The following is a 57,671-nucleotide window of genomic DNA, read 5'->3' as shown; positions in this document are numbered from 1 at the left end:
GCAGTCCGCCTTGGCGCGCGAGCACAGCGTGCCCACCGCGCTGGTGGACCGGCTGCCATCGAAGATGCAGCGCGAGCGGGCCGTCAGCGTGGAGCACGAGCCGAACGTGGCGTTGTCGTACTCGACGGTGGCCGCGACATAGCCGCGCTGCGCCATCTCCTCCACCGCCGCCAGCGCCGAGGAGTGGTCATAGTTCTCCGTGGTGCCCACCGTGTAGATGAACACGGGGTACTTGCCCGAGGCCGCGGGCTCCTGGCCGCGCAGGTTGTACGTGGAGCCGCACAGCGACGTGCCACCACCCCGGTACGTCGCCGAGAAACTGCTCAACGTCTGTGCCCCCGCGGCGGAGGACCAGGCCAGGGCCAGCAGCAATCCAAGACGGAAGCTCAGCTCGCTCTTCTTCATGACTTCTCCTCGTGGTTGTCGACAGTCATGGGAGCGCCGCGCAAGCCAGGCGCGGGCGTCCCATCCGGAATCAAAGCGGCGCATTTGGAGTCGTGTCTATCTGATTTTTCTAACTGTTCATTTATTTCATGATTTGTTCCGCTTCGCGAAACATGGCTGGGATTGTTTCGCGAAGCGAAAGCGCGCGAGCGCGGTGGATTCCGCACCGCGAAAGGACAAGGCCTGTCGCGCGTGATAGAGGCGGCGCGCCATGGCTCCTTCGCTCTTGCTGCTGTCCCTGTTGTCGACCGTGCCCCAGGTGTCCGAGTCAACCCCGGAGGCGTCCTCGTGGCAGGCCCGTCTGTCCTTCCTGGCGAGTGACCCGAACGTGGACCGTTCGGGCTCCACGACCAGCTGGAACGCGGCGCTGGATGCGCGCTCGCCGGAGCTGACGGCGGGGCTGCGCGCGGAGGCGGAGCTGTCGTTCTTCGTGAACGCCAACAACGCGCAGGGCGTGAGCTTCGCGGACAATGGGAGCAACTTCCGGCTGCGCTACCGTCCCGCCGCCTGGGCCGCCGACGAGAGCCTGGCGCTGAGTGTCTTTCCGCTGAGCTCCACGCGGGTGTACCTGGGCTCCGTCTACCCGGTGACGTGGGGGCGGGACGTCTTTCCCTCCGGTGACAGCAGCAGCGAGCCCGCGGTGGAGCTGCGGCTCGTGCGTCAGCGCTGGGCGGCCTTCGTGGCGCTCAAGTCCGCGGAGTTGACGACGTGGGAGCTGGAGCGGGCGCGGCACTACGCGGTGCTCGCGGGCGGCCAGGTCGAGCTCGCGCCCGGGCTGCGGGTGGAGCTGGAGGGGATGTACGTCGACCGGGGGGACAGTCCCGGGCTGGCCAACATGGGACGTGAGCTGTCGGTCATCCTGCGCGGTGGCTCCGCTCGGGTGTTCTGGAGCCGGGGCGAGCCCATCGGCGACAACGTGGACCTGTCGCTCTTCCGGGGGGACCCCACCTTCTTCGAGCGGTTCTTCACGCCCGCGGCGTCCTCGACGGGGGGCTCCGCGTCGCTCTCGCTGGAGGGCAGCCTGATCTCCCAGGACCTGGAGAACCCGGCCGGAGGCTTCGGCAAGCTCGCCGAGACGTCCCAGGCGGCGGCCCTGGACGGGCGGCTGCGGCTGGGAGCGTGGCGTGTCCATGCCCTGGCCTTCTTCCGGACGGCGAGCTTCCTCCAACTGGATGGGCCGGGCTTCCCTCCGTTCATGGCCTTCCCGCGCGACGCGGACCCTCGCGTCGAGGTCTCCGGCTCGCTGGGCGTCGACTACCACCTGTCAGACTGGGGCCTGACGCCCGGCCTGCTGGCGCGTGTCTCCTTGCCGGCGGCGTTCAGCTCCGCCGAGGCGCTGGGGGTGGACCGGGTCTTCATTGTCCAGGGACGCAACCAGTTCCAGGTGCTGCCGGTCGGCGAGGACCGCGCCAGGGTTCTTACCCTGAAGGCCACTGCGAGATGGGACCTGGGCCGCGTGGCCGGCGTCGTGGGCGAAATCTCCTATATGAATGACCCCAACCAGACGGAGTTCCGAGACGACGTGACGGGGGTGGCGGAGCCCGTCTTCATCAAGGCGAGCGCGTGGGGGGCGACGGTGATGCTCCAGGCCCGCTTCTGACAGGCTTTCGAGCCAGGCGCGGTGCGCACGAATGGCCGATGCACTGTGTTCTCTGAAAACGAGACACAAGAAATGGTTTCGTGGCGCAAGGAGTGGTCAGCCTTCACCCAGGTTCGCTGGCGCTCCGCGCCGTCGACATGTTCCAATGCGAAGCATGCGAAGACTCATTTGCATGCTGTGGGCGGTCCCGCTGCTGGTGCTGGCGGGATGTGGCAGTGACTCGGACTCGTGCGACGACAACACGTCGCCGGAGACCTACAAGGACGCCAGGCGGGTGACGTGTTCTGGCACGGCGGACGCGGACGTCGCCTGTTGTGGCTACCTGGGTGGCGCGTGCAACTACACGCTGTGCCGCAAGAGCGTGTGCGGGGAGTGGATCGAAGAGTCCTTCTCCTGTCCCTGAGCCTGGAGCTGGGTTGATGCTCGTTTCCGGGGCCGGGCCCCCGGGGATGGGCGGTCGACCGTGTCTGTCTTGGCTGTGGTTGGGAAGTCGCCGTGGGTGTCCCCCGGGACTGTGCCCGGTGGTGTGAGGCCCCGCGCTTCCTTCGGAGCGTCTCGACTCGCGAAGCGAGGGACGCATTCCTCCGGGTGAGCACGGGGCCTTCGTGCGTCCGTGTGACTAATTGCGACGCTTGTTCGCCAGGAACTCCTCGGCCCAGCGCTTCACCGTGTCCGCCGCGTCGCCGTCAGACGCGCGCAGGGCCGCGGCCAGCGTGGCAGGATTGGTGGAGTCGTCGCCTTGGGCGGCCGTCTGGCCCTTCTTGCGAACCCAGACGCGCGGGCCCGCGGGAGCGGCGGGAGCGGCCGCGGGAGTGGGCTTCTCCTCGCGCGACTCCGAGCGACGGCGGCGCGACAGGATGACATCTGGCAGCGAGTGCGGCGCGGCATGCTCCACCCAGGCGGAGTGCAGCCGGCCCGTCGCAATCATCTGGCGACGCTTCTGGTAGTGCGCGGAGCAGTAGCCGAGCGTACGGACTGGCTGGCGACAGCCGATGACGGCGCAGGCGACGGGCTGCTCGACGACGGCCTCGACCTTGGGAGGAGGCTGGGGCGCGACAGGGGCCTTGGGGGCCGCGCGCGGCGTGGTGATGGGTTGCCCGCTCATGCGCTCGGACAGGCGGCGCAGCGAGGCCACCAGCGAGGCGAACGACTCCTGCACGGCGCCCTGCACGATGGACTGGAAGGCCTCATCCAGGGACGGCGTCGCCGAGGGAACGCCGCGCGCGGGCTGAGAGCGGGTGTTTCGGGGGGAGGGGGAAACGCGACGGGCTCTAGGCATGTCGTGGCTGGCGTAGCACGGCTCAGGTGGTTCGACTATACGTGAATGTTCACCGCTCACTGGCGGGCACTCCGGGCGAGCCGTCGAGCTGACTTCACGCTGCTCGAGGGTGCTGAGCACTGCTGTCGAAGCGCCGTCTCGGTACACGCGGGTATCGATGTAACGCGGACGCTCGCGTTTCAATGCCTATGCAGTGGCGACGTCGCTGTCCCGATTGACGGCGAACACCGAGGCCACGGCCACTGTCGGCGGCTGCGCGCCACACTCGTCCCGTGGCTGCATGGGCAGCCTCCGTGGTGGTCGGGCAGGCCGCGGGCCTCCGGTCGAACGTGGGAACCGTGATGCGCCTGGGGCTGGACTGGGTTGCCGTGAGCGTGCAGCTCGTCGCGAGAGTCCATCGGCCCGCGAGCCACCGTGGAGCCGCTGGCGGTTCGTCGTCGAGCTGCTCCGCCACCACATCCGAGCCGCGCGGCCATCGACGCGGTTGGAGCGGAGTGCGTCGCGATGTCGGGAGCCCGAAAAGGCGAAGGCCCCCAAGTCACTAGGACTTGGGGGCCTTCTTTTTGGCGAGGAGTACGGGACTTGAACCCGTGGCCTCCGGCGTGACAGGCCGGCGTTCTAACCAACTGAACTAACTCCCCACAACTATGGGCGGAACAGGGATTGAACCTGTGACCCTCGCCTTGTAAGGGCGACGCTCTGCCGCTGAGCTATCCGCCCGAGGGCGTGTTCCGCGTTGCGACGGGGGGGCTTTTATAAAGGGCTCCCTCCACTGTCAAGCATACGTTTCGAAGGTCCTGATCATTCCGTCACCGACCGCGCGGAGCGTGAAATCGCCCGTGCGGTCGGTGAGTCATCCGCCTAGGGAGCGGGCGCGACGTCGACGGTGCCCAGGTCCTCGGGGGCCACGCCGTTGCTCGAGCCGCCTGGGGCGCCGTCCGGCTGCCAGTCCCCATAGCAGTAGGGGCTGGTGGCCACGCGGAAGCGCCACACGTAGCCGTGGTTCAGCGCCGCGTTGGCCGGGAGGTCGGCCTTGTACTCGTCGTCACCGCCTTCGTCGTTGTTCACCGTGCCGGCGACCCAGGTCCAGGCGGTGCTCACGCCCGGGTCCTGGTCCTTGGGGCCGTGGCCCAGCTCCGCCGTCAGGGTGGTGGCCGGGGGCGGGGCGTTGGTGACGCCGTCCTCGTAGATGAACCCGTACATGGTCCGGCTGCCCGACAGGTCGCTGAGCTTCCGGGGCCACTGCAGACGGCAGTAGTCGATGCCGGAGTGGTTGCCCACGGTCAGGGCGTGCTGCTGGCCCTGGCTGTAGCCGCCCACGTCGCTGCCGTCCTTGTCGCAGTACGTCCAGGCCGAGCCGTCCGTGCTGTAGCGCAGGCTGACCGCCCGGGCCGTGGTGTAGGCCGGCCGCAGCTCCGCGGTGAACTCGTCTGTGTCCGCCTCGCCCTCGGCCTCGCGGGCGTACGCCGCGGGCTTCCAGGTGAAGGCCGCGGGGGTGGCGGAGGCGTCCACGTCCGCGTTGCCCAGGCCTACCTGCACCTGGAGCCCCGTGCCCGCGCCCGCGCCGTTGGTGACGCCCGCGAGGCGCACCCGGCCCGTCACGGTGACGGCGTCGCCGCTGCCCACCGTCGTCCCGCTCACGCTCTGCAGCCGGCAGAAGTCCGCCGCCGTCGGCGCCTGCACCGTCAGCGTGCCGGCCTGCTCGAGCGTAAAGCCGTTGTCGAGCCCGTCCGCGTCGCAGTAGCGGTACGCGCCGCCGTTCACGTTGAAGCGGACGGCGAACTTGTAGCGGCCCACCGTGCCCGGGTTGGGCAGCGCGGCCTTCCACTCGTCGTTGTTGCCGCCGCCGGACTCACGGTTGAACGCCACCCCCGTGGTGGTCCACTGCCAGCTGGCCGCAGTCGGCTCGTCCGTCTCCGGGCCGTAGCCCACCTCGCCCTGGATGCCCGCGCCGGCGCCCGTGCCCGGGGTGACGCCCTCCATGTAGACCTGGGCGTAGATGTCGATGGGCGCCTGGCCCACCTGGTACACCTCGTTGGGGGGAGGCTCGTTGGACTCGCCGCCCAGCTTGCACCAGTCCACGGAGATGTCCTGCGCCGCGCTCACGGTGAGCGTGCCCGTCTTCTCCGGGTCGAAGCCCGTGGCCCCGCCGCTGTTGCCGTCCGAGTCGCACAGCAGGTACGCGCCGTCGTTCACCTTGAAGCGGTAGGCGAAGCGGTAGCTGCCCACCGCACCCGGATTGGGCAGGGTGGTCTCGAACTGGTCGTTGTTGCCGGACTCGTCCTTGTAGGTGGCCGTCGTCGCCCAGTTCCACTGTGCGGACGTGGCTGGGTTCTCGCCCGCGGGCCCCCAGCCGAGCTGCCCCACGATGCCCGCGCCCGCGCCCGCGCCCTGCGTCACGCCCTGCACGAACACCTGCGCCAGCACCTTGCGGGTGCCCGCGGCGTCCGACGCGTACGTCACCGTCTCCGGGGTCTGATTGTCCGCCGGGCCCAGCTTGCAGAAGCCGATGACCTTGGGCACCACCACCTCGCCGGTGACGGTGAGCTGGCCCAGCTTGTCCAGCTCGAACTCCTGGCCGCCGTCATCCACGCCGTTGCCGTCGCACACGCGCACCGGGCCGCCGTTGCCGCTGAAGCGCACCGCGTAGCGGTACTCGCCGTTGGTGCCCGGGTTGGGCAGCGTGGCCTTCCACTCGTCGTTGACCTGGAAGTTGTCCTTGTTGAACGCGAGCGCCGTGGACCAGTTCCACAGCGGCGAGGTGCGCGGGTCCTCGCCCGCGGGACCCCAGCCGAGCTGCCCGGACAGGCCCGGGCCCGCGCCCACCTTGTCCGTCACCCCCGCCATGTAGACCTGCGCGTAGACGGTCTTGAAGCCCGACGTCTGCGTGGTCTGGTAGTTGATGGCCTCGGGGTCCTTCTGGTCCTCGCCAATCTTGCACCAGCCCACCGGCGGCTTGGGCGCCTCGGTGCCCACGGTGAGCGTGCCCAGCTTGGCCAGGCTGAACGACAGCTCACCCTCGGCGCTGTCGTTGACGCCGTCCGCGTCACAGACACGCCAGGCGTTCTCACTGATGCTGAAGCGGAAGGCGAGCTTGTACTGGCCCTCGGTGCCGGGGTTGGGCAGCTCCGCCTCCCACTCGTCGTTGTTGCCGTGCTCGGCCTTGTAGACGGCCGGAATCCACGTCCACGCCGCGGAGTCACGAGGGTCGCTGTCCACCGGGCCGTAGCCCAGCTGCGCCACCAGCCCCGAGCCCGCGCCGGCGCCCTGGGTGATGCCCGCCGCGTACACCTGGCCCTGCACCTTGAGCAGCGTGGTGTCCGTGGGGCGGTAGAACAGCTCCGGGTTGGCGCGGTTCCCGTCCGGGCCCAGCTTGCAGTAGTCCACGCGCGGCCGGGAGATGAACACCCGGCGCAGCATGTTCGGCGCCACGCCGTTGGCCAGGCCGTCGCCGTCCGCCATCACCCACGTGGTGCCGCCGTCGATGGAGAAGCGCATCGTGATGACCCACTCGCGGCTCTCCCCGCCGATGGCCGGCTGCAACAGCACGTTGCCCTTGTAGATGTCCGCCTCGCCGCTGTCGGAGTCGCCCTCGTACGTGGCCTCCTCCCAGGTATAGCTGTCCTGCTGGAGCAGCGCCGAGTCCGCGGGCGCGAAGCCCACCTGCGCGCGCACCCCGCCGCCCTGGCCCACGCCGCGCGTCAGGCCCGCCACCGTGATGGCGCCGCGCACCAGCACGCCCACCGGCTGGCCGCCGCTGACCGCCTCCGTGTTGCCGTTGATGACCTCCGCCTGGTCGATGTTCCTGCCCGGCGGGCCCTCGTAGGTGAAGCCCTTCACCAGCACGCCGTAGGCGCCGTCGGGGTTCACCACCCGCACGTCCACCTGCGCGGTGGTCGCCGTGGGCGAGTAGCCATAGATGCGGAACGCGTTGACCACCACCACGCGCAGGGCTTCCTGCTCGCCGAGGTAGAGCTTCGCGCCGTCCTTGAAGCCGGACCCGTAGACATTGATGAGCGTGTTGCCCGCGATGGGACCGCCCGAGGGGGTGATTTCCCTCACGGTGGGCGCGGTCTGCTCGGAGGGCTGGTTGCCCTCCTTGTCATCACCACAGGCCACGGCGAGCAACGGCAACACGAGAAGAAGGGACCGCAGACAACGGGACATCGGCCATCACCCCTTGACGCCGCCAGCGGTCAACCCGCCGACGAGGTGCTTCTGGAGAGCGAAGAACAACGCCATGACCGGCGCGGACACGACGAGCGCGCAGGCGGCGAACTTGCCCCACTCCACCTTGTACTCGCCCACGTACCGCTGGAGGGCGACGGGCAGGGTGAAGCGGGTCGGGTCGTTTATCAGCGTGGCGGCGAGGACGAACTCGTTCCACGCCGTCATGAAGGAGAACAGCGCCGTCACGGCCAGCGCGGGGCGGGCCAGCGGCAGCACCACACGGAGGAACACCTGGAGGGGCGAGGCCCCGTCCATCACCGCCGCTTCCTCCAGCTCGCGCGGCAGCGTGTCGAAATAGCCCTTCAACATCCAGATGCAGAAGGGCAGGGCGGTGGTGGCGTACACCAGCACCAGCCCGGTGAGGCTGTCGAGCAGCCGCAGCTTCTGCAGGATGCTGTAGATGGGCACCAGCATCAGCGTCGCCGGGAACATCTGGGTGATGAGCAGCGCCTGCATGCCGCCCTCCTTCCCCGGGAAGCGGAAGCGCGACAGCGCGTACGCCGCCGTCACCGCCAGCGTCAGCCCCACCACCGTCGTCGCGCCGGACACGATGATGCTGGAGAGCACCTGCCGGCCGAACACCCACCGGCCCTGCACGTCCGTGCTCAGGAGCACCTCCCGGAAGTGGTCGAACGTCACCGCGTCCGGGAAGGGGTTGGCCGTGAGCGACAGGCCGTCCGACGGCGACAGCGCCATCTTCACCACCCAGAGCACCGGGTAGAGCGTCACCATGCACATCAGGCTCAGCCCGGCGTGGATGAAGGCCATCTTCAGGCCCGAGGGCTTCTTCATCACGCCGCCTCCTCGGTGCGCATCAGCCGCTTGGTGAAGACCGACCAGCCCAGGAGCACCACGAAGATGAGCACCGAGTACGCGGCGGCGAAGCCGTACTGCTCGTTGCGCTGGAAGGCCCAGCGGAACGCCTCGGAGACCAGGATGTCGGTGGCGCCGCCCGGCTCGCCTCCGGACACCAGGTAGATGATGTTGAACATGTTGAACGTCCACACGCTGCCCAGGATGACCGCGGGCAGCATGGCGGGCTTGAGCAGGGGCAGGGTGATGTGCCGGAACTGCGTCCAGCGGCTGGCCCCGTCCACCTCCGCGGCCTCGTAGAGCTCCGGGGGAATCGACTGCAGCGCGCCCAGCGCCACCACCATCATGAAGGGGAAGCCCAGCCACGTGTTGGTGGCCACGTTGGCCGCGAACGCGGTGGAGAAGCGCGTGAACCAGCTCACCGGCTCCAGCCCCAGCGCCACGAGCAGCCCGTTGATGGCCCCGAACTGCTGGTGGAACATGCCCTTCCACATCAGCGCGGTGATGTAGTTGGGCACCGCCCACGGGATGATGAGCAGCACGCGGTAGACGCCGCGCAGCTTGAGCAGCGGGTCCTTGAGCAGCAGCGCCAGCCCCAGGCCGATGCTCACGTGCAGCACCACGTTCACCGCCGCCCACACCAGCGTCACCACCAGCGTGAAGTAGAACGAGAGCGGCTCGGTGATGCTGTAGCCACGGCTGGCCAGGATGTCGACGAAGTTGGCCAGGCCCACGAAGGTGTACTGGCCCGCGTCGTGGTGGAACAGCGACAGGCCCAGGCCCACCGAGAACGGGATGAACACCAGCACCAGCAGGCCCACGGCCGCGGGCGCCACGTACCTCGCCGCGCGGGCCACGTCCGGGTAGCGCTGCCGGAAGGTCATCCCCGGCGCGGGCCGGCGCAGCACCCACGCGGTGCCGCCCAGCGCCATGACGCCCGCGAGCCCCAGCCAGGGCACGGGGTTCGCCTCGGGGGGACGCTCGCGGTGCAGCGCGCGGTAGCGGCGGTCCGCCAGCGCGCCCGCGTCCTCGGGCTGGGCGCCACCCTGGAGCACCGCGCGCAGGGTGAGCTTCATCGGCTCCCACACGCGGGCCATCTCCAGCGTGTTGGGCATGGGCGTGGCGTTCACCGCCGCCTCGCGGAACGAGGAGATGAGCGTGTCGTCCTTCACCTCCGGGAGCTGGTACGCCTGCACGTCCGCCGGAATCTGCCGGCCCACCGTGGTGCGCACCCGAGACGCCTCGCCCAGCGACAGGAAGCGCGCCAGCTCGTGTGCCCGCGGCGCCTGCTCCGTGCGGGCCGAGACGAACGCGGCCTCCACGCCGAGGAAGGGACGCAGGGGCGTGCCCGTCTCGCTCACCGTGGGCAGCGCCACCACGCGGTAGGACACCGACGGGGCAATCTCCCCCGCGAACCAGGGGCCGCTGATGATCATCGCCGCCCGGCCGTCGTTGAAGAGCGTCTTCACCAGCGCCCCGCTCACCTCCTGGGGCATCAGCTTCTCGTCCTGGAGCTTCTTCACGAACGCCAGCGAGTGCGCCATGCCCGGCGTGTCGAAGCTCGCCTTGCCCGCCTCGTCGAAGAGCTTGCCGTCGAAGCCGAAGAGGAAGGGCGCGTGGAAGTAGAAGTCCCCGCTCTCGTACGCCAGGCCGAAGCGCCCTTGCGCGGAGTTGGACAGCGTGGGCAACAGCGCCAGCAGCTCCGCCGTCGTCGCGGGCGGCCGGGGGACCAGCTTCGTGTTGACGTAGAGCGCCAGCGACTTGAGCGACATCGGATAGCCGTACACCTGGCCATCCACCTCCAGCGCCTCCACCGTGTTGGAGAAGTAGTCCTCGCGCTGGAAGGCGCCCGCCGTGGGCGCCACCAGGTTCTGCGAGTGGAAGTTGCGCAGCCGCTCGTGGTTGAAGATGAAGACGTCCGGGCCCGCGCCATGGGGAATGGCGTTGGTCAGCTTGGCCGCGTACGCGTCATAGGGCAGGGCGAGCAGGTCCACCCGCACGCCCGTCTGTTTCGTGTAGAGGTTCGTCGCCTCGAGCAGCGCTGTCTCCTCGCCGCCCCGGTACGCGTGCCACAGCTTGAGGGGCGCCGGGCCTTCCGCTGCGCGCGCGCACCAGGCCGCCGCGAGCAGTACCAGGGCGCAGAGTCTCTTCAAGACGCCACCTCCAGCGTCTCGCGCTGGGTGGGATGGCGCAGGGCCACCGCGCCGTCCTCACTGAAGACATGCAGCGCGTCCGCGACCGGCGCGAGCGCCACCTTGTCCCCCACCGAGACGTGGGTGCCCTTGTCGAAGCGCGCGGCCACATGCCCCGCCTCCGTCGTGACGAAGGCGTAACCGTCGAACCCCAGCCGCTCCACCGCGTCCACCGTGCCGGACAGGGGCCCCAGCGCCGCCACGCGCAGGTCCTGGGGCCGCAGGCCCACCAGCACCCGCTCACCACCTTCTTGTGGCAAGTCTTGAGGGCTCAGCAGGGTGAAGCCCTTGCCCACGAGGCTTCCGCCGTCGCGCCGGGCCTCCAGGAAGTTCATCGACGGCGAGCCCAGGAAGCCCGCCACGAACCGGTTGGCCGGGCGGTTGTAGAGCTCCAGCGGCGGGCCCACCTGCTGCAACACGCCGCCGTTGAAGACGGCCACCCGGGTGGCCAGCGTCATCGCCTCCACCTGGTCGTGCGTGACGTAGATCATCGTCGCGCCCAGCCGGCGGTGCAGCCGCGCCAGCTCCCCGCGCATCTGCACGCGCAGCGCCGTGTCCAGGTTGGACAGGGGCTCGTCGAAGAGGAACACCTGGGGACGCCGGACGATGGCGCGGCCCATGGCCACGCGCTGACGTTGTCCACCCGACAGTGCCTTGGGCTTGCGCTCCAGCAGGTGCCCCAACTCCAGCATCGAGGCGACCTCCGCCACGCGCGAGTCGATCTCCGCCTGGGGGAGCTTTCGCAGCGTCAGGCCGAAGGCCAGGTTCTCGCGCACCGTCATGTGCGGGTAGAGCGCGTACGACTGGAACACCATCGCCACGTCACGATCTCGTGGCGGCACGTCGTTGACCCGCTTGCCGCCGATGCTCACCTCGCCCGCGTCCACCTGCTCCAGCCCCGCGATGAGCCGCAGGAGCGTCGTCTTCCCGCAGCCGGACGGGCCCACCATGACCAGGAACTCGCCCTGTCCCACCTGAAGGTCCACGCCCTTCACGATGAGGTTGGAGCCAAACGACTTCTTGATGCCGTTCAGGGTGACTTCGGACAAGACGCTCTCGGAAAAATGGGGGGAGAACGGCCGCGCACATTACCCGGAGCCTCGCGCTTTCCCCAAACCTCCCCGGTTGGGCGCAGTGCGTTATTCTCGACGGAAGTCATCCGGAAGTTTCCGGTGTCCGTACCAATGCCCGGAGGGGGACGGGGCGGGGCTGGCCGCCTTGTCAGCCCTGGAAGTCGCTTGTTATGGAAGCCGGCACCTGGTTCGTCGAGGTCTACCCCACCGCATGAGCACTCCCCGCTGGTCCCTTCCGAGGGGCATGACCCTGGTCTCGCTGCTGTTCACCCTCGGGTGCAGCGAGAGCGACTACGTCCGGCTGTATCACAGCGAGGCGCGCGCCCCGAGCTACACGGTGGAGGACGTGGAGTCCCTGAAGCACATGGGCGCCACCTTCGTGGATCAGGGGGTCAACTTCGCCCTCTACTCGGAGAACGCGACGCGCATCGAGCTGCTCCTGTTCGACGACCCGGAGGTGAACTCGCCCTCGCGCACCTATCCGCTCACCCGCTATGGGGACGTGTGGAACGTCTACGTGGAGGGCGTGGGCCTGGGCCAGCACTACGGCTTCCGAGCCTGGGGGCCCAACTGGGAGTTCGACCCGCGCTGGTTCCCCGGCTCCATCCACGGCTTCCGCGCGGACGCGGATGTGTATGGCAACCGCTTCAACCCGAACAAGCTCTTGACGGACCCGTACTCGAAGGCGCTGCACCGCGACCACGACTGGAGCAAGGGCAGCACCGCCAGCGGCCCCGCGCGCAACGAGGTGACGTACGCGGCCTCCGCCAAGAGCGTGCTGGTGCAGAGCGGCTACCAGTGGGGCGAGCTGGAGCGGCAGTATCGCGCCAACCGCGAGGACGAGCAGTGGGCGGGCCACAAGTGGCAGGACCTCATCGTCTACGAGGTCCACGCCAAGGGCTTCACCGCGGACCCCGCAAGCGGCGTGCGCTTCCCGGGCACCTACCGGGGCATGGGCGAGAAGGCCGACTACTTCAAGGACCTGGGCATCACCGCCGTGGAGCTGCTCCCCATCCACGAGAAGCCGCTGGATGGCGGCTACTGGGGCTACCAGACCATCAACTTCTTCGCGCCGGAGGTCTCCTACGCCGCGCACAAGCTGCCCCACCAGGTCATCGACGAGTTCAAGTGGATGGTGGAGGAGCTGCACAAGCGCGACATCGAGGTCATCGTCGACGTCGTCTACAACCACACCGGCGAGGGCGGGCTGTGGCGCGAGAAGCTGGAGTCCGACGACGTGCTGCCCGGTGAGCCGCTGGACTCGCTGGACCCGGCGGAGGTCGCGGGCCTGTACTCATTCCGCGGAATCGACAACCAGGCGTACTACGGGCTCAACGGCGACCGGCGCACGTACTGGAACAACACGGGCGTGGGCAACCAGACGCGGCCCAACCACCGCCCCATGCGCAAGCTCATCATCGACAGCCTGCGCTTCTACGTCGAAGAGCTGCACGTGGACGGCTTCCGCTTCGACCTGGCGCCCATCCTCGGCGAGAGAGATCAGGACTACAACCGCTGGGACGACCCGAAGAACACGGTGCTGCAGGAGATCATCGACGACCCGGTGCTCCAGAAGTACAACACCCGCATCATCGCGGAGCCCTGGAGCGCGGGCGGCTGGTACTGCATGCCCATGGGCGAGTTCCCCAACTCGCTCACCCAGCCGGGCAACGGCTGGTACGAGTGGAACGGCCGCTTCCGCGACTGGTGGCGCGCGTTCATCAACCGCGACGACTGGAAGCTCAACTCCAACGAGGGCTCGCTGTGCGGGCGCCCCGGCTCCGCGGACGGCGCCTTCCTGATGTACGGCAGCAAGGAGTGGTACGTGCGCAACGGGCGCCGGCCGTACCACTCGATGAACTTCATCACCGTGCACGACGGCTTCACGCTCTACGACTTGTTCGCGTACGAGGTGAAGCAGAACAAGTGCGGGCCGCTGAACCCGGTGTGCTGTGACACGCCCAACAGCCCCTTCTGCGACAAGGTCAGCGGCGAGGACCACAACCGCTCGCGCAACTGGGGCCCCATCGGCGACGCGCGCGCGGAGAGCATGCGCCGGCAGATGATGCGCAACGCCTTCATGGCGATGATGGTCAGCCACGGCACGCCGATGATTCTCGGCGGCGACGAGTGGATGCGCACGCAGCTGGGCAACAACAACGCCTACTCCACGCGCGCGGACAACCCCTTCAACTGGTACCAGTGGGGCGCGTACCTCGCGCGCGACGAGCGCCACCGGATGTACGAGTTCGTCAAGGCCGCCATCCGCCTGCGCAAGGAGCACGCCTACGCCTTCGCGCCGCCCGACTACGAGAAGGGCTCGCCGCTGGTGTGGAAGAGCGCACAGAACAGCGAGGAGGTGGGCTGGGACACCAAGCAGCTGATGATGCACTACCCGGACACGACGCACGGCCCGGAGCTGGTGGTGCTCATCAACATGGAGCCGCGCGCGGTGGAGTTCACCCTGCCGCCCGGGCGTCAGTGGAAGCGGCTCATCGACACGCAGGCGTACTTCGACAGCCCCGAGTACCTGTCCGCCACGGGCCTGGACCCGAGGGCCACGGGCAACTCGTGGCTGGACGCGCCGTCCCCGGTGACGGGGGCGACCTACGGGGTGCCGGAGCGGACCATCGTCGTCCTGCGCGCGGAGTAGGGGCAGGCAGGCGAGGTGCGCTATAAGCGGGGCCCGTCCATGCGAGTCCTGCCAGCGCGCCTCGGCGCCCTCCTGTTGCTCCTCATCCCGCTCGTCACCCTGGCCGACGCCACGAGGGACCGCTTCGGCGCCGCGGGCTACTTCCGCATCATGACCCGCCCGGACTTCTCGGGCGGCTCCGGCCAGCTGGGCTACTACTGGCTCTACGGCCGGCTCCTCAACGAGAGCCCCTACGGTGAGCTCAACCTGCGCCTGGACGTGCTCCAGGCCGCGCCGGGCTCCGACGAGGTCTGGGCGGAGGTGCACTCGCGCTTCTCCGGCACCTCGTTCCGCTCCGCGGACCCGGGCAACGGCTCGTTCCTCAACTTCCGCGCCGACTACCTCTTCGTGCGCGCGGGCAACATCCTGCTGGACCGCGTGACGTGGCAGCTGGGCACGCTCGAGGACCGCTGGAATGACTTGCACATCTACGACCAGCGTCCGGCGACGCTGCTCTGGGACACGGTGGGCCTGTCGGGCACGTACCAGGGCGACCGCTACGACGTGCTGCTCGCGGTGGGTGACAGCGGCTACACGCTCAGGCCCCAGAAGTACAACACGGTGCTCACGGGCGCCGCGTCCTTCCGCTACCGGCTGATTCCCGGGCACCTGGAGGTCGGCCTGCGCGGCCAGCTGGGCTACGAGCCCAAGGTGCGGGGCAACCGCAACGCGCTCTACCGCTCGGAGTACGTCAACTACGAGGACTACGTGCGCCGGGAGGTGGTCCAGCGCTACTTCGAGGCCAACCCGGGCCTGGAGGACTACCTGGTGCCGGACCTGGCGCCCAGGAGCGCGCTGTCCTACCGCGCCATCGGCTACGTGGGCTTCGGCGGGCTGGGGCCGCTCATCTGGGACAACCTCTACCTCACGTTCGAGAAGAAGCACCCGGACCAGGCGTACACGGAGCGCTACCGCAACCGCGACTGGACGGTGTTCATCGCGGACCAGACCGACGAGCGCTACGAGGCGTCGCTCGGCAACGAGGCGTACATCAAGCTCATCCCCGACAAGCTCGAGGCGCTGTGGGGCGTGTGGCTGGGCTACGCCTACAACAACGACAACGCCATCAAGCCGGGCGACGACGACCGCATCATCGCGTCCACGGTGGTGCGCCTTCAGTACTTCCTCACCGAGCGCGTGCACCTCCTGATGGAGACGAGCATCGCTCGCGAGAAGAGCCAGAACGGCAACGCGTACCGCAACCACGTGGACTCGGTGTTCACCAGCACGCGCGGCATCCCCGACGCGCGCGGCCTGGAGTTCGGCGACAGCGACACGCGCGACACGTGGCAGGGCAAGGTGGGCGTGGTGCTCAACCCCACCGGCCGCGGCATCTACGCGCGCCCCAGCCTGCGCCTGTTGTACGGCTTGCAGTACTCGTCGCAGCACGCGGCGTTCGGCAACTCGTTCGTGGACAGCCTGAACCAGTACAACCAGTACGTCGGCCCCGAGCGCCACTGGCACTCGGTGGTCGCCATCGAGGCCGAAGGATGGTTCTGAGACAGCGGTGGTTGTGGTCCCTCGTCCTCGCGCTGGTGGCCTCGGGCTGCCTGAAGCGGCAGGGGCCTCCGGTGCTGGCGCCGGAAGGGACCGTGGTGGCGGTGGCGTACATCCGCGACGACGCGCGGCGCGGCGCGGTGGCCAACGTGCCGGAGGGCGTGCGTCAGCGCGTGGCGGAGGTGCTGGCCAAGAGAAACCTCCAGGCGCGTGAGGTTCCCTACGACGAGTACGCCGCCGAGTTCGCGAAGGTGACGGACACGCAGCGCCGCTTCGCGATGCTCAAGGCCCGCGCCGGAGACGCGCCGCTGCTGCTCCTGGTGGAGACGCGGGTGACGTTCTTCGGGCAGGTGGGCGGGCGCTTCTCGTGGGACGTGTACGTGAAGACCACGGCCAACCGCGCCACGTCCTCGCTGGAGGCCACGAGCGACTCGACGGACTACGGCGCCGCGCTCCAGTTCGACCAGCAGCGCGAGGATGACGCGCAGCTGGAGGTGGCCCGGCAGATTTCGGGGCAGGCGGGCGCGCTGTTCGACTCGTTCCTCGCCTCGCCCATGCTGGTGCCGTCCACGGACGGTGGCCCGGGACTGGTGCCCGGTCTGTCGGCGCCCGCCGGAGAGGGAATCGAGCCGGGCACGAGCACGCCCACCGAGCCGCCTCCGCCGCCGAAGCCCGAGCAGCGGCCCGAGCCCAAGCCGTACCGGGGTGAGTGGACGCCGCCGGAAGGGGACGCCATCTACTTCGTGATGGTGGACCGCTTCGCCAACGGGGACGTGAAGAACGACGGGGTGGTGGATGCGAAGGACGCGCAGGCCTTTCACGGCGGAGACCTGCGTGGCGTCATCGACCGACTGGACGGGCTCAAGGCGCTCGGTGTCCGCACGGTGTGGCTTTCACCCGTCTTCCAGATGCGGACCGACAAGTTCTACGGATACGGCGCCTTCCACGGCTACTGGGTGGAGGACTTCGGCCGGGTGGAGCCGCGCTTCGGTGACGAGGCCCTGCTGAAGGAGCTGTCCGCGGAGCTGCGCCGCCGCGACATGCGCCTGGTGCTGGACGTGGTGCTCAACCACGTGGGCCCGGAGACTCGGCTCACGCGCGAGCAGCCGAAGTGGTTCCACGGGCTGGGGCCCATCGAGAACTGGAGCGACTCGCGCGAGCTGGTGATGCGCGACGTGCACGGGCTGCCGGACCTGGCGGTGGAGCAGGAGGAGGTCTACCAGCACCTGCTCTCGCACTCGCTGAAGTGGGTGGACACCGTGAAGCCCGCGGGCTTCCGGCTGGACGCCGTCAAGCACCTGCCCATGGACTTCTGGGCCCGCTACAACGACGACCTGCGCGCGCACGCGGGCAAGGACTTCCTGCTGCTGGGCGAGCTGCTCGACGGCGACCCGGTGCTGCTGGCGCGGGTGAGGAAGGAGGGCCGCTTCGGGACGATGTTCGACTTCCCGCTGGCCTTCGGTCTGGTGGATGTCTTCTGCCGGGGGCGCTCGCCGGCGCACCTGGGGGCCATCCTGTTCAATGACCGCTTCCATTCGTCACCGCAGTCGCTGGTGACGCTCCTGGACAACCACGACCTGCCCCGGGTGATGAGCGAGTGCGGCGGGGACGTGGAGAAGGTGAAGCGGGCGCTGGCGATGCAACTGCTGGCGCGCGGCGTGCCGTCGCTGACGTACGGAGTCGAAGAGGGGCTCACCGGCGCCAAGGAGCCGGAGAACCGGGGCGACATGCGCTTCACGCCGGACCATCCGCTGCGCGCGTGGATCACCCAGCTCCTGGAGTTGCGACGGGGCAGCGAGGCCCTCCAGCGTGGCGAGACGATGGTGCTCGCCGCCCGGGAGGACCTCTTCGCCTACGCGCGCGTGACGCCGGATGAGGCCGTCTTCATCGGCATCAACACCGGGACGAAGGCCCGCTACGTGTTCCTGCCGCACGAGCTGAACACGACCCGGTACTCCGTCTACCATTATTCCGTTCACCTGCCCGCGCTCGACCAGCCCATGATGCCGCGCGAGCTCGTGTTCCTCCCCGCCTCGTCCGAGTACTCCCTTGTCCTGATGCTGCCGAACCAGGTGACGGTGGTGTCGCTGAAGCCTCCCGAGGCGGGTCGCTACGCGGCCCTGGCGGAGCTGGCGCGCCGGCAATGGCGGGGTGAGGGCGCCCGGCGCACGGTGGTGTTGGAGACTGAGGACCCCACCGTGCGGGTGGTGGGCGGCGGCCCGGAGCTGGGCGACTGGCGGCCCGAGCGCTCGCTGGGTCCGCGAGACGGCGTCATCACACTCTCCCTGCCCGTGGGTGGGGTCTTCGAGTACAAGCTCGTCCGGGACCAGGGCTCGGGGAAGTTCTCCTGGGAGGGCGGCCGCAACCGCCTCCTGTTCGTCCCCGACCACAACTATGGCGACGCGCGCGCCGAAGACCCCCTGCGGGTGCGAGTGACCTGGGAGAATCGCTCCGACGACCCGGGACCCTTCCTCCTGCGCTGCCCCCTGGCGATGCACGATGCGTGCATCGATTGAATGAGAGCCTGACGTGAACGACCGACTCCTCCGCGCCGCGCGCCGCCAGCCCACCGACACCACGCCCGTGTGGCTCATGCGCCAGGCTGGCCGCTACCTGCCCGAGTACCGGGCCATCCGCGGCAACATCGCCTTCCTGGACCTGTGCAAGCATCCGGACCTGGCCGCCGAAGTCACGGTGCAGCCGGTGACGCGGCTGGGCGTGGACGCGGCCATCATCTTCTCCGACATCCTCATCCCCGTGGAGGCCATGGGCATCCACCTGGAGCTGGGGGACAAGGGGCCGCACTTCCCGACGCCCGTGCGCACCGCGGCGGACATCGACAAGCTGGGCGTGCCGGACCCCGTGGAGGGCACGGGCTTCGTGGCGGAGGCCATCCGCCGCACGCGCAAGGCGCTCAACGACTCGGTGCCCGTCATCGGCTTCGCGGGCGCGCCCTTCACGCTGGCCGCGTACATGGTGGAGGGCGGCGGCTCCAAGAGCTACATCCTCATCAAGCGGCTGATGTTCGAGCAGCCGGAGCTGGCGCACCGCCTGTTCGGCAAGCTCACCGACACGCTCATCCCGTACCTCAAGATGCAGGTGGAGGCGGGGGCGAGCATCGTTCAAATCTTCGACTCGTGGGGCGGCGAGCTGTCGCCGTGGGACTACGAGCGCTTCTGTCTGCCGTACCTGACGCGCATGGTGTCGGAGCTGAAGGCCACGGGCGTGCCCGTCATCGTCTTCGGCGTGGGCATGTCCACGCACCTGCCGCTGCTCAAGCGCACGGGCGCGGACGTGGTGGGCCTGGACTGGACGCTGCCCATGGACGAGGGCCGCAAGGTGCTGGGTCCGGACGTCGCCGTGCAGGGCAACCTGGACCCCTTGCACCTGTTCCTGCCGCGCGAGGAGCTGGAGGGCCGCGTGAAGGACATCCTCCTGCGCGCGGGGCCCGTGGGGCACATCTTCAACCTGGGCCACGGCATCCTCCCGCCCACGGACCCGGAGGCCGCGAAGTTCGCCGTCGAGGCCGTGCACCGACTGGGCACGGCGCTGCGTCAGGGCACGCTCAAGCCGTAGCGGTTTCCCGCACGTCGGCGTGGTTCCTCCACGCGCGCGGACGTAACCGGACACGCCACAGTTCGCTCGGACTGTGGCGTGGAATGTCTCGCCGCGAGGTCCTCGAGCGGCGCGTCATCCTCTGACGGACGGGAGGGCATGGCGGTTGCTCAGTGGCCGGCCGCGGCGCGCCCTTCCTTCTTCTCGACCTGGAGTTCTCCGACGTGGCCTGGCGCGGCCGAACCCGCCACACCCCGAGGAACTCCATGTCTTCGCCTCATCCCCGAGTCCACTTCAGCACCGTCTTCAGCATGCTCGCCCTCCTGGCTGTCACCTGGGGCGGCGCCGCGCGCGCGCAGACCTTCACCCACGGCATCGCGGACAACTTCGCCGCGCCGACCGAGCCGGTGTCGCCCAGCACGGGCATGCTCAACTACATCGCCGCGAACTACACCTATCCCGGCTCGCGTCCGTTCGACGACATGAGCATCGACCGGTGGTTCGCCACCACCTTCACCAACCTGCGCCGGCTGGGCCCCATCTGCGGCGCCACGCTGCGCATGGTGGTGCGCAACGGTGACACCAACGACTCCATGGGCCTGCTCTTCATGGGCCCCGCGGGCACTCAGCTGGCCACGGGCTGGGGCGCGTCGCTGGCGAGCCTGGGCATCCCGCTCTACGGCTCCGGCACCGTCTCGCTGAACCTGGCCGCGCTGCCCGGCGGCGTGAACCTCATCCCCACCCTCAACGCGCAGGGCTTCGTGGATGTCTTCGCCCAGGATGACTCGGCGGTGGACTTCGTCACGCTCGTCGTCACGCAGTGCCGCGTGGACGTGTACTCGAAGGACAACGGCGGCGACTTCGGCAACACGCCGACGGTGGACCCCATCTGGGTGAGCCCGGACATCCGCGTGTGCCAGAACGCCGGCTGCGTGGGCCACCAGAACCCGGAGTTCGGCCAGACGAACTACGTCTACGTCACGCTGCGCAACAACGGCCCGCTCGTGCCCGTGGGCAACACGGCCAGCGGCACGCTGCACGTCTACTACACGGGCTCGGGTGGCGCGGCGCTGTGGCCCATGGACTGGGCGCCCATCGGCTCCATCTCCGTGGGCAGCATCGCCCCGGGCGCCAACGTGGAGGTGATGGTGCCGTGGAATGGCGTGCCCGCGCCGGGCCACTACTGCCTGCTGACGCGCTGGGTGTCCTCGCAGGACCCGATGACGCTGGTGGAGGCGACCAACTCCAACACGCTCAACAACACGCGCTGGAACAACAACCTGGCGTGGAAGAACGTGAACGTCGTCAACCTGTCGCCCTTCGCGCCCGTGCGTGACTTCGACTTCCGCGTGCGCAACCTGCTGCGCGACAGGCCGAGCCTGGCGCACCTGGAGATCCGCAACGGCGACGTGGACCTGCCGTCCTTCCTGGAGCGTGGACAGGTGCTCGTCACGCTGCCCTCCGAGCTGTGGGACCGCTGGGGCCACGAGGGCCAGGGCTTCGAGGTGGTGGGCGAGCAGACCGTGCGCATCGTCAATCCACAGGGCGCCCGGCTGGACGGCCTGTGGCTGGACCCGGACGGCGCGCACCACGTCAACGTGCGCTTCGTCTCGCAGGGCACCGCCGTGGAGCAGGGCCGCTTCGCCGTCGAGGTGGTGCAGCACTCGGCCAGCCCCGAGCAGCCCGACAAGGTCGAGGAGGCGGGCGGTGTCCGCTTCGACATCGTCCTGGGACCGCAGGCCGACGGAAAGAAGTAGCGAAGGCGTATCCCTCGCGTGAGTGAGGGACGACTGAAGCACACGGGGCGGAGGACTCACCCCCTCCGCCCCGTGGCTCCCTCGCCGGAGGAGGGAGCGCGCGCCAAGTGCTCGCGGATTGACTCTTGAGTCAACAGAGGGTTGACGCGCCGCATCAGCGCTCATTAGAAGTGCCCCACTCGACGTCCAGGAGGGTGAGGCACACATGGCAAGCCAGAAGCGCAACAGTCACCGGAGGGTGGCCATCGTCCGGGGGCTGCGGACGCCGTTCGTGAAGGCGGGCACGGTGTTCTCCGGGCTCACCGCGCTGGACCTGGGACGGATGGTGGTCCAGGAGCTGGTGCAGCGCTCGGACCTGGACCCGAACGTCATCGACCAGCTCGTCTTCGGGCAGGTGATTCCGACGCTGACGGGGCCGTCCATCGCGCGCGAGGTGGTCATCGCGGCGGGGCTGCCGCTCCAGATTGAAGCGGCCACGGTGACGCGCGCGTGCGCGACGTCCATCCAGGCGCTGACGACGGCGGGCAACGCGATTGCGCTGGGCTACTCGGACGTGGCCATCGCCGGAGGCACCGAGGCGATGTCGGACCCGCCGGTGTTCACCAGCCGGCCCCTGGCGCACGCGCTGGCGGCGGCGTCCAAGGGGCGCTCGCTGGGCGAGAAGCTCAAGCCCTTCCAGAAGCTCAAGGCGCAAGATTTGGTGCCCGTGCCGCCCGCCATCGCCGAGTACTCCACGGGCCTGTCCATGGGGGAGAGCGCGGAGAAGATGGCGAAGGAGAACGGCATCTCCCGCGAGGAGCAGGACCGCATCGCGCTCTCGTCGCACAAGAACGCGGCGGCGGCGTGGAAGGACGGCCGCTTCGACGACGAGGTGATGCACGTGTCGGTGCCGCCGAAGTACGAGCAGACGGCCACGCGCGACAACATCATCCGCGAGGACACCAGCCTGGAGGCGCTGGGCAAGCTCAAGCCGGTGTTCGACCGGAAGTACGGCACGGTGACGGCGGGCAACGCGTCGCCGCTGACGGACGGCGCGGCGGCGCTGCTGCTGATGAGCGAGGAGCGGGCGCGGGAGCTGGGGTACGAGCCGCTGGGCTACCTGCGCTCGTATGCGTACGCGGCCACGGACCCGGGCGACCAGCTGCTGCAGGGCCCGGTGTACGCGGTGCCCACGGCGCTGGCGCGCGCGGGGCTGAAGCTGTCGGACATCGACCTCGTCGAGATGCACGAGGCGTTCGCCGCGCAGGTGGCGAGCAACCTCCAGGCGCTGGCGTCGAAGAGCTTCGCGAAGAAGGCGGGCTGGGCGGAGCCGGTGGGGGAGGTGGACCGCGAGCGGCTGAACGTGACGGGCGGCTCCATCGCCATCGGTCATCCCTTCGGGGCGACGGGGGCGCGCATCGTCACGCAGGCCCTCAACGAGCTGAAGCGTCGGAACAAGAACACGGTGATGTGCACCGTCTGCGCCGCCAGCGGCCTGGGCGGCGTGGTGGTCCTGGAGCGTGCGTGATGGCCATCCAACTCGAAGAGCTTCAGGCGAAGCAGGGCTTCTCCCTCCAGGTCGAGGACGGCGTCGCCGTCGTCACGTTCGACCTGCCGGACTCCGCCGTGAACACGCTGAGCCCGGAGGTGGGCGCGGCGTTCTCCCGGCTGCTGGAGGAGGCGGAGCGCGAGGCCGACGTGAAGGCCCTGGTGTTCATCTCCGGCAAGAAGGACAGCTTCGTCGCAGGGGCGAAGATTGACTACCTCCAGACGCTGAAGACGGCGGAGGAGGCCACCGCGATGAGCCAGCAGGGGCAGGCGGGGTTCGACCGGCTGGAGGCCTTCCCCAAGCCTGTCGTGGCTGCCATCCACGGCGCGTGTCTGGGCGGCGGGCTGGAGTGGGCGCTGGCGTGCCACTACCGCATCGCCACGGACAGCCCGAAGACGACGCTCGGTCTTCCGGAGGTGCAGCTGGGCCTGATTCCGGGCGCGGGCGGGACGCAGCGGCTGCCCGCGCTCATCGGTGCGCAGGCGGCGCTGGACCTCATCCTCACGGGCAAGAACGTCAAGCCGGCGAAGGCCCGCAAGCTGGGCATCGTCGACGAGGTGGTGCCGGTGCCCATCCTGCGCGCCATCGCGGTGCGGCGCGCGAGGGAACTGGCGGCGGGCACGCTCAAGCCGGTGCGCGCGCACGGCCAGGGCCTGAAGTCGGTGGGGCAGAAGAAGGGGCTCGCGGGCTTCTTCCAGGGGCTGGCGAACAAGGAGCTGTGGGCGGAGGTGGCGCTGGAGGACAACCCGCTGGGGCGCAAGGTCCTCTTCGATGCGGCCCGGAAGCAGCTGCTCAAGAAGACGCGCGGCAAGTACCCCGCTCCGGAGAAGGCCCTGCGGGTGGTGCGCACGGGCCTGGAGTCCGGGCGCGAGGCGGGGCTGGCGGCCGAGGCGAAGGCGTTCGGCGAGCTGGTGATGTCGGACGTCTCCAAGCGGCTGGTGGAGGTGTTCTTCGCGACGACGGCGCTGAAGAAGGAGAACGGCACGTCGGACGCGAGCGTGAAGCCGCGCGAGGTGAAGAAGGTCGCGGTGCTGGGCGGCGGGCTGATGGGCGGCGGCATCGCCTACGTGGCCGGCGTGCTGCAGGGCGCGCAGGTGCGCGTGAAGGACAAGGACGACGCGGGCGTGGCGCGCGCGCTCAAGCAGGTGCAGGGCATCCTGGACGAGCGCGTGAAGAGGCGCTCGCTCACCTGGCGCGAGGCGGCGGCGAAGCAGGCGCGAATCACCGCGGGCACCGACTACAGCGGCTTCAAGTCGGCGGACCTGGTCATCGAGGCGGTGTTCGAGGACCTGAAGCTCAAGCACCGCATCCTCGCGGAGGTGGAGGCCGTCACCGGCCCCGACGCCATCTTCGCGTCCAACACCTCCAGCATCCCGATTACGGAGCTGGCCAAGGGCAGCAAGCGGCCCGCCCAGGTCATCGGCATGCATTACTTCAGCCCGGTCAACAAGATGCCGCTCTTGGAGATCATCACCCACGCGGGCACGGCGGACCAGGTGACGGCCACGTGCGTGGAGGTGGGGCGCAAGCAGGGCAAGACGGTCATCGTCGTCAACGACGGGCCGGGCTTCTACACCTCGCGCATACTCGCGCCGTACCTGAACGAGGCCGCGTACCTGCTGGCCGAGGGCGCGGACATCGCCGCCCTGGACAAGGCGCTGGTGGAGTTCGGCTTCCCGGTGGGGCCGATGACGCTGCTGGACGAGGTGGGCATCGACGTGGCCCACAAGGTCAGCCCCATGATGGAGGCGGCCTTCGGCAAGCGCATGGTGGCGCCCAAGGCGCTGGACGGCGTGGTGGCCGACGGCCGGCTGGGCCGCAAGAGCCAGAAGGGCTTCTACCTCTACGAGAACGGAAAGAAGAAAGAGGTGGACCCCACCGTTTACGGCCTGTTGCCGCACGGCAAGGAGCGCAAGGGCTTCGACGCCTCGGAGATGGCGGAGCGGCTGGTGCTGCAGATGGTGAACGAGGCCATCCGCTGCCTGGGCGAGGGCATCCTCCGCAGCGCGCGCGACGGCGACGTGGGGGCCATCTTTGGCCTGGGCTTCCCGCCGTTCCTCGGCGGTCCGTTCCACTACGCGGACGCGCGGGGGCTCTCGGAGGTGCTGCGCAAGCTGGAGCACTACCAGGACAAGCTGGGGGAGCGCTTCACGCCCGCGCCGCTCCTGGTGGAGATGGTCAAGGAAGGCAAGACGTTCTACCCGCGCTGAGGCGTGGGGTCCCGCCGCTCCGGTGCTTGACCGGGGCGGCGTTCTGGGACCAGCCTGCCGGCCGAATGGCCCGCTCCGCGTCTCGCACCATCGCCCTGGTCGTCCTGGTCGCCGTCCTGCTCTGCAGCGCCGCCGCCGCGGCCGGGGCGTGGCGCTACTTCCACAAGAATCCGCAGAACCCCGTCGTGCGGCTCGACGAGTACGTCACCATGGGGTGGGTGGCGTGGGATTCGAGCTGGTACATGCGGATTGCCCAGGACGGCTACCAGTACACCCCGGGCGAGCAGAGCTCGGTGGCCTTCTTCCCGCTCTACCCGCTGCTCATCCGCGCGGTGGAGACCCTGGGGCCCAACGTCTACCAGGCGGGGGTGCTCATCACGCTGCTGTGCGGTCCGCTCGCGCTGGTGATGTTCACGCGCTGGGCCAGGCTGCTCGCGGACGAGGACACCGCGCTCAAGGCGGGCCTCTTGATGGCGATGTACCCGTTCACGATGTACTTCTACGGGGCCATGTATTCGGACGCGCTGTTCGTCCTGCTGGTGGTGACGTCCTTCGTGCTCCTGGAGAAGGGGCACCTGGGGCCGGCGGTGCTGGTGGCGGCGGTGGCCACGGCGGCACGGCCCGTGGCGCCCGCGGTGGTGCTGGGACTGCTCGTGCGCAGGCTCGAGTGGAAGCACGCGCGGGGCGAGAAGTGGACCGCGGTGGACTTCCTGCCGGTGCTCTCGGGGGTGGGGTTCGGCTGCTACATGCTCTACCTGTGGCACCAGTTCGGAGACCCGTTCGCCTTCGTGAAGGTGCAGGGCGCGGCGGGGTGGGCGCAGACGCCGGGGTGGAGGACGTGGCTGAAGGTGTCGTGGTTCGAGCACGTGGTGCTCAACCCCACGGACAAGCGCGAGGCGTTCCGGCTGGCGGCGCACGCGTTCTTCACGCTCCTGGCGCTCGCGCTGGTGTGGCCCACGCGCAAGCTGCTCGGGTGGGGGTACGCCGTCTACGTGCTGGCCATCGTCGGGCTGCCCGCGTGGTCCACGAAGGACTTCATGGGGATGGGGCGGTATCTGCTGTCGTCGTTCCCTGTGTTCCTGACGGGGGCGATGCTCTTGCGTGAGCGGCCGCGCGTGCTCCAGGGGGCGCTGGCGGTGGGCGCGGTGTCGTTGCTCGTGTTGTCGTGGGCGTTCGGCGCGGACTACTACATCTCATGAGCACGCTCCTCGACGAGGCCCTCGCGCTGTACTCCCGGCTGCCCGCGGCCGAGCGGTTCCACGTGCATGCGCGCGCGTCGTCGGCGCCGCTGCTCGCGGTGGTGGAGCGTATGCCCGCCGGTGGCACGGTGGCGGACATCGGCTGTGGACACGGGTTGTTGTCCGCGCTGCTGGCGCTGTCGGACCCGAAGCGGGAGGTGCACGCGGTGGACCCGGACCCGCGCAAGGTGGGGTGGGCGCGCGAGGCGCTCGCGGGGCTGCCGCGGGTGAGGCTGGCGGAGGGGACGGTGGAGGAGGTGCTGGCGCCCGCGCTGCCGGGGAGGTGCGAGGCGGCGGTGGTGTGCGACGTGCTCTATCTGTTGCCCGAGGAGAAGTGGCCCGGCTTCCTGCGCACGACGCGCGGGCTGCTTCGCCCCGGTGGGCGCCTGTTGTTGAAGGAGGTGGAGGGGGATGGCTCCTGGAAGCACCGCAAGGCGCTGGCGCAGGAGTGGGTGATGGTGTCGCTCCTGGGGCGCACGAAGGCGAGCGGGGGCATGGTGCTCAAGCCTCGCTCGGCGATGCGAGCGCTCTTGGAGGACGCGGGCTTCACGGTGCGCGAGGTGGTGGACCTGGGACGTGGCTACACCACACCGCACGTGCTCTACGTCGCGGAGGCGAGTGCTCCGTAGTCGCTGGGGCCTCACGGTGCGCGAGGTGGTGGAGTCGTGGCGTCGGGCGCCACGACGTCCTGTGTGCGCTACGTCCGCGGAGGCGGAGTCCCCTCGGCGGGCACAGGGGCGAGGTGAATACGCCGCGCCGTAGAGCGCCATCGCACCGAGGCGCGCGTTGCTCATGCGAGGTGGCTGCAACGCGCGCAACCATGCGCAGCGGAGGCGCGGGGCATCCACGCCATCGCACGTGCGCTACGTCGGGGAGGCGAGCGTCCCGTAGGAGTGGAGCTGGATGCCTCGCTCGGCGAGCCGCGCCTTCACTCGCGCGCTGGTGAGCGCCTCCAGCTCCGCCTGCCAGGCGTAGGTCCACGCCGGGTCCTCGGGCACCTGCGGTGTGCCCTCTCCGGGGTGACAACCCACCTCGAAGTCGCCCGCCGGCATCGCGTCCAGCACCGTCAGCAGCGCGGCCTCATCCAACCGGCCCGCCTCGAACACGCCGCCCGCGCTCACCCTACGCACGCCGTGCCGAGCCCGGGGCGCCGTGCGCGCCAGCACCGTGAGCAGCGTCGTCTTCAGCGCGGGGCCCGGCGTGCGCAGCCACCGCGCGCGGGGCAGGGCGTCCGGCCAGCGCACGGGCAGCTTCTCCCTCGCGGCCATCGCCTCGACCAGCGGCCGGATACCGGGCAGCAGGTGCAGGTGCTGATGCCCGTCCAGGTGGTCCACCTCCACGCCCAGCTCTCGCGCGCGTCGAAGCTGCGACTCCAGCTCCAGCTCCACCTCCGCGCGCCGCACCTTCCCCGTCAGCCACGCCTTCGCGAACTCCGCCCAGCTCGCCCGCAGCCGCCCGTCCGGCGCCACCGTGGGGACCTGGTGAGCGCCCGCCGCGGGCTCGAGCCGCGTGGACAGCGCCAGATGCAACCCCACCGCGAGCCCCTGCCCACGAGCGCGCGCCGCCGCCTCGGGCGCCGTCGGCCCCATGGCGAGCAGCGTGGCGCTGGTGACGATTCCCTCGCGGTTCGCGCGCAGGATGCCCGCGTCCAGGGACGGGTGCAGCCCCAGGTCATCCGCGTTGACGATGAGGCGCCGGGGCCGCGTGCTCACGGACGACTCAGCCCCGCGCCGAGCGGCTGTTCGCGGTGCGCAGCGGCTGCACCGACGGCGGCAGGCGCACCGGCTGCGACGGCGGCGCGGGCGTGCGCGTCTCCGGGTAGAGCTTCACCAGCTCCTTCACCATCTTCACGATGACCGACGGCGAGGCCAGCGTGGACACGCCACGCGTGCGCGGGAAGTAGTCCACGCCCATCTGGAACACGCGGAAGCCCTTGCGGATGGCCTTCACCACCAGCTCCGCGTCGATGAACGAGCCCTGGCTCTTCAGCTCCATCGACTCCAGCACCCGCCGGTGCATCACCTTGAAGCTGAAGTTGACGTCCTTGATCTGGATGTCGAACAGCGCCCGGATGAGCATGTTGTAGACGAACGAGTAGACGATGCGCTTGGGGCCCTCGCTCGTGCGGTCGAACCGGAAGGCGCAGATCATGTCCGCCTCCAGGTAGTCCATCAGGTGCAGCGAGCGCTCCAGCTCCCGCAGGTCCCACGGCAGGTCGATGTCCGAGTAGACGACGATGTCCTTGGTCGAGGCCGCCAGCCCCGTGCGCATCGCCCCACCCAGCTTCAGGTTCACCGGATGGTTGATGACCCGCAGCTGCGGAATCCGCTTCGCCATCCCTTCCGCAATCTCCTGCGTGCGGTCCGTCGACGCGTCGTTGACCACGATGATCTCGAAGTCGTCCGTCAGCTGCGGCAGCGCCTCCAGCGCCCGACTCACCGCCCGCTCCACGTAGTCCTCCTCGTTCCATGCGGGGAGGAAGAGGCTGATGCTGGGGTACTTGGCCACGACGGACCTCGATGCTCGGAGAAGGGGATTCCGGGCGGCTCGGTAGCAAGGCCCGGGTCCTAAATCAATCAGGGGGCTCCCACTCGCGAACACCCCTGTGCTACCGTGGAATCACCATTTTACGGGGACACTGTGACCTCTAGGCCTCATACCCTGCTGGTGGTGGATGAAGCGGAGTCAACCCTGGCCCGCCTCGCGAGGGCCCTCGGTCCGGAGGACTACTGCCTCCGTCTGATTTCCCCGGGCCCGGAGGTGGGCCGGCTGGCGAGGGAGGTGGACCTGGTGGTGTGGGTGGGCGGAAGACAGGTCACCGGTGACTGGCTCGACAAGCTGCTGGGCCAGGAGGGCCCGCCAGGTCCTCCGGTGATGGTTCTGACCCCCCGGGAACCTCGCGAGTCTTGGCTGGAGGCGCTCACCCGCGGCGCCGAGGTCATGTTCGACCCATGGGACGTGGAAGAATTACGGGCGCGGGTGGCCCGGTGCCTGACGGTCCACGCCCGATTTTCGCAGCTGTCCAACCAGGTGGGTGAGCTGCAGCGGCTGTCCTCGACGGACGGGCTGACGGGGGTCCACAACCACCGCCACTTCCAGGAGCGGCTGCGCGAGGAGTTCCGCCGGGCCCAGCGCTACGACGACCCGCTGTCGCTCATCCTCATGGACCTGGACCACTTCAAGCAGGTCAACGACAGGCACGGCCACACCACGGGGGACGGCGTCCTGAGAGAGGTGGCGGCGGCCCTCCAGCAGAGCGTGCGGGAGACCGACCTGGTGGCCCGCTACGGAGGGGAGGAGTTCGCCGTCCTGCTGCCGCGCACCCACCTGACGGGCGCGCTCACCGTGGCGGAGCGTGTGCGCAAGGACCTGGCGACCCTGCAGGTAGGGCCCCAGGGCTCGCTCCGGGTGACGGCGTCACTGGGCCTCTCCAGCTTCCCACACCGCACGGTCCTCAGCCCCGAGCAGCTGCTGCTCACCGCCGACGAGGCCCTCTACCGGGCCAAGGCGGAGGGCAGGGACAGGGTCTGCCTCCACTCTCAAATGCCCCTGTTGCCGCCCAATCCCTCGCAGGGCGAGTGACCTGGGTCAAAGACCCTGGGGTCGTCTTGACCCACAATGGTATGGGGAGTCTAGGATGACCCCGCTCCTCGATTGTCGGGGAGTCGAATCATCCCGTGATTCCATGGGTTTGCGGCGCCCCACCGGCTGGCAGACACATTGCAAATGTCATGGGACGGAAACAATCCCATGGGCCCCCTCGCCGCACAGATAACCCAGACGGAAGCAGCGCCGCGCGGGCGGCTGCTGCTCGTGGACGACGAGGAGAACATCCTCAAGTCCATCCGGCGGGTGCTGCGCCGGGGGGACTGGGACATCGAGACGGCGACGGACGCGGAGCAGGCGCTGCGCACGGTGGAGGCGTTCCGCCCCGAGGTCGTCATCTCCGACTTCCGGATGCCGGGCATGAACGGGGTGGAGTTCCTCACCCGGGTGAAGCAGCAGGAGCCGCGCGCCCAGCGCATCATGCTCACCGGCCAGGCGGACCAGCAGGCCATCGAAGAGGCCATCAATCGCTCGGAGATCTTCCGCTTCATCTCCAAGCCCTGGAACGACAGCCACCTGGTGCTGACGGTCAAGAGCGCGTTCGAGCAGTACGCGCTGCAGGCGGAGAACGAGCGGCTGTACCGGGTGACGACGGCGCAGAACGCGGAGCTGAAGCTGCTCAACGCGGACCTGGAGGAGCGCGTCGCCCAGCGCACGCGGATGCTCAGCCAGGCCAAGCGCGAGTGGGAGCTGTCGTTCGACTGCATGGAGACGCCGCTGTGCGTGGTGCGCGGGCGCGACTTCGCGGTGCGGCGGGCGAACCTGGCGTACGCGCACGTGGCGGGGCGCTCCATCGAGCAGATTCCGTCCGACATGGCCTGCTACCGGTATCTCTTCGGTCGCAACGAGCCGTGCACGGGCTGCCCGTTGCCGGCGGCGATGGAGAGCGGCAAGGGCGCGCGCGGAGAGGTGCAGCAGGGGGGCAGGACGTACGTGGTGGCCGCCTACCCCATGGCGGGGGACGAGCGGGTGGTGTGCACCTATCGCGACGTCACCGAGGAGCAGGCGATGACGCGCCGGCTCATCGAGACGGAGAAGATGGCGGCGGTGGGGCAGCTGGCGGGGGGCGTGGCGCATGAAATCAACAATCCGCTGGGGGGCATCCTGGCCTTCGCCCAGCTCATGTCCCGCGACGCGGGCCGCAGCGACGCGGACCTGGAGTCCCTGGGGCTGATTGAAGAGAGCGCGCTGCGGTGCAAGCGCATCGTCGAGAGCCTGCTGAAGTTCAGCCGGCACAGCCGCGTGGAGGACCGGCGGCTGTTCGACTTGTCGCGGTGCGTGGAGGACGCGGCGGTGCTCTTCCGGGCGCAGCTGAAGACGACGCCGCGCGCGGAGCTGTCGCTCGATTTGAAGGACGGGCTTCCGAAGGTTTATGGCGACCCGGGCACGCTCGCGCAGGTGGTGTTGAACCTGCTGCAGAACGGCCTGCAGGCGCTTCCAGAGCGTGTAGGCCAGCTCAAGCTGGAGACGGGCCGTGAGGGTGACCGCTGCTTCTTCGCGGTGACCGACACGGGGTGCGGCATCGAGGAGAAGCACCTGCCGCGCATCTTCGAGCCCTCCTTCACCACCAAACCCCCCGGTGAAGGCACCGGGCTGGGCCTGTCCATCGCGTACCGCATCGTCCAGGACCACGGGGGCAGCTTCCACGTCGACACCCAGGTGGGCGCCGGCTCCCGTTTCACCGTCTTCCTGCCCATTCCCCTGCAGCTCGAGAGGTTGCCGTGAACCAAGTCAAGCGCGCCAAAGTCCTCGTCGTGGATGACGATTCGGTCGTCCTCAAGGCCGTGACGCAGATTCTCCAGCGCGAGGGCCACCCGGTGGTGGCCATTGATGACGCGGTGGAAGGTCTGACGGCGGCCAAGGACCCGACCATCGACGTCGTCGTCCTGGACATCAAGATGCCGAACCTGTCCGGCATGGACCTGCTCCGCGGCATCAAGGCCGAGCGTCCGGACGTGGAGGTCATCATGATGACGGCCTTCGCCACCGTGGAGACGGCGGTGGAGGCGGTGAAGGCGGGCGCGTACGACTACCTCACCAAGCCGTTCGAGAACATCGACGAGGTGAGCCTCACGGTGGCCAAGGCGGCCGAGCGCAAGGCGCTCAAGGACCGCACCCGCGCGCTGGAAGAGGCGCTCACCGTGCGCAGCCAGTTCGAGGACCTCATCGGCCAGTCGCCGCAGATGCGCTCGGTGTTCAAGCTGGTGGAGACGGTGAGCCACTCCACGGCCACGGTGCTCATCCAGGGTGAGAGCGGCACGGGCAAGGAGCTGGTGGCGCGCGCCATCCACTACCGCAGCTCGCGCAAGGACAAGCCGTTCGTCGCCGTCAACTGCTCGGCGCTGACGGAGACGCTGCTGGAGAGCGAGCTGTTCGGCCACGTGAAGGGCAGCTTCACGGGCGCCACGGGCAACAAGAAGGGCCTGTTCGAGGCGGCCGACGGCGGCACCATCTTCCTGGACGAGATTGGCGACGTGCCGCCGGCGACCCAGGTGCGTCTGCTCCGCGTCCTCCAGGAGGGCGAGGTCAAGCGGGTGGGCGCCAACGAGCCGGTGAAGGTGGACGTGCGCGTCATCGCGGCCACGCACGTGGACCTGTCGCGGGCGAAGGAGCAGGGCAAGTTCCGCGAGGACCTGTTCTACCGGCTCAACGTCATCACCATCGACCTGCCGCCGCTGCGGGACCGTCCGCAGGACGTGCCGCTGCTGGCGCACCACTTCCTGAAGCTGTACGCGTCCAAGGCGGACAAGAAGGTGACGGGCATCTCCCCGCGCGCGATGGAGGCCCTGACCTGCAACCGTTGGACGGGCAACGTGCGCGAGCTGGAGAACGTCATCGAGCGCGCGGTGGTGCTGACGGGCAATGACGTCATCGACGTGGAGGATTTGCCGCCCGGCTTCCAGTCGGCGCCTCAGGCCGACTCGGCGGTGGAGGTGTTCAGCCTGGCGCACCTGCCGTACGCGCAGGCCAAGCGCCTGGCGATGCGGGCGTTCGAGCGGCGCTACCTGTCGGCGCTCCTGGAGAAGAACAACCAGAACGTCTCCAGCGCGGCGCGCGCCGCGGGCGTGGACCGCTCCAACTTCCGCCGGCTGCTCAAGCAGTACGAGGTGGCGGGCCGCTCCATGAAGCCGCGCGTCCTCAAGGACGACGAGGGCGCTGAGCCGCTCGAGGCCGCGTCGTAGTCGCGACGGGACGAACTGGATGAACTCCTGGCGCTGGTGAGGGACTCCCTCACCGGCGCCTGTTCGTTTCGGAGGGCTGGTTTCTCGGGAAGTGGGGACTCCTGGCTCGGAAGAGCCTTACGAAGTGGCTCTTTTGAGCCCTTGAGCCCCCAGCAGGTCACTTCTCTGGCAACCACCAGAGTTGATTGCCGCTGCGGAGTGTCTTCTCCAGCCACGCGCCGAAAGAGGGGGCAATCTCTTCCACCCTTCGGGGGAAGGCCTCGTGCCATGCATCAAGGATGCGGTACGGCTTGCCGGGCCGGGCCACGTCGATGAGGTTGTAGTCGGAGTCCCCGAGATAGATGAGCGTCCACCAGGACGAGGCGCCCATTGCGTCGTCGTCCGTACCTCGCATGGCCACGCGTGCGCGCCGGATTTCCTCGAGTGGGAGGATGCGAAACTTCTCGTCCGGGCGAGGCTCGAACAGGGTGGCCCCGTCGAAGCACGAGTAGAAGGCGCGCAGGTCGTCATCAAGGCGCCAGCCGACCCGGGCCTCGAACGCGGCAATCTGCCTGGGTGTCGCCGGGGCATTGGGAAAGTGGCTGGCCGCCACCTCTTCGAGTAGCGCGCGCATGTGTCAGTCCGAGTATGGCCGGTCCGGGCCCGGGGTGCGCCAGCGGGGATGGCCCGCGTAGCACTGGGGGTAGGCCTCGTTGATGACCTGGTGGACTTCCGGGTGCATGGGCAGCACGTTGTTGCGTGCTGTCGGATGCCCTCCGTGGAGCAGGTCGTGGATATGGTGGCCGGGCCAGTTATCCCCACCGGGGATACGCGGCCATGCTCCGAACTCCTCGGTCCAGGCGTTGCGGTAGCCTTGTCGCGCGCCATTCCACACACGTCGGAGTGCGGACGCGTCGGGCACTTCCGCGTAGTCGCAGCAGCAGTGGGTGATGGCAAGCCGTCCGCCGGCTTCCGCCGGAAGCAGGAGGAATCGGCCGCGCCAGTCGCCCTTGATGTCCGCGAGCCAGATGCACCCTTTGAGGGTATGGCCTTCGCCCGCGCACCGCGCCTCGCAACGACGCCAGAACGCGGCCGAGCAAGACCAGGGGCCGTAGTAGATGCTTGTCGTGAGTTGACCCCCACCGGGGCCGGGCACCGGGGGGCCGACCCACTTGGCGGATGCGGGTGGGCCAACTGCTCCAACTGTCGCGGAGCCGCATGCGGATGACAGAAGCACAAGGAGTAGCGCGCACAATCGCCGACGCATTGAAACGAGTTTAACCAGTATTCATTGGGCGTGAGAAGCTCTGCTCACGGACGCGACCCTGACGGAGTGGAGCCGCGAAGCGCCCTCGCCACCGTCCTCCGGGGACGTCTCGTAAGCGCACCTCTGAAAGGCTCACTCGCCGTCTTCACCCGGTTCGCGTGTCCTCTCCGCGAGCTGGCGCTGGATGTCCTCGTACCGCTCCGCCAGTCGCGCCTCCTCGCCGTTGCGAGTCGGCGTGTAGAAGCTCCGTGAGCGCAGCTCGTCGGGCAGGTAGTCCTCGGGGACGTAGTTGCCCTCGAAGTTGTGCGGGTACTTGTAGCCGCCGCCGTAGCCCAGCGACTTCATCAGCTTCGTGGGCGCGTTGCGCAGGTGCATCGGCACGGGCAGCGCGCCCTCCTTCGTCACGGCCTCGCGCGCGGACGTGTACGCCGTCAGCACCGCGTTCGACTTGGGCGCCAGCGCCAGGTACGTGACGGCCTGCGTGAGCGGCAGCGTGCCCTCCGGCAGGCCCACCAACTGGAACGCCCTCAGCGCGTCCACCGCCACGCTCAGCGCGCGCGGGTCCGCGTTGCCGATGTCCTCCGACGCGAAGATGACCATGCGCCGGAACAGGAAGATGGGGTCCTCGCCCGCCTCCAGCATCCGCGCCATCCAGTACAGCGCCCCATCCACGTCACTGCCGCGCATCGATTTGATGAAGGCGCTGATGACGTTGTAGTGCTCCTCGCCGCCCTTGTCGTACAGCAGCGTCTTCTGCTGGAGCGCCTCCTCCGCGGCCTTGCGGTCCACGTGTGCCCCCGCATGCGCCGCGGCCACCTCCAGCCCCGTCAGCGCCTTGCGCGCATCCCCGCCCGCCGACGCCGCCAGGAACTCCAGCGCGTCGTCGTCCGCCGTCACCCGTCCTCCCAACCCGCGCGTGTCCAAGAGCGCTCGACGCAGGAGCGCCACCAGTTCCTCGTCCTCCAACCCGCGCAGCGTGACGACCCGACAGCGAGACAGCAGCGCCGCGTTCACCTCGAACGAGGGGTTCTCCGTCGTCGCGCCGATGAGCGTCACCGTGCCCTTCTCCACGTGGGGCAGCAGCGCGTCCTGCTGCGCCTTGTTGAAGCGGTGGATTTCGTCGATGAACAGGAACGTCCGCTGGCGATGCAGGTTCCAGCGCTCCTGCGCCCGCGCCACCGTCTCGCGGATGTCCTTCACCCCCGCGAGCACCGCCGACACCGAATCGAACGCGGCGCCCGTCGAGCGCGCCACCAGCCAGGCGAGCGTCGTCTTGCCCGTGCCGGGAGGACCCCAGAGGATGAGGCTCGGGACCTGGTCCGCCTCTAGCGCCCGACGCAGGAACCGGCCCTCGCCCGTGAGGTGCTCCTGACCGACGAACTCATCCAGGGCGCGCGGTCGCATGCGCTCGGCGAGGGGCGCCCGGCGGGCCTGCTCCTGCTGTCCTGCGTGTTCGAAGAGGTCCATGGACGCCTCAAAGCTAGCGCCCCGGAGGCGGGCCTGCCGGGGCGTCTGTCCGGTGGGCGGGACCTTCGATAATTCAGGGGAGCGCCCGGGCGCCTGGCTGGATTATGAAGCAGGCTGCGTGCAGACCCTCGTCATCGTCGCGAAGAAGGACAACCCCGAGGCGGTGGCCCTGGCGTCCCGCATCCGCGAGACCTACCCGCACCTCACCGTCCTGGGAGACCGCTCCCTGGCCCACGAGCTGGGCTGGCCCCGCGTGGAGGACCGCGAGCTGGCGTCGCGCGCGGACCTCACGGTGGTGCTCGGCGGGGACGGCACCCTCATCTACGCGGCGCGGCTGCTCGGCGGACGCGGGGTGCCCATCCTCGGCGTCAACCTGGGCAGCCTGGGCTTCATGACCGAGGTCCCCGTCGAGGAGCTGTTCACCACGCTGGAGGAAGTGCTCGCGGGCCGCTTCCAGGTGGACTCGCGCATGAAGCTCACCTGCCGGCTGATTCGCGGCGGACGCGTGCTCATCGAGGACGAAATCCTCAACGACGTGGTCATCAACAAGGGCGCGCTGGCGCGCATCGCCGACCACGAGACCTCCATCGATGGTGTGCCCATCACCACGTACAAGGCGGACGGCGTCATCCTCGCCACGCCCACGGGCTCCACCGCGTACTCGCTGTCCGCCGGCGGCCCCATCGTCCACCCGTCCGTGGACTGCACGGTGCTCTCGCCCATCTGCTCGCACGCGCTCACCCAGCGCTCCATCGTCGTGCCCGCCGACCGCACCATCCGCATCACCCTGCGCAGCGAGACGGCCGACACGTACCTGACGCTGGATGGCCAGACGGGCCACGGCCTGCAGGGCGGTGACTGCATCGAGGTGGTGCGCTCGGCCAACCGGGTCAACCTGGTGCGAAACCCGCGCGTGGCCTACTTCTCCATCCTCCGGCAGAAGCTCCACTGGGGCGAGCGCTGACGGACGCTCCGTGTTCCTGTTCCTCTCGAAGGTGCTGGACCTGTTCCTGGCGCCGCTCACCTGGGCGCTGCTGCTCATCCTCGTGAGCTGGCTGCCCCGGCTGCGCCCCGCGCTCGCCCGAGGGCTCCTCGTCTCCGGCATCCTGGTGCTCTACGTCTTCTCCACCGAGGCGATGTCCACGCTCTTGACGTACCAGGTGGAGGAGGGGGCCCACGACACGTTCCAGCCCGGCGAGCCCTACGACGCCGTCATCGTCCTGGGCGGAGGGCTGGACCCCTCCGCGACGGAGCGCTCGGGGCGGCTCGAGTTCAACGCCGCGCCGGAGCGCATCCTCCGGGGCTATGACTTGATGCGCGAGGGACATGCCCGCTTCGTGCTCATCTCCGGCGGCTCGCTGGACCCTCGCCCCACGGCGGTGGTGGAGGCGGACGTGCTCTCGCGCATGCTCCAGGACTGGGGCATCCCCGCCGAGCGCATCGTCACCGAGGGCAAGAGCCGCAACACGCGCGAGAACGCGGTGGAGTCCGCGCGCATCATCCAGGAGCGCGGCTGGAAGCGGCTGCTGCTGGTGACGAGCGCGGCCCACATGCCCCGGGCGCAGGGGTGCTTCGCCGCGGTGGGCCTGCGCCCGGACACGCTGCCGGTGGACGCGAGGATGCCGGCCTTCCGCATGGGCCGGCTCGGGTGGCTGCCCCGCGCCGGGGCGCTGTCGCAGAGCACGGACGTGCTCCGGGAGCTCGCGGGGCGCGTCGTCTACCGGCTCCGGGGTTGGACTTCGCCCTGACGTGTCAGCCCGCGGCGAGTCGTCGAGGCACCTCTTCCACGGGGGCGGTGCGCTGGACGGCCTCCTCCCGCAGCCACGCGAGCGTCGTCAGCCGGTCCTCGTCGAGGATGCGCTGGGTGGTGACGCGGTCCGGGTAGCAGCGCATGAACATGTGCGTGAAGTGCGTGCCGTAGTGGATGAACTCGTCGCGCGTGGGGTCCTTCAGCGGGCGGACGCAGGCCTCGAAGTGGGGCTCGTGGAAGTACGCCATCGCGAAGCGCTCGCGTGAGGCGAGCACCACCTTGTGCGGCGTCGACAGCAGATAGCCCCGCGTGAGGAACTGCAGGATGTCGCCGGGGAACACCGTCAGCACGTCGGGGACGGGCTTCACGAAGGTCCACGGCTCGTCGTGCTCGTACATGCCCGCGGAGCTCTCGCCCGGCAGCCAGTTGCGCTTGCGCGGCTCGCCCTCGACGGGCGGGCGGACCCACAGGCCGCCCACGTCGTCCTGCGCGGCGATGACGAGCATGCCGTAGTCCGTGTGCGCGCCGATGCCCCGCGTCGTTGCGGGGGAGCGTGCGGGAAAGCGCAGCACGCGCATGTGATGCCAGCCGTCCTTCGTCAGCGCGGTGAGCGCGCCGATGTCCAGGCCCAGTCCCAGCGCGGCGAGCCGCAGCAGCCGCTCCCCCGCGGAGCCGAGCTCCTCGGTGTGCGCCTTCATGCCCAGCCGATAGGCCTCATCCGGCCAGGGCGCGGGGCCATGGCAGGGCCAGCCGGACTGCACGCGCGCGTCGGTGAGGGGCACGTCCTTGCAGACGGTGAAGACCTCCGAGTAGTCGGCCTCGCCCGCGGTCAGCTCCTCGCCGGAGGCGACGTAGCCCGAGTACGTCGAGTCACTCACGCAGCGCTGCTTCTCCTCCAAGGGCTGGCGGAAGAAGCGCCGGCTCAGCTCGAAGGCGTGACGGGCCTTGTCCGCCTGCGCGGGGCTCATGCGAATCTGGAAGATGCCGTCGCGTCGCCAGGCTCGAATCATCGCGAGCCCGAGCGCGACATCGGCTTCACTTCCACTCACGACGTGCGGCAAACGGAATGTCTCCAACTCGGCCATGGGCGCTCCCGGGTGGGGGTGGGCTGGGGGCGCTCCCGGAAACAAGCTGGCCGAGTCGGAAGATGCGACGGGGGCGCTCCGCCGGCGCGCGAGTGGAGCAATCCCTCGCGTTCATCGCCAGACACGGGGCCAAATCCACCCAGGTTTCGGGGGGGCAGATTGTCGGGAAGTGGATGCGAGGGCGCGCGAATTCCGCCGGGGGTTTATTTCAGGGGAGGCGAGGGTCGGCGCGCGTCGTGTGAGAGCGTCGCGCCATCCAGGCGGACGATGCGGCCCTCGGCCTTCGCGCGCGGCGCGGGCTTGCCCGAGTGCAGCGCCTGCGCGAGCAGGTCCAGCGGCGTGCGCCCGTCCTTCATCGCGGGCGTGGAGGGCAGCCCCTTGAGCATGTCGTAGCCGTCCTTGCCGCTGGTGAGGAAGCTCAGCGTGGCGAGCCGGTACGTGGCCGCGTCGTCGAGCGGCTTGCCGTTCACCTTCACGTCGACGACGCGCGAGCCCGGCGGCTTGCGTGCGTCGAAGGTGAAGCGCATGCCGGAGACCTGGAGGAAGCGGCCGGGGCGCGCGTCCTCGCGGCTCAGGCTGACGCCGTTCTCCAGCGCGGCGCGCAGCGTGGCGCCGGGGATTTCCACCACCACCAGCTCGTCGGTGTAGGGCATCAGCGCGTGCAGGTCCCTGCGCGTGAGCGTGCCGGCGGGGAGGATGGTGTCGGCGCGCAGCGCGCCCCCGTTGACGAAGGCCACCTCGGCGCCGGCCGCCTCGCGGAAGATGTCCGCGACGAGCGAGCCCAGGTTCGTCTCGCGCGAGCGCACCTGCGTGCCGCGGGCGTCGAGCGCCACGGGCGTCCTGCCCACCGGCTCCGCGAGCCTGGCGAACAGCGCCTCGTAGGGCTTCATGGCCGCGTTGAACTCCGCGTCCTCGGGTACCTTCTTCGTGACGGGCAGCCGCGCCCAGGACAGCTTGCGCACCTTGCCCGTGGCCGTGTCCACGTCCAGCGTGAGCCGGCCCAGCTCCAGCGCGTCCGCGGGCACCTTGAAGATGGGCGTGCCGGCGGTGCGGTCATTGGCGCCCACGTGGTCATGTCCCCCCAGGATGGCGTCGACCTTCACGCACTTCGCCAGCTGCCGGTCCTGCGCCAGCTCCAGGTGTGTCAGGCCCACCACCACCTGCGCCCCGTCCTCGCGCAGCTTCGCCACCGCCTCCCGCGCCGCCTGGCAGAAGTCGGTGAACAGCGTGTCGGGCCCGGCCTTCGTCGAGGTCTTGGTCTCCGGCAGCACCACGCCGAACAGGCCCACGCGGACGCCACCCAGCTCCCGCACCTCGTACGCCTTGACGCCCTCGAACAGCGTGCCCGTCTTCCCGTCGACGACGTTGGCGCCCAGCCAGGTGAAGCGCGACTGGCGGATGCGCTCCTTCAGCACGTCGTCGCCGAAGTCGAACTCGTGGTTGCCCAGCACCGCCACGTCCAGGCCGAGCGCGTTCCACGCGTCCACCATGTGCCGACCCTTGAGCGCCTGGTCGTCCACCTCCAGCAGCGACTCCACCGACGGGGACAGCGTGTCGCCGCCCAGCAGCGTCAGCACGTGCGGGGACTCGCTCAGCACCCGCTTGCGCAGCGTGGCCACCCGCGCCAGGCCCCCCCGGCCCCCGTGCTCCTGCTGGGGCTGCACCTGGTACACGTCCGCCAGGTGGAGCAACGTCAGGCGCGTGGTGCCCGAGGGCGCCGCGCCCTGGCCGAGGCCCGGGGCCAGCGTCAGCAGCAGCGCGAGCGGCAGGAGCAGGGCCCCACGTCGGGCCAGCGCTGTCGTCGTCGTCATCGCGAGTCGTTCTCCAGGGGCGCCCGCACGGCGCCGGGCTCGCCGGAGTAGCGCACTCACGCGACGAACGCGAGCACACCCGCCTTCACCTCAGGCCCCTGAGTCACGACCATCCCAGGACAGCCAGGAAAGTCGCCGCAGTGTGTCATGGGTGAAAGTTACAGAAATCTGATGAAGCCGGTTTGCCCGTACTTCACAGCGATTGCTAGGACCCGCCCTGAACAACCCTAGGGAGGTCGTCACCATGCGACACAACACGTGGAGCGCGCTGCTGTTGGCCGGCTTGTTGGGCTGCGGCGAGAGCGCGCTCGAGCATCAACAGCGCTCCGGCGAGGAGACAGCGGAGGTCGTTCAGCGGCTCGGCCCGTCGAGTCGTCCGGGCATGGGCGCCACCATCTATTCGGGGGGCGTGACGTTCCGCACGTGGGCGCCGCTGGCGCAGAAGGTCTTCGTCGCGGGCGACTTCAGCGGCTGGGGGTGGGTGGAGCTGGGCGGCGAGGGCAACGGCAACTTCTCCGGCGACGTGGCGGGCGCGGTGAAGGGGCAGAAATACAAGTTCGTCACGCGCAACCAGTGGGGCGGCGACGCGTGGCGCGCGGACCCGCGCTCGGCGTGGCAGGAGAACTCCACGGGCGCCAGCATCATCTACGACCAGGGCGAGTACTGGTGGAACGCGCAGCAGTACAGCACGCCGGGCTTCAACGAGATGGTCATCTACGAGATGCACGTGGGCACGTTCCACGACTCTCCGGGCTGGGGGCCGGGCAACTGGACCAGCGCCATCGCGAAGCTCGACTACCTGCGGGATTTGGGCATCAACATGGTGAAGGTGATGCCGGCGTACGAGTTCGCCGGCGACTTCTCCTGGGGCTACAACGTGGCCTTCCCGTTCGCGCCGGAGAGCGCGTACGGCTCGCCCAACGACATGAAGCGCTTCGTGGACGAGGCGCACTACCGGGGCATCGGCGTCATCTTCGACGTGGTGCACAACCACTGGGGGCCGAGCGACCTGCCCATGTGGTGCTTCAGCGGTGACTGCCTGGGCAACGGCGGTGAGTACTTCTTCACCGACAACCGCAAGTCCACGCCGTGGGGCGATACGCGCCCGGACTACGGCCGCGCCGAGGTGCGCGCGTACATCCGCGACTCGATGATGAACCTGCTCGACAACTTCCGCGGCGACGGCCTGCGCTGGGACGCGACGAAGTACATGCGCACCATCGACGGCTCGGGCGACATCTCGTCGGCGTGGCAGGTGTTCCGCTCGGTCAACCGGGAGATCAACGCGAACAAGCCCTGGAAGATCTCCATCGCGGAGGACTTCGGTGGCGGAGACTCCATCACCAACGACGCGACGAGCGACTTCGCGGGCGGCGCGGGCTTCGACGCGCAGTGGACCGCGGAGTTCGTGCACCCCATCCGCGCGGCGGTCATCGAGCAGAACGACGCCAACCGGAACATGAACGCGGTGCGTGACGCGATCACCCAGCGCTTCAGCGGGCGCTCTCACGCGCGCATCATCTACTCGGAGAGCCACGACGAGGTGGCCAACGGCCATGCCCGCGTGCCGGAGGAGATCTGGCCGGGCAACGCGGGGAGCTGGGCGGCGAAGAAGCGCTCCACGCTGGCCGCGGGCATCACCATGACGTCGCCGGGCATCCCGATGATCTTCCAGGGCCAGGAGATTCTGGAGGACGGCTTCTTCGCGGACGGAGACCCGGTGGACTGGGGCAAGCTCTCCACCTACGGCGGCATCCACAACCTGTACCGCGACCTCATCCGCCTGCGCCGCAACTGGAGCAACAACACGCGCGGCCTGCGCGGCGGCAACGTCAACGTCCACCACGTGAACAACTCCGGCAAGGTGATTGCCTATCACCGGTGGGAGAACGGCGGCCCGGGAGACGACGTCATCATCGTGGCCAACTTCAGCGGGACGTACTTCCCCAGCTACAACATCGGCTTCCCCCGCACGGGCACCTGGTACCTGCGCTTCAACAGCGACTGGAACGGGTACTCGGGGGACTTCGGCAACACCGCGTCGGCGAACACCACGGCGTACGGCGGGGCCAAGGACGGCATGGGCAACAACGCGTCCTTCGCGATTGGGCCCTACTCACTGCTCATCTTCTCGCAGTAACGCTTGAGGAACGTCCCGGGCGCCCGGAGTCAGGCGGGCGCCCGGAGGCTCCTCACACGGTGTAGCGGCGGCCCTGCTGGAGCGGCTCGATGACGCTCGCGGCCGTGTCGAAGTCGTCCGGGTAGTGGATGAGGCGCATGCGGGCGCGCAGTCCCTCCGGCAGCGCGGCGAGCTTCTCGTAGGGCGTGTGCACGCCGTAGTTCGTCTCGTGGATGACCAGGTCCGCGCGCGACAGCCAGTCGATGAGGCCCTCGTCGAAGGCGGTGTCGGCGCTGTAGCCCAGGCACCGGCCTCCGGCGTGGATGCGCAGCGCGGTGGTGGGCACGTGGTGGTACGTCATCCGCGCCTCGATGAGGAAGGGCCCGTGGCGCACGGCCGACTCGGTGGAGAGGGGCGTGTGCTCGAAGTAGTCCTCGAAGTGCTTGGGGTTGGGGGCCTCGCCGCGCTTCTCGATGAGGCACTCCATGCCCGCGGCCAGGTGGCCCTCCCACAGGCGCTCGGCGACGTCCGGGTGCGCGAGCAGCTCCAGCTTCTTTCGCAGGATGAAGAAGGAGAAGTAGCCCAGGCCCTCCAGGCCCGAGGAGTGGTCCGCGTGCAGGTGGGTGAGGGCCACGGCGCTGACGCGGTCCACGTCCAGCGGGACGCCGGACGTCAGTGACGCCTCGCGCATCATCTTCCGGATGGGGTGGGGACAGTCGATGAGGAGGACCTGGTCGTCGACCTCCACGGCCAGGCACGAGGAGTAGTGGAGCGCGGAGAAGGCGTCACCGACACCCAGGGGGATGAAAGTCATGCTCATGGCTGGCTCCGGTGGGACGGGTGGAGGCGCTCGCGCAGCTTCGCCGCGACGGCGGGAGGACAGAAGTCGGAAACGTCCTCGCCCCGGAGGACGCGCGCCTTGAGGCCGCTGCTGCTCACCTCGGCGAGGTGGGCTTCCGCGGGGAGGAAGAGGGTGGCGATTTCGGGCGCGAGCACGCGGTTGTTGTGCGCGAGCTCCGTCTCGAACTGGGCGTCGGTCGCGCCCCGGACACCTCGGAGCAGGACGCTGGCGCCGATGGCCCGCGCGTAGTCGACGATGAGCCCCTCGGTCCACGCCACGGTGACGTTGGGGTGGGGGGCCACGGCCTCTCGCACCAGGGCGACGCGCTCGTCGGGGGACAGGAGCGTGTTCTTCGCGGGGTTGATGGCGACGATGACGACGACGTGGCCGAACAGTCGCGCGGCCTGGCGGACGACGGACAGGTGCCCGGCGGTGACGGGGTCGAAGCTGCCTGCGTAGACGGCGATGGTCATGGCGACACCTCGGGTGCTCCGGGCGTGAGCGCGTGGGACGGGGGGAAGGCGACGGTGACGAAGAAGGTGCCCGCGACGCAGAGGGCCGCGGCCAGGAGGAAGTGGCCCGTGTAGCCGAGGGCCTGTGCGCTGAAGCCGCTGAGGGCCGCGGCGGCGCCGGTGGCGAGCACGACGAGCGAGGCCTGCACGGTGTAGTCGGTGGCGGCGTGGTCGGGCCGGCAGACGTCCATCATCGCGGTGAAGACGGCGGCGGTGGCCATGCCGCTGGCCACGTGCTCCACGGCGCAGACGGCGGTGAGCCAGGGCAGGCCCGACACGGTGCCGCTGGAGACGAGCGCGTACAGCAGCACCGCGGTGGCCTGGATGGCGCCGAACAGGAGCAGGGCCCGCTTGCGTCCGAGTCGCACCACGAGGCTGCCGCCGACAAGCGCGCCCACCAGGCCCGCGGTGAAGCCCACGCCCCCGAGCAGCCACGCGATGTCGGTGAGCGTCAGGCCCCGGTCGACCAGGAAGGTGCGCAGCATGCCGGTGGCCAGCGCTTCACCGGCCTTGTAGACGACGAGCAGGGCGAGCCATGTCCCCGCTCCCGGGCGATGCACCCACCAGCCGAGTCCCAGGCTCACGCGGGGCGGGGGCTCGGAGGGAGGCTCGCGGTAGAGGGCCACGGGGATGGTGGCGACGAGCAGGATGAGGCCGAGGGCCATGAGGGTGGGGCGCCAGCCGGCGGCATCGAAGACGGCGAGCATCACGCCGCCGCCCAGGATCATGCCCACGCGGTAGGCGGCCACCTGCACGCCGTTGCCCCAGCCGCGCTCGGAGGGGGACAGCAGCGTCACCGCGAGCCCGTCGGTCGCCACGTCCTGCGTGGCCGCGAGCAGGTTGACGCCGAGCACCGCGGCGAACAGGACCTGCGTGCTCACGGTCGTCTCCGGCAGCGCGAGCGAGAGCAGCAGGCCCGCGCTCAGGCACTGGAGCGGGAGGATGTAGCCGCGCCGGAGGCCCCAGCGCGCCGAGCCGTACCGGTCCATGTACGGCGCCCACAGGAACTTCAGCGCCCACGGGAGCGCGAGCAGGTGCGACAGGCCGATGGCGGGCAGCGACAGACCCTGGTGGCGCAGCAGCACCGGGAGCGCCTGGGTGAAGAAGCCGAAGGGCAGGCCCTGCGAGAGGTAGAGGCTCGACAGGAGCCCGAGCTTCGTCACCGTGCCCAGGTGGGGGCTCGCGACGAGGCTCGCTCCAGGGAGCATCGTGGAGGATGGGAGTGTGTCTTCACGCCCGGCGGGCGGGGTGTGGAGGGCGCTCATGCGAGCCTCCCCTCGGACAAGGCAGCGCGCGACGTCGTGTCGCGGCGGCATGTCGATGCGATGCGCCGGGCGAGGGCCGCGCCGTGCATGGGCCCTGTGTCCTGGGTGGAGTCGCAGCGCGCGGTGCCGGGCTCCTGGCCACCGGTCGATGGGGGGAGGAGCGGGCTCATGCCTCCTCCCCATCCAGCACCCCCGCGGCCATGCGCTTCACGGTGTTCGCGGCCGTGCCCGCGGGCACCAGGCCCGGCGCACTGGCCGAGAGCACGAAGTAGCCCTGGACCGCCGCGAAGAGCCCCGCCGCCAGGGCCCGCGCCTTTCGCTTGCCCACGCTCGCCGCGACCAGCGACTCCAGCTGCTCCAGGTCCGCGCGCACCACCTGCTCATAGGCCGCGCGGACCTCGGGCTGACGGATGGCCTCCGCGCTGATGGTGACCCAGCCCGCGACCGCGCTCGTGTCCGCGTCGGGCCCCAGCGAGAGGAACGCGTCCACGAACGCGTCCACGCGGCCTCGGCTGTCCTCGGGCGGGAGCTTCGCGAGCTTCGCCGCCACCCGCGCACGGCCGCGCGCCGCGAGCTGCTCCACCAGGACGAGCAGAATCTCCTGCTTGTCGCTGAAGTGGTAGTGCACCAGCCCCGGGCTCAGCCCCGCCGCCTTCGCGATTTCGTTGACCGAGGCCCGCTCGTAGCCCCGCTCGGACATCACGCGCAAAAGGCCGGCGACGATCTGCTGGCGGCGCTCCTCGGTGTTGGACGGACGGGGCATGGTGGCCTTGTTTATTGGTTGTGTGACCAACTTATAAACAGGCGAGCGGGTGACGTCAACCCGTCCTCTGGGAGGGGGCTCACCGTGGGGTGGAGAGGTCCCCCGTCTGGACCGCGGTGCGCCGCCCGGAGACGAGCGCCTGGATTCCCGCCGCCACCAGCTCCGGCACCTCCAGCGAGGGCAGGTGGCTGACGGCGGGGAGCTTCATCACGTGGAACCCCGGGTGCTGTACGCCGAAGGCCACCTGGGTCTCCAGGTACTCGTGCGCGTCCGGCTGCGCGTACAGGTGTAACGTGGGCGTGGGCGGATTCAGTCCCGCGAGCGCGCGCAGGGGCGAGCCCTCCCGGGCATAGGCCGCCGCGATTTCGCGCGCCGCGCGGGCCCACATCTCCTCGGAGAACTCGAGCATGTCCTCGTGGATGACGCGCAGCACGTCCTCGTGCTCCACGCCGCGCGTCCACTCCTTGAACAGCGCGTCGCGCGTGCGTCCCCAGCGCTCCGACATGAGACCGCGCAGCGTCGCGAGGAAGGGCGGTGGCGGCTCGGTGACAATCCAGTCCAGCAGGACGAGCTGGGGAACCCGCTCCGCGCCCAGCTCCCGGCGCAGCTCCAGTCCGAAGAAGCCCGCGTGGGACACCGTCACCGGCACCACCTGCTTCGCGCCGCTGGCCTCCACCACGGCCTTCAGGTCCTCGAGCACCGTGCCGCTGTCGAAGTCGCCCTCGCCTTGCTCGGAGTCGCCGTGGCCCCGCAGGTCGACACAGAGGACGCGGTGTCGCGCGGCGCTCAGGGGGACCAGGGACGCGAAGACCTCCCGGCGCGTGCACCAGCCGGGGATGAAGAGCAGCGTGGGCTCGCCCTCGCCGACGTCGTCGTAGCGGATGCGGGCATCGCCGGTGGAGCGCACCTCGGGCATGTCTCCCCCTGTGGAACGAGGCTTCTCGTCAGAGGGTGGATACCTGAACGGAGCGTCGCAGCAGGCGAGCGGGGAAGGGGCGGGGGCCCGGGTCGGCCCTTGCCTCAGAACGTCAGCAGGCTCGTCACGGGCGTCGGCGCCAGGCGTTTGCCGCCGTCGAGGAAGCCCAGGTGGATGAGGAAGCTGAAGCCGACCAGCTCTCCACCCAGCCGCTTCACGAGCCGCCCCGTGGCCTCCGCGGTGCCGCCCGTGGCGAGGACGTCATCCACCACCAGCACGCGCTCACCCGGGGCCAGGGCGTCCTCGTGTATCTCCAGGCCGTCCGCGCCGTACTCCAGCGAGTAGCGCTCGACGACGGAGCGGTAGGGCAGCTTGCCCGGCTTGCGCGCGGGGACGAAGCCCGCGCCCAGCGCGAGGGCCATGGGCGCGCCCAGCAGGAAGCCCCGCGCCTCGACGCCCACCACCTTGGAGATGTGCTGTCCCCGGAAGGGCGCGGACATGGCGTTGATGACGCGGCCGAACAGCCTCGGGTCGGCCAGCACGGGGGTGATGTCCTTGAAGACGATGCCGGGCTTGGGGAAGTCCGGCACGTCGCGCAGGCTGGACTTCAGGTCATCGACGAGGGTGGTGTCGGCGAGGCTCGCGGCGGGCAGGGGCATGGGAAGAGCTCGGGGTTGACGCAGTGAGGGGGCCGCCGTCCGTCCAGCGCGGCCAACAGGTTGTCCACCGCCATGGAGGCCATGCGCCCCCGGGTGGCGTGCGTGGCGCTGGCGATGTGGGGCGCCAGCAGGACGTTGGGCAGGCCCAGCAGCGGACTGTCCTGGGGCAGCGGCTCGGGGTCCGTCACGTCCAGGGCCGCGCCGCCCAGGCGGCCCTCGCGCAGGGCCTCGACGAGCGCGTCCGGGTCCACCACGCCGCCGCGCGCGGTGTTGACGAGCAGCGCCCCGGGCTTCATCGCCGCCAGCTCCGCGCGCCCCACCCAGTGCCGCGTCTGGGGCGTCAGCGGCACGTGCAGGGTGAGGATGTCCGCCTCGGAGAGCAGCGTGGCCTTGTCCACGCGCCGGGCCCCCGTCTCCTGCTCCAGCGCGGGCCTGGGCTCGCGGCTCACATAGAGGATGCGCATCCCGAAGCCCCTCGCGCGCCGGGCCACCGCCGAGCCGATGGCCCCGGGGCCGACGATGCCCAGCGTGGCGCCGTACACGTCCGTCCCCAACAGGACGGTGGGGCTCCAGGTGCGCCAGTGTCCCGCCCGGACATGGGCGTCCGCCTCCGCCACGCGCCGGGCGAGGCCCAGAATCAGCGCGAAGGCGAAGTCCGCGGACGTCTCCGTGAGAGCGCCGGGGGTGTTTCCCACCACCACCCGCCGTTGCGTACAGGCCGGTACATCGATGTTGTCGTAGCCGACGGCCACGTTGCTGACCGCCCGCAGGCCCGGGGCCTGGGCAAGCAGGCGAGCGTCCACCTGGTCCGTCAGCAGGGTGACGAGCCCCTCGGCGCGTGCCGCCTCGGCGAGCAGGGTGTCACGGGAGGGTGGCAGCTCCTGGGGCCAGACGTGGAGGTCCACGAGCCTGCCCAGTCGCCCGAGGGCCTCCCCGGGGAGCTGGCGGGTCACGAAGACACGGGGGCGGACGGTCCGGGCCATGGCGAACGTTGATGCTCTCATAGCCTGATGCCGGTGGCTGCTTCCGCTGGCGGACTCATCCACATTTCCCGCGAGCGGGAGCCCCCTTGCTGTGCTAGTGGCAGGGGTTCCCCGGCGTTAGGAGCCTGGGGCCTGTGCCAGCCGTGCAATCCACCGCCGACATCCGAGACGCCCTCCCTCCTCAGGACACCCAGTGGCTCAGGGCCCTGAAGGCCGAAGTCCAACCCACCATCTTCAAGAAGGGCCGGGAGGTGGCGGAGTCGCGCCGCGTCTTCGGGCTCCAGCGCGAAGGGGACCACATCCGCGCGCAGGTCGCCGGTTCCACCGGCGAGCGCTATGAAGTCGTGATTGCGCTGGGGGACGGCAAGGCCACGTCCACCTGCACCTGTCAGTCGTGGAACGCGGATGGCCCCCACTGCAAGCACGTCGTCGCCGCGGCGCTCATCTACGCCGCGCGCTTCCGTCCTCCGCCCCGCCCGCAGCCGGTGGCGCCCCAGCCCGTGGAGCCACAGGCCGCCGCGTCCAACACCAGCAACGAGGTGGTGGACAACGAGGTCCCCATCGAGCCGGACTCGCCTCCGGTGGACGCCGCGAACCTGCCGGCGCTCGCCAAGGTGGAGAGCTGGCTGGGCCTGTCCTCGCAGCCGGACTACGAGTTCTTCTACCGGCTGACGGCGGCGAACACGAACGCCGGCACCCGTCAGTGGGTGGTGGACGTGCGTCGTCAGGACGCGCAGACCAAGGGCCCCATCCACGTCAAGCGCACGCTGCAGACGGGCGGGCGGCTGTCCCCGGCCGACGAGCGCGTCTTCATGGCGCTCTCCCGCCACGAGCACCGCTACGACTCTCGCCTGGTGCTCTCCGACGAGGACCTGAGCGAGGTGATGGACATCCTGCGCCAGCGCCGGGTCATCTACCGGGGCACCGCGCTCATCAACACGGAGACGCCCGTGCGACCGCAGATCCGGCTGGAGTCCCGGCCGGACGGCGCCACGGCGCGCATCGAGCTGCTGTTCCCGGACGGCGGCAGCTTCTCGCTCAAGGACGTCATCATCCTGTCGGGGCGGCGCACCTGGGTCATCCAGGCGCAGAACCTCCACCCGGTGGAGCCGGACTTCCCGCCGCGCCTGCTGCGCAAGTGGCTGCTCGAGCCCAACATGTCCTTCCCCTCGGGACAGCTGGACCGGGTGCTGACCTTCTTCGCCGCGCACCTGCCGCGCTTCCGCATGTCGCTGAAGGCGGACGACATCGAGGTCGACGAGGCGGTGGAGCCGCGCTTCGTGCTGACGCTCGAGGGCAACCCGGAGAAGGTGAAGGTGCAGCTGGCCGCGCGCTACGGGCAGACCACGGCGCCGGTGTCCCCCACGGCCACGCACCTGGGCTACGCCAGCGGCGTGGGCGGGGACAGCCGCAAGCTGTACCGCCGCCGCGAGGACCTGGAGCGCGCCGCGGGCAAGCAGTTGCTCGATTTGGGCCTGCGCTTCGAGCCGCAGTCGCAGGCGTTCGACGCGACGGGTGACGTGGCGCTGGAGTTCTGGGCGCGGGGCCTGGCGTCCTTGCCGGCGGAGTGGGAGCGCTTCGGCGTGCAGGCGCCCAAGGTGCGGCTGCGCCCCAAGCTCAAGCCGCGCATCCGCGTGGGCATGAGCGGCGTGCAGTGGTTCGACCTGGACGCGGAGTTCGTCACCGACGACCAGGCGGTGGACCTGGGCGCGGTGCGCATGTGGCTGGACTCGGGGCGGCGCTTCGTGCCGCTCAAGGACGGCACCTTCGCGGAGGCGGACGCCGTCGAGCTCAAGCGCGTGGCGGACCTCCTGGAGGAGGCGGGCGCCATGCCGGGCCGCTCGCGCACGCGGCTGCCGCTGCACCAGGCGGTGGCGTTGGACCTGCTCGCGGACCTGGGGGAGTTCACCGAGGTGGAGGCGAAGGCGCGCCAGGCGATGCTGGAGCTGCGCGAGACGGCGGGTGTGCCGAAGGTGGCGGTGCCCGACGGCCTGCAGGCGACGCTGCGGCACTACCAGGAGGCGGGCCTGTCCTGGCTCTGGTTCCTGCGCCGCCACGGCCTGTCCGGCATCCTCGCGGACGACATGGGTCTGGGTAAGACGGTCCAGTCGCTCAGCCTCTTGCAGAAGATGGCCAACGAGGAGGGCCGCAAGCCGTCGCTCGTGGTGGCGCCCACCAGTGTGCTCGCCAACTGGGAGCGCGAGGCGGAGCGCTTCACGCCGGGCCTCAAGGCCATGGTGTGGCACGGGCAGGACCGCAAGGAGCGCGCCGAGGACCTGAAGGGCATGGACCTGGTGCTCACGTCCTACGCGCTGGTGCGCAGGGATTTGGACCAGCTGTCCCAGGTGGGCTTCCGCTTCGTGATTCTGGACGAGGCGCAGAACATCAAGAACGCGGACAGCGCCACGGCGCAGGCGTGCAAGTCGCTGCCGAGCGACACGCGCCTGGCGCTCACCGGTACGCCGCTGGAGAACCGGCTGTCGGAGCTGTGGAGCATCTTCGACTTCCTGATGCCGGGGTTCCTCGGCAGCGCGGACAGCTTCGGAGACCGCTACGAGCAGCCCATCCAGGTGGCCAACGACGCGTCGGCCCGGGACAGGCTGCGCCGCCGCATCCAGCCCTTCATCCTGCGCCGCTTGAAGACGGAGGTGGCCAAGGACCTGCCGCCGAAGACGGAGAGCGTCGCGTGGTGCGAGATGGAGCCCGGCCAGGCCGCGCTCTACCGGGAGGTGATGGAGGAGAGCAAGCGCAAGGTCAGCGAGAGCATCGAGAAGGTCGGCTTCAAGCGCAGCCGCGTGTCGATTCTCGCCGCGCTGATGCGACTGCGGCAGGTGTGTTGTGATCCACGCCTGCTCAAGCTGCCTCCTGGGACGCTCTTGCCGCCCAGCGCGAAGGTGGAGCGCTTCCTGGAACTGGTGGAGGACCTGGTGGCGGAAGGCCACCGCGCCCTGGTGTTCAGCCAGTTCACGGAGATGCTGGAGCTGCTCAAGCAGGAGGCGGACAAGAAGGGTCTGCGCTACCTCTACCTGGACGGTCGCACCAAGGACCGTATGGGCAAGGTGGACGAGTACAACCGCCCGGACGGACCGCCCCTGTTCTTCATCTCGCTGAAGGCGGGCGGCACCGGCCTCAACCTCACGGCGGCCGACTACGTCATCCACTTCGACCCGTGGTGGAACCCCGCCGTCGAGGACCAGGCCACGGACCGTACGCACCGCATCGGCCAGACGCGCGCGGTCATCAGCTACAAGCTGATTACCCGCGGCACGGTGGAGGAGAAGATCCTCTCCCTGCAGCGTCGCAAGCGCGACCTCGCCGCGGGCGTCCTCGGTGGGGAGGGCGACGAGATGGCCCGCACGCTCACCGAGCAGGACATCCAGGAGCTCTTCACCGAGACCTGAGTCGGAACAAAGGGTTGGGGCTCCAACGGGCCCCGCCCTCACCCGCCCGCCATCCGTCCGGTTGGGCTGAATGCCTGTGCAGTGTCAGGGGGACCTGTTAGGGTGTTCAGTGCCAGAGCCGTCGTACGGACATTGGAGGGCGCGCGTGCTGCTGGGTCTGCGGATTTCGAACGTGGCGGTGATCGAGGAGGTGGAGGTGGCGTTCGGAGCCGGCCTCACCGTCCTCACGGGTGAGACAGGTGCGGGCAAGTCCATCCTCGTGGATTCATTGGGCTTGCTCCTGGGAGGGCGGGCGGACGCGGAGGTCATCCGCGCCGGCTGCGAGGAGGCGTCCGTGGAGGGCGTCTTCGCGCGGACGCCAGTCCTGGGCACACGCCTGGAGGAGCTGGGCCTGCCGGACCTCGGGGATGAGGTGCTGGTGCGCCGGGTGCTGGGGCGCACCGGAAGGGGCAAGGTCTACGTCAACGGCGCGCTGGTGACGGTGGGCGTGCTCGGGAAGCTGACGCGGGGGGCGGTGGACCTCGCCGGACAGCACGAGCACGTGAGCCTCTTCGACTCCGGCCTGCACCGGGTGCTCCTGGACAGGTACGGGGAGATGGAGGCGCCGCTGGCGACCTACTTCGGGGAATACCAGGCGCTGCGGGAGGTGGACGCGCGCATGGAGGCTTTGGGCGGGGACGAGGCGAAGGTGCGCGAGCGCGCGGAGTTCCTGCGCTTCCAGCTCGATGAAATCTCGCGCCTGGACCCGGAGCCGGGCGAGGACACGCGGCTGGACGCCGAGCGCAAGCGCCTGTCGAGCGCGGAGAAGCTCAAGCGCCACGGCGCGGAGGCGGAGCTGCTGGTGGCCGGCGACGAGTCCTCGGCGCTGGAGACGGTGGGCCGCGCGCTGGGGCTGGTGCACGACGCCGTGAAGTGCGACGCGACGCTTGCGCCCGTGGCGCAGTCGCTGAGCACGGCGCTGTCGGAGCTGGAGGAGGCGCAGCGGCGGCTCAACCGGTACGTGGAGGGCCTGGAGTCGGACCCCTCGCGCCTGCGGGACGTGGAGGAGCGGCTGGATGGCCTGAAGCGGCTGTGCCGCAAGCACGGCGCCACGCTGGACGGCGTGCTCAAGAAGCGCGGCGAAATCGAGGCCGAGCTGGGCACGCTGGAGAACCGCCAGGAGGTGCTGGAGGAGCTGGCCTCGGAGCGCCGCAAGGTGGAGGAGCGCGCGCGCAAGGCGGCCCTGGCGCTGTCGCGGGCCCGCACGAAGAGCGCGGTGGAGTTCTCCGCGCAGGTGCGCGAGGGCCTGGGGCACCTGGCCATGGGCAAGGCGGCCTTCGAGGTGCGCGTGACGCCTGGAGAGGTGCTGCGTCCGGACGGCCTGGACGACGTGGAGTTCTTCTTCAGCGCCAACCCCGGCGAGCCCGCCCGGCCCCTGGCGAAGGTGGCCTCGGGAGGCGAGGCGAGCCGACTGCTGCTGGCCCTGAAGCGGGCCCTGGCGGACAGCGACGCGTGCGGCTCGTACGTGCTGGACGAGGCGGACGCGGGCGTCAGCGGCGCGATTGCCGACGTCGTCGGGCGGATGATCAAGGAGGTGAGCGGCCACCGTCAGGTGCTCTGCATCACCCACCTGCCCCAGGTGGCGGCCTACGCGGACGCGCACCTGCTCATCCGCAAGGCGGTGAAGGGCGAGCGGACCGTCTCCCAGGTGACGGTCCTGGCGGCGGGCAGCGAGAGGACGCGGGAGCTGGCCCGGATGATGTCCGGCGTGGAGGTGACGCGCGAGGCGCTGGGGGCGGCGGAGGCCCTGGTGCGCTCGGCCCACCGTTCCCTGGGGGCGCCCAGGACCCGCCGGGAGTCCGGACCCGAGGGAGGACCCCGGGGACGCCTCAGGCGGACGGCTTGACGCGCTGCAAGGTCATCCGTGTCCTTGCCCCATCCTTGGGTCTCACATAGCATCCTTGGTGTGTCCAACACCGCAGGGCAGACCGCGGCCTCCCGCCTCAAAGTCGTTTCCGCTGGCCTGACGGACGTCGGGCGGAAGCGCAACCACAACGAGGACAGCTTCCTCATCGACGATGAGCTCCAGCTCTACGTCGTGGCGGACGGCATGGGCGGTCACGCGGGAGGTGGTACCGCGTCGCGCATCGCCGTCGAGACCATCGACAAGGAGCTGCGCCGGGCACGGGAAGGAAAGGACAACCCCTTCCTCTCCGTGCCTCACCTCCAGGACTCACCGATTCCGGAGGCGCTGCGCACGGCCGTGGAGAAGGCGTGTCTGGCCATCTACACGGCGGCGCAGGAGGACCCACGCCTGTCCGGCATGGGCACCACCGTCATCTCCCTGGTGGTCCGCGAGGAGCACGCCTTCTTCGCGCACGTGGGAGACAGCCGCGCCTACCTCATCCGGGGCGACCTCATCCAGCAGATCTCCGAGGACCACTCGCTGGTCAACGAGCAGATCAAGGCCGGGATGATCACGCCGGAGGAGGCCAAGCACTCCCGCTACAAGAACATCATCACCCGCTCCGTCGGCTTCGAGGAGGAGGTGCAGGTGGACGTCATGGGCCTCGTGTCGGAGCCCAACGACGTGTTCCTGCTGTGTTCGGACGGGTTGGCCAACATGCTCGAGGACAAGGAGATCCACGAGGTGGTGGCCCAGGCGAAGTCCTTCGAGGACATCCCCAAGCGCCTCATCGACTTCGCCAACGAGCGCGGCGGCGACGACAACATCACCGTCATCCTGGTGCGGGTCGCCGCCTGACGGCGACTCACGAAGTGGTGGCCGGCAAACACCTCGTCAGGTCTCTGTTGACCTTGACACTCTTGGAAGCTGAATGGTAGCTGCCCAAACGTTTCCAATCCTGACAGACGCCGTCAGGTGACGGAGCTGGAGGGGTGTGGCGGTGGGGGGAGGTGTTGAGCGCCGGGGAGCGACTTAGCTTCTGGCGCCGGATGTCCCACGCAAGCAGGGAGCTGTCCCGTGGCGAAAAAGTCCTTCACGTTGATGGTGATCCCGGACCACGACGCGCCGGTGAAGCGGTACACCATCCAGCGCTCGTTCCTCATGCAGGTGGGGATGGGGCTGATGTTGGTCGTGGGACTGGGCGCGGGCGCGAGCATCCACTACTTCCAGGTCGCCGCGGATGCCTCGGAGAACCGCATCCTCCGGGATGAGAACCTGACGTTGCGCTCGCAGCTCAAGTCGGTGCGTGAGCGCATCGAGCACATCGGTTCGACGCTCGACCGGGTGGAGCGGTTCGACCAGAAGCTGCGCGCGATGACGCTGCTGTCGGACCCGCAGCGCAACCTGGCGATGGGCCCCACGGAGCCGGAGGCGCGGGTGCCGACGACGGACACCCAGTTCACCCAGCTGACGACGACGGAGACACCCAAGCTGCTGATGGGCCGGCTGGACAAGCTGAGCGCGGAGGCCACCCGGCAGGAGCAGAGCCTCCAGGAGCTGCAGGCGTACTTCCAGGACCAGAAGTCGCTGCTCGCCTCCACGCCGTCGGTGTGGCCGGCGCGCGGTTGGGTGACGAGCGACTTCGGTCAGCGCGTGGACCCGTACACGGCGGACCGGGTGATGCACTCGGGCCTGGACATCGCGGCCCCGCACGGCAAGGAAGTGTACGCGCCGTCGGACGGCACGGTGGTGTTCGCGGGCCTGGAGGGTGGCTACGGCAACGTCATCGTGGTAGACCACGGCTACGGCATCAAGACGCGCTACGGCCACCTGGCGAAGATGCTGGTGAAGGCCGGTGACCGGGTGAAGCGCGGTGCGCTCATCGCCGCGGTCGGCAACACGGGCCGCTCCACCGGACCGCACCTGCACTACGAGGTCCGCGTCAACGGCATCCCCCAGAACCCGCGCAAGTTCATCCTCGAGGAGTAGTCCGAGGCGCGAAGGGCCCCGGGCGGCTTGCTCGGGGCAGGTGGTTCGCGGAGCACGTGAAGCCCAGGGACGTCGGACCTTCTCGGGTCCGCCCCGGTGGCAGGTGCTCCGATGTGTGGTCCTCGGCAGGTGGGCTCACGAGAGTTCTAGCGGGGCCGCGAAGGCACGGGCGAAGCACGACTCCGGCCGCGCGCTCCTTCGCGATGCCAGGGCCGTGCGCCGGAAGGTGGAGCGCGTCGCCGGGGCGATGCGACCCTCCTGTCAGAGGAACGTCGCCTGCCCGGGGATGGAGGCGTCGAGGCGCAGCCGGCGACGCTGGAGCCCATCAGCCCGGCCGCTGCGCTGCATGACGTGCGCGCGCTCCAGCTCGGCCCAGATGAGCGGCCCGAGCACCTGCCAGTGCGAGGGCGCGTCCACCGTCACCTCCAGCAGGCTCACCGTCCACTCCGGTACCTCGGCGTCGGGCGTACCCTCGGGCAGCACGCGGCGGACATCGCGCACGAGACGCTCGTGGGTGGGGCCCGCCAGGTCCTCCTTCACGGAGAGCTGCGAGGTGGGGACGAGGAGCGCCGCGAAGGCATCCGGGTGCAGGCGAATCACCTTGGCGCCCGGGTACTGCGCACCGAGCGACTCCACGGTGGCGCGCAGAATCGCGTCGCCGACGCCGAAGCCGAAGCGCGCGTTGTGCGAAATCATGCCCTTCACGTCGGCGATGACGGCCCCCACGCGCCAGCCGTCGTGGTGGGCATGGGTGGACAGGTCGTACTCCTCCTTCAGGAGGTTGCCCTGGGTGAGGGCGGGCACCTGGAGCGCGCCCGTCTTCGCGTCCGGATGGCCGCGCCGGGCCTGCTCGGCCTGGAGCAGGGCCTCGACGGCGGCCTGCACGGGGGCCTGGGGTGAGCGGGTCAGCACCCAGGGGTACAGGGCGATGAGGGCGGTGGCGGTGGCGTCGTCGAGCGGATAGGGCATCTCACGCGCTTCTCTAGCGCGTCACGCGCCCGCGCGCAGGCGCTTCCCGCCCGACTGTCAGCGAAGCCGGTGGGCCGTCACCGTGACCTCGTCGCGGTCATGGTAGAGCTGGCGGACGGTGAGGCCCTCCCAGCCGCCCTCCTCGACGAGCGTGTGCCGCACGCGCACGAGCACGGGATTCTTGTCCTTCATGGGCAGCTTGATGTTGGCCACCAGATGGCTCGCCCAGCCCCGTCGCCCCCACTTGGCGAGCAGCTGCGCCACCTCCAGCGGACGCCAGGCCATGTCGCAGAAGAGCCAGTCCGCGGGCTCCTCGGGCGCGTAGGCGAAGGCGCTCTCCTGCACGTGCTTCACCCGGCCATGGGACGCGAGCTCCGGCATCAGCTTCGCCGGGTCCACCGCCACCACCCGTGCGCCACGGGCGACCAGCCGCTGCGTCCACCCACCCGGCGCCGCGCCCAGGTCCACGCAGACATCGCCGCGCCCGGGCTCGAAGGCCAGCCCGTCCAGTGCCTCCTCCAGCTTCATGGCCGCCCGGGAGGGGGACTCGACCTCGCGGCGCATGCGCCGGCGTCCACCCGGGGCCAGCGACAGGGCCTCCCGCGCGAAGACGCTGCCCACCACCGTCACCCCATCCGGGGCGACGCAGAGCGCGACGAGCCGCGCGCCCGCCTCCTTCGCCCGGGCCCCATCCTCGAGCAGCCGCTCCGAGGGGAGCCGCGCCTTCACCGCCGCCTCCAGCGCCTCCGCCGTCGTCGCCAGGGGATTGCCCCGAGGGCTGTCGGGCGTGAAGGACTGGAGGACCCACGGCCCGGCGCCAGGTAGCGCGCCGATGGATCGGGCCGCCGCCTCCGCCAGGACCTCGGGCGCGCCAGGGGGGAGGGAGGCGACCACCAGGTAGCCAGCCCGCGCGAAGGCCGGAGGAGGGCTCGGGCTGCGCTCGCTCTCCACCAGGGCGTCTCCCAAGAGCCGGGGCGCCGCTCCCGCCCAGGCGAGCTCCTCGAAGAGGTGCGACTCGAAGCCCGCCCGGCACGTCCACAGCCAGCGCCCGGCCACCGGCGGCTGGGTCTGTGCGGGCATGGAGGGAATCCGCGCCCTCGGTGGGGCGGGAGGC

General features: G+C 69.8%; 42 protein-coding genes and 2 tRNA genes (1 of these 44 running past the window's edge). 21 read left to right on the top strand and 23 right to left on the bottom strand.

The window, feature by feature from the left end:
• Positions 1 to 405, bottom strand: partial view of a S9 family peptidase gene (locus FL311_RS01055; protein WP_141322923.1) — the start only. It extends 474 nt beyond the left edge of the window; only the first 405 of its 879 coding nucleotides appear in the window; the start codon lies at positions 403 to 405; its stop codon lies beyond the left edge, outside the window.
• Between the two features lie 250 nt (positions 406 to 655).
• Between FL311_RS01055 and FL311_RS01050 the strand changes: the two genes are divergently transcribed.
• Both FL311_RS01050 and FL311_RS01045 read left to right on the top strand, forming a co-directional pair.
• Complete coding sequence (locus FL311_RS01050) at positions 656 to 2,044, top strand: hypothetical protein (protein WP_141322922.1); 1,389 nt, start codon at positions 656 to 658, stop codon at positions 2,042 to 2,044.
• Positions 2,045 to 2,216: 172 nt separating this feature from the next.
• Entirely contained in the window at positions 2,217 to 2,447 is a 231-nt protein-coding gene (locus tag FL311_RS01045) for a hypothetical protein (RefSeq protein ID WP_141322921.1), read from the top strand.
• Between the two features lie 216 nt (positions 2,448 to 2,663).
• On the opposite strand, the gene FL311_RS01040 is transcribed toward FL311_RS01045, so the two are convergent.
• From FL311_RS01040 to FL311_RS01010, 7 genes are all read right to left on the bottom strand, one after another.
• Positions 2,664 to 3,215, bottom strand: coding sequence for a cell wall protein (locus FL311_RS01040; protein WP_228556606.1), 552 nt, complete (start codon positions 3,213 to 3,215; stop codon positions 2,664 to 2,666).
• 672 nt (positions 3,216 to 3,887) lie between these two features.
• A tRNA-Asp gene (locus FL311_RS01035) sits at positions 3,888 to 3,964 on the bottom strand.
• 7 nt (positions 3,965 to 3,971) lie between these two features.
• A tRNA-Val gene (locus tag FL311_RS01030) sits at positions 3,972 to 4,043 on the bottom strand.
• 141 nt (positions 4,044 to 4,184) lie between these two features.
• Positions 4,185 to 7,490, bottom strand: a complete 3,306-nt coding sequence (locus tag FL311_RS01025; protein ID WP_141322920.1) for an IPT/TIG domain-containing protein — start codon at positions 7,488 to 7,490, stop codon at positions 4,185 to 4,187.
• 6 nt (positions 7,491 to 7,496) lie between these two features.
• Positions 7,497 to 8,345, bottom strand: a complete 849-nt coding sequence (locus FL311_RS01020; protein ID WP_141322919.1) for a sugar ABC transporter permease — start codon at positions 8,343 to 8,345, stop codon at positions 7,497 to 7,499.
• A complete protein-coding gene (locus FL311_RS01015) occupies positions 8,345 to 10,519 on the bottom strand; it encodes an extracellular solute-binding protein (RefSeq protein ID WP_141322918.1) in 2,175 nt (724 codons plus the stop codon). The genes FL311_RS01020 and FL311_RS01015 overlap by 1 nt, the downstream gene beginning before the upstream one ends.
• Entirely contained in the window at positions 10,516 to 11,607 is a 1,092-nt protein-coding gene (locus tag FL311_RS01010) for an ABC transporter ATP-binding protein (protein WP_141322917.1), read from the bottom strand. Before FL311_RS01010 ends, FL311_RS01015 begins: the two co-directional genes overlap by 4 nt.
• Positions 11,608 to 11,875: 268 nt before the next feature.
• Between FL311_RS01010 and FL311_RS01005 the strand changes: the two genes are divergently transcribed.
• The 9 genes from FL311_RS01005 to FL311_RS00965 all read left to right on the top strand — a co-directional run bounded on the left by FL311_RS01005 (position 11,876) and on the right by FL311_RS00965 (position 26,737).
• Positions 11,876 to 14,284 (top strand): glycogen-debranching protein, encoded by a 2,409-nt coding sequence (locus tag FL311_RS01005; protein ID WP_141322916.1) that lies wholly within the window; start codon positions 11,876 to 11,878, stop codon positions 14,282 to 14,284.
• 39 nt (positions 14,285 to 14,323) lie between these two features.
• Entirely contained in the window at positions 14,324 to 15,823 is a 1,500-nt protein-coding gene (locus FL311_RS01000) for a carbohydrate porin (RefSeq protein ID WP_141322915.1), read from the top strand.
• On the top strand, positions 15,814 to 18,336 hold the full coding sequence (locus tag FL311_RS00995) for an alpha-amylase family glycosyl hydrolase (RefSeq protein WP_141322914.1): 2,523 nt from the start codon (positions 15,814 to 15,816) through the stop codon (positions 18,334 to 18,336). Before FL311_RS01000 ends, FL311_RS00995 begins: the two co-directional genes overlap by 10 nt.
• Before the next feature lie 13 nt (positions 18,337 to 18,349).
• Positions 18,350 to 19,396, top strand: coding sequence for a uroporphyrinogen decarboxylase (gene hemE / locus FL311_RS00990; protein WP_141322913.1), 1,047 nt, complete (start codon positions 18,350 to 18,352; stop codon positions 19,394 to 19,396).
• Positions 19,397 to 19,641: 245 nt separating this feature from the next.
• Positions 19,642 to 21,132: a hypothetical protein gene (locus FL311_RS00985; protein WP_141322912.1), complete on the top strand. Its 1,491-nt coding sequence runs from the start codon at positions 19,642 to 19,644 to the stop codon at positions 21,130 to 21,132.
• A gap of 205 nt (positions 21,133 to 21,337) precedes the next feature.
• Entirely contained in the window at positions 21,338 to 22,639 is a 1,302-nt protein-coding gene (gene fadI, locus FL311_RS00980) for an acetyl-CoA C-acyltransferase FadI (RefSeq protein WP_141322911.1), read from the top strand.
• Entirely contained in the window at positions 22,639 to 24,870 is a 2,232-nt protein-coding gene (fadJ, locus tag FL311_RS00975) for a fatty acid oxidation complex subunit alpha FadJ (RefSeq protein WP_141322910.1), read from the top strand. The genes fadI and fadJ overlap by 1 nt, the downstream gene beginning before the upstream one ends.
• 65 nt (positions 24,871 to 24,935) lie before the next feature.
• Positions 24,936 to 26,069, top strand: a complete 1,134-nt coding sequence (locus FL311_RS00970) for a mannosyltransferase family protein (RefSeq protein WP_141322909.1) — start codon at positions 24,936 to 24,938, stop codon at positions 26,067 to 26,069.
• Entirely contained in the window at positions 26,066 to 26,737 is a 672-nt protein-coding gene (locus FL311_RS00965; protein ID WP_141322908.1) for a class I SAM-dependent methyltransferase, read from the top strand. The genes FL311_RS00970 and FL311_RS00965 overlap by 4 nt, the downstream gene beginning before the upstream one ends.
• 234 nt (positions 26,738 to 26,971) lie before the next feature.
• Here FL311_RS00965 and FL311_RS00960 read toward each other — a convergent pair whose 3' ends face one another.
• The gene (locus FL311_RS00960; RefSeq protein WP_141322907.1) at positions 26,972 to 27,820 is read right to left on the bottom strand and encodes a carbohydrate deacetylase; all 849 of its coding nucleotides are present in this window, start codon (positions 27,818 to 27,820) and stop codon (positions 26,972 to 26,974) included.
• Positions 27,821 to 27,827: 7 nt separating this feature from the next.
• The gene (locus tag FL311_RS00955; protein ID WP_141322906.1) at positions 27,828 to 28,616 is read right to left on the bottom strand and encodes a glycosyltransferase family 2 protein; all 789 of its coding nucleotides are present in this window, start codon (positions 28,614 to 28,616) and stop codon (positions 27,828 to 27,830) included.
• Positions 28,617 to 28,748: 132 nt separating this feature from the next.
• Here FL311_RS00955 and FL311_RS00950 point away from each other — a divergent pair, with 132 nt between their 5' ends.
• The 3 genes from FL311_RS00950 (at position 28,749) to FL311_RS00940 (ending at position 32,896) form a co-directional block, all read left to right on the top strand.
• Entirely contained in the window at positions 28,749 to 29,690 is a 942-nt protein-coding gene (locus FL311_RS00950; RefSeq protein WP_223745341.1) for a diguanylate cyclase, read from the top strand.
• A 168-nt stretch (positions 29,691 to 29,858) separates the two neighbouring features.
• Positions 29,859 to 31,439: an ATP-binding protein gene (locus FL311_RS00945; protein WP_141322904.1), complete on the top strand. Its 1,581-nt coding sequence runs from the start codon at positions 29,859 to 29,861 to the stop codon at positions 31,437 to 31,439.
• The gene (locus tag FL311_RS00940; RefSeq protein ID WP_141322903.1) at positions 31,436 to 32,896 is read left to right on the top strand and encodes a sigma-54 dependent transcriptional regulator; all 1,461 of its coding nucleotides are present in this window, start codon (positions 31,436 to 31,438) and stop codon (positions 32,894 to 32,896) included. The genes FL311_RS00945 and FL311_RS00940 overlap by 4 nt, the downstream gene beginning before the upstream one ends.
• 157 nt (positions 32,897 to 33,053) lie before the next feature.
• Here the strand turns inward: FL311_RS00940 and FL311_RS00935 are convergent, their stop codons facing one another.
• Together FL311_RS00935 and FL311_RS00925 are read right to left on the bottom strand one after the other, a co-directional pair.
• Positions 33,054 to 33,509 carry an SMI1/KNR4 family protein gene (locus FL311_RS00935; protein ID WP_141322902.1) on the bottom strand — a complete coding sequence of 152 codons (456 nt, stop codon included), beginning with the start codon at positions 33,507 to 33,509 and terminating at the stop codon, positions 33,054 to 33,056.
• A 765-nt stretch (positions 33,510 to 34,274) separates the two neighbouring features.
• Positions 34,275 to 35,609, bottom strand: a complete 1,335-nt coding sequence (locus FL311_RS00925; protein WP_141322900.1) for a replication-associated recombination protein A — start codon at positions 35,607 to 35,609, stop codon at positions 34,275 to 34,277.
• Positions 35,610 to 35,727: 118 nt separating this feature from the next.
• Here FL311_RS00925 and FL311_RS00920 point away from each other — a divergent pair, with 118 nt between their 5' ends.
• Both FL311_RS00920 and FL311_RS00915 read left to right on the top strand, forming a co-directional pair.
• The gene (locus FL311_RS00920) at positions 35,728 to 36,573 is read left to right on the top strand and encodes an NAD(+)/NADH kinase (RefSeq protein WP_141322899.1); all 846 of its coding nucleotides are present in this window, start codon (positions 35,728 to 35,730) and stop codon (positions 36,571 to 36,573) included.
• A 10-nt stretch (positions 36,574 to 36,583) separates the two neighbouring features.
• Positions 36,584 to 37,357: a YdcF family protein gene (locus FL311_RS00915; RefSeq protein ID WP_141322898.1), complete on the top strand. Its 774-nt coding sequence runs from the start codon at positions 36,584 to 36,586 to the stop codon at positions 37,355 to 37,357.
• Positions 37,358 to 37,361: 4 nt separating this feature from the next.
• On the opposite strand, the gene FL311_RS00910 is transcribed toward FL311_RS00915, so the two are convergent.
• Together FL311_RS00910 and FL311_RS00905 are read right to left on the bottom strand one after the other, a co-directional pair.
• Positions 37,362 to 38,420, bottom strand: coding sequence for a 2-oxoglutarate and iron-dependent oxygenase domain-containing protein (locus tag FL311_RS00910; RefSeq protein WP_228556605.1), 1,059 nt, complete (start codon positions 38,418 to 38,420; stop codon positions 37,362 to 37,364).
• Between the two features lie 227 nt (positions 38,421 to 38,647).
• Positions 38,648 to 40,255, bottom strand: a complete 1,608-nt coding sequence (locus tag FL311_RS00905) for a bifunctional UDP-sugar hydrolase/5'-nucleotidase (RefSeq protein WP_141322896.1) — start codon at positions 40,253 to 40,255, stop codon at positions 38,648 to 38,650.
• A 244-nt stretch (positions 40,256 to 40,499) separates the two neighbouring features.
• On the opposite strand from FL311_RS00905, the gene FL311_RS00900 reads away from it, so the two are divergent.
• Positions 40,500 to 42,395 carry an alpha-amylase family glycosyl hydrolase gene (locus FL311_RS00900; protein WP_141322895.1) on the top strand — a complete coding sequence of 632 codons (1,896 nt, stop codon included), beginning with the start codon at positions 40,500 to 40,502 and terminating at the stop codon, positions 42,393 to 42,395.
• A gap of 52 nt (positions 42,396 to 42,447) precedes the next feature.
• Here FL311_RS00900 and FL311_RS00895 read toward each other — a convergent pair whose 3' ends face one another.
• The 7 genes from FL311_RS00895 to FL311_RS00865 form a co-directional block, all read right to left on the bottom strand.
• Positions 42,448 to 43,194 (bottom strand): MBL fold metallo-hydrolase, encoded by a 747-nt coding sequence (locus tag FL311_RS00895; RefSeq protein WP_141322894.1) that lies wholly within the window; start codon positions 43,192 to 43,194, stop codon positions 42,448 to 42,450.
• A complete protein-coding gene (gene coaD, locus FL311_RS00890) occupies positions 43,191 to 43,688 on the bottom strand; it encodes a pantetheine-phosphate adenylyltransferase (protein WP_046715340.1) in 498 nt (165 codons plus the stop codon). Before coaD ends, FL311_RS00895 begins: the two co-directional genes overlap by 4 nt.
• Positions 43,685 to 44,992 (bottom strand): MFS transporter, encoded by a 1,308-nt coding sequence (locus FL311_RS00885; protein WP_228556604.1) that lies wholly within the window; start codon positions 44,990 to 44,992, stop codon positions 43,685 to 43,687. Before FL311_RS00885 ends, coaD begins: the two co-directional genes overlap by 4 nt.
• A 166-nt stretch (positions 44,993 to 45,158) precedes the next feature.
• Entirely contained in the window at positions 45,159 to 45,755 is a 597-nt protein-coding gene (locus tag FL311_RS00880) for a TetR/AcrR family transcriptional regulator (protein ID WP_141322893.1), read from the bottom strand.
• 79 nt (positions 45,756 to 45,834) lie between these two features.
• Positions 45,835 to 46,671, bottom strand: a complete 837-nt coding sequence (locus FL311_RS00875) for an alpha/beta fold hydrolase (protein ID WP_141322892.1) — start codon at positions 46,669 to 46,671, stop codon at positions 45,835 to 45,837.
• Positions 46,672 to 46,775: 104 nt separating this feature from the next.
• The gene (locus FL311_RS00870) at positions 46,776 to 47,330 is read right to left on the bottom strand and encodes an adenine phosphoribosyltransferase (protein ID WP_141322891.1); all 555 of its coding nucleotides are present in this window, start codon (positions 47,328 to 47,330) and stop codon (positions 46,776 to 46,778) included.
• Complete coding sequence (locus FL311_RS00865) at positions 47,279 to 48,313, bottom strand: D-glycerate dehydrogenase (protein ID WP_141322890.1); 1,035 nt, start codon at positions 48,311 to 48,313, stop codon at positions 47,279 to 47,281. Before FL311_RS00865 ends, FL311_RS00870 begins: the two co-directional genes overlap by 52 nt.
• A gap of 134 nt (positions 48,314 to 48,447) precedes the next feature.
• On the opposite strand from FL311_RS00865, the gene FL311_RS00860 reads away from it, so the two are divergent.
• The 4 genes from FL311_RS00860 to FL311_RS00845 all read left to right on the top strand — a co-directional run bounded on the left by FL311_RS00860 (position 48,448) and on the right by FL311_RS00845 (position 55,588).
• Positions 48,448 to 51,714, top strand: coding sequence for an SNF2-related protein (locus FL311_RS00860; protein WP_228556603.1), 3,267 nt, complete (start codon positions 48,448 to 48,450; stop codon positions 51,712 to 51,714).
• A gap of 145 nt (positions 51,715 to 51,859) precedes the next feature.
• Positions 51,860 to 53,599 carry a DNA repair protein RecN gene (recN, locus tag FL311_RS00855; protein ID WP_141322889.1) on the top strand — a complete coding sequence of 580 codons (1,740 nt, stop codon included), beginning with the start codon at positions 51,860 to 51,862 and terminating at the stop codon, positions 53,597 to 53,599.
• Positions 53,600 to 53,659: 60 nt separating this feature from the next.
• Entirely contained in the window at positions 53,660 to 54,457 is a 798-nt protein-coding gene (locus tag FL311_RS00850; protein ID WP_046715334.1) for a Stp1/IreP family PP2C-type Ser/Thr phosphatase, read from the top strand.
• 219 nt (positions 54,458 to 54,676) lie between these two features.
• A complete protein-coding gene (locus FL311_RS00845; protein WP_141322888.1) occupies positions 54,677 to 55,588 on the top strand; it encodes a M23 family metallopeptidase in 912 nt (303 codons plus the stop codon).
• 261 nt (positions 55,589 to 55,849) lie between these two features.
• On the opposite strand, the gene FL311_RS00840 is transcribed toward FL311_RS00845, so the two are convergent.
• Positions 55,850 to 56,557, bottom strand: coding sequence for a GGDEF domain-containing protein (locus FL311_RS00840; RefSeq protein ID WP_141322887.1), 708 nt, complete (start codon positions 56,555 to 56,557; stop codon positions 55,850 to 55,852).
• 57 nt (positions 56,558 to 56,614) lie between these two features.
• A complete protein-coding gene (gene rlmM / locus FL311_RS00835) occupies positions 56,615 to 57,637 on the bottom strand; it encodes a 23S rRNA (cytidine(2498)-2'-O)-methyltransferase RlmM (protein WP_141322886.1) in 1,023 nt (340 codons plus the stop codon).
• Between the last annotated feature and the right edge of the window lie 34 nt (positions 57,638 to 57,671).

It is taken from the genome of Myxococcus sp. AB025B (assembly GCF_006518215.1).
In the GTDB taxonomy this organism is placed as follows: Bacteria; Myxococcota; Myxococcia; order Myxococcales; family Myxococcaceae; genus Myxococcus; species Myxococcus fulvus.
The sequence above is the reverse complement of the archived record's forward strand: the minus strand, read 5'-3'. Positions and strand labels throughout refer to the sequence as shown.

Excerpts from the sequence above, each read along its gene's own strand:
- FL311_RS01050 (WP_141322922.1), top strand. The coding sequence starts at position 656 with ATGGCTCCTTCGCTCTTGCTGCTGTCCCTGTTGTCGACCGTGCCCCAG.
- FL311_RS01045 (WP_141322921.1), top strand. The coding sequence starts at position 2,217 with ATGCTGTGGGCGGTCCCGCTGCTGGTGCTGGCGGGATGTGGCAGTGAC.
- FL311_RS01025 (WP_141322920.1), bottom strand. The coding sequence starts at position 7,490 with ATGTCCCGTTGTCTGCGGTCCCTTCTTCTCGTGTTGCCGTTGCTCGCC.
- FL311_RS01020 (WP_141322919.1), bottom strand. The coding sequence starts at position 8,345 with ATGAAGAAGCCCTCGGGCCTGAAGATGGCCTTCATCCACGCCGGGCTG.
- FL311_RS01005 (WP_141322916.1), top strand. The coding sequence starts at position 11,876 with ATGACCCTGGTCTCGCTGCTGTTCACCCTCGGGTGCAGCGAGAGCGAC.
- FL311_RS01000 (WP_141322915.1), top strand. The coding sequence starts at position 14,324 with ATGCGAGTCCTGCCAGCGCGCCTCGGCGCCCTCCTGTTGCTCCTCATC.
- FL311_RS00995 (WP_141322914.1), top strand. The coding sequence starts at position 15,814 with ATGGTTCTGAGACAGCGGTGGTTGTGGTCCCTCGTCCTCGCGCTGGTG.
- FL311_RS00985 (WP_141322912.1), top strand. The coding sequence starts at position 19,642 with ATGTCTTCGCCTCATCCCCGAGTCCACTTCAGCACCGTCTTCAGCATG.
- fadI (WP_141322911.1), top strand. The coding sequence starts at position 21,338 with ATGGCAAGCCAGAAGCGCAACAGTCACCGGAGGGTGGCCATCGTCCGG.
- fadJ (WP_141322910.1), top strand. The coding sequence starts at position 22,639 with ATGGCCATCCAACTCGAAGAGCTTCAGGCGAAGCAGGGCTTCTCCCTC.
- FL311_RS00970 (WP_141322909.1), top strand. The coding sequence starts at position 24,936 with ATGGCCCGCTCCGCGTCTCGCACCATCGCCCTGGTCGTCCTGGTCGCC.
- FL311_RS00965 (WP_141322908.1), top strand. The coding sequence starts at position 26,066 with ATGAGCACGCTCCTCGACGAGGCCCTCGCGCTGTACTCCCGGCTGCCC.
- FL311_RS00945 (WP_141322904.1), top strand. The coding sequence starts at position 29,859 with ATGGGCCCCCTCGCCGCACAGATAACCCAGACGGAAGCAGCGCCGCGC.
- FL311_RS00935 (WP_141322902.1), bottom strand. The coding sequence starts at position 33,509 with ATGCGCGCGCTACTCGAAGAGGTGGCGGCCAGCCACTTTCCCAATGCC.
- FL311_RS00925 (WP_141322900.1), bottom strand. The coding sequence starts at position 35,609 with ATGGACCTCTTCGAACACGCAGGACAGCAGGAGCAGGCCCGCCGGGCG.
- FL311_RS00905 (WP_141322896.1), bottom strand. The coding sequence starts at position 40,255 with ATGACGACGACGACAGCGCTGGCCCGACGTGGGGCCCTGCTCCTGCCG.
- FL311_RS00900 (WP_141322895.1), top strand. The coding sequence starts at position 40,500 with ATGCGACACAACACGTGGAGCGCGCTGCTGTTGGCCGGCTTGTTGGGC.
- FL311_RS00895 (WP_141322894.1), bottom strand. The coding sequence starts at position 43,194 with ATGAGCATGACTTTCATCCCCCTGGGTGTCGGTGACGCCTTCTCCGCG.
- coaD (WP_046715340.1), bottom strand. The coding sequence starts at position 43,688 with ATGACCATCGCCGTCTACGCAGGCAGCTTCGACCCCGTCACCGCCGGG.
- FL311_RS00885 (WP_228556604.1), bottom strand. The coding sequence starts at position 44,992 with ATGAGCGCCCTCCACACCCCGCCCGCCGGGCGTGAAGACACACTCCCA.
- FL311_RS00880 (WP_141322893.1), bottom strand. The coding sequence starts at position 45,755 with ATGCCCCGTCCGTCCAACACCGAGGAGCGCCGCCAGCAGATCGTCGCC.
- FL311_RS00875 (WP_141322892.1), bottom strand. The coding sequence starts at position 46,671 with ATGCCCGAGGTGCGCTCCACCGGCGATGCCCGCATCCGCTACGACGAC.
- FL311_RS00870 (WP_141322891.1), bottom strand. The coding sequence starts at position 47,330 with ATGCCCCTGCCCGCCGCGAGCCTCGCCGACACCACCCTCGTCGATGAC.
- FL311_RS00865 (WP_141322890.1), bottom strand. The coding sequence starts at position 48,313 with ATGGCCCGGACCGTCCGCCCCCGTGTCTTCGTGACCCGCCAGCTCCCC.
- FL311_RS00840 (WP_141322887.1), bottom strand. The coding sequence starts at position 56,557 with ATGCCCTATCCGCTCGACGACGCCACCGCCACCGCCCTCATCGCCCTG.
- rlmM (WP_141322886.1), bottom strand. The coding sequence starts at position 57,637 with ATGCCCGCACAGACCCAGCCGCCGGTGGCCGGGCGCTGGCTGTGGACG.